The 45,629-nt window shown below is 41.3% G+C and carries 39 protein-coding genes; 16 read left to right on the top strand and 23 right to left on the bottom strand.

The window, feature by feature from the left end:
- The first annotated feature begins 212 nt into the window (after positions 1-212).
- From HXY43_RS13220 to HXY43_RS13235, 4 genes are all read left to right on the top strand, one after another.
- The gene (locus HXY43_RS13220; RefSeq protein ID WP_290883671.1) at positions 213-1,367 is read left to right on the top strand and encodes an NAD-dependent epimerase/dehydratase family protein; all 1,155 of its coding nucleotides are present in this window, start codon (positions 213-215) and stop codon (positions 1,365-1,367) included.
- A gap of 12 nt (positions 1,368-1,379) precedes the next feature.
- Entirely contained in the window at positions 1,380-1,670 is a 291-nt protein-coding gene (locus tag HXY43_RS13225; protein ID WP_290883639.1) for a hypothetical protein, read from the top strand.
- Positions 1,671-1,998: 328 nt separating this feature from the next.
- Positions 1,999-3,132 (top strand): glycosyltransferase family 1 protein, encoded by a 1,134-nt coding sequence (locus HXY43_RS13230; protein ID WP_290883640.1) that lies wholly within the window; start codon positions 1,999-2,001, stop codon positions 3,130-3,132.
- A 176-nt stretch (positions 3,133-3,308) separates the two neighbouring features.
- On the top strand, positions 3,309-5,879 hold the full coding sequence (locus HXY43_RS13235; RefSeq protein ID WP_290883641.1) for an adenylate/guanylate cyclase domain-containing protein: 2,571 nt from the start codon (positions 3,309-3,311) through the stop codon (positions 5,877-5,879).
- An 88-nt stretch (positions 5,880-5,967) separates the two neighbouring features.
- Here HXY43_RS13235 and HXY43_RS13240 read toward each other — a convergent pair whose 3' ends face one another.
- Positions 5,968-6,234 (bottom strand): hypothetical protein, encoded by a 267-nt coding sequence (locus tag HXY43_RS13240; RefSeq protein WP_290883642.1) that lies wholly within the window; start codon positions 6,232-6,234, stop codon positions 5,968-5,970.
- 385 nt (positions 6,235-6,619) lie between these two features.
- Here HXY43_RS13240 and purC point away from each other — a divergent pair, with 385 nt between their 5' ends.
- From purC to lpxB, 6 genes are all read left to right on the top strand, one after another.
- A complete protein-coding gene (gene purC / locus HXY43_RS13245; RefSeq protein ID WP_290883643.1) occupies positions 6,620-7,348 on the top strand; it encodes a phosphoribosylaminoimidazolesuccinocarboxamide synthase in 729 nt (242 codons plus the stop codon).
- Positions 7,349-7,551: 203 nt separating this feature from the next.
- Complete coding sequence (locus HXY43_RS13250) at positions 7,552-10,044, top strand: BamA/TamA family outer membrane protein (protein ID WP_290883644.1); 2,493 nt, start codon at positions 7,552-7,554, stop codon at positions 10,042-10,044.
- Between the two features lie 102 nt (positions 10,045-10,146).
- Positions 10,147-11,007, top strand: coding sequence for a UDP-3-O-acyl-N-acetylglucosamine deacetylase (lpxC, locus tag HXY43_RS13255; protein ID WP_290883645.1), 861 nt, complete (start codon positions 10,147-10,149; stop codon positions 11,005-11,007).
- A 223-nt stretch (positions 11,008-11,230) separates the two neighbouring features.
- A complete protein-coding gene (gene fabZ, locus HXY43_RS13260; RefSeq protein ID WP_290883646.1) occupies positions 11,231-11,761 on the top strand; it encodes a 3-hydroxyacyl-ACP dehydratase FabZ in 531 nt (176 codons plus the stop codon).
- Between the two features lie 222 nt (positions 11,762-11,983).
- Positions 11,984-12,805, top strand: a complete 822-nt coding sequence (gene lpxA, locus HXY43_RS13265) for an acyl-ACP--UDP-N-acetylglucosamine O-acyltransferase (protein ID WP_026733604.1) — start codon at positions 11,984-11,986, stop codon at positions 12,803-12,805.
- 139 nt (positions 12,806-12,944) lie between these two features.
- Entirely contained in the window at positions 12,945-14,108 is a 1,164-nt protein-coding gene (gene lpxB / locus HXY43_RS13270; protein ID WP_290883672.1) for a lipid-A-disaccharide synthase, read from the top strand.
- On the opposite strand, the gene HXY43_RS13275 is transcribed toward lpxB, so the two are convergent.
- The 3 genes from HXY43_RS13275 to HXY43_RS13285 form a co-directional block, all read right to left on the bottom strand.
- The gene (locus HXY43_RS13275; RefSeq protein WP_290883647.1) at positions 14,105-15,067 is read right to left on the bottom strand and encodes an aldo/keto reductase; all 963 of its coding nucleotides are present in this window, start codon (positions 15,065-15,067) and stop codon (positions 14,105-14,107) included. The two genes, lpxB and HXY43_RS13275, sit on opposite strands and share 4 nt — an antisense overlap.
- A 236-nt stretch (positions 15,068-15,303) precedes the next feature.
- Positions 15,304-15,831: a hypothetical protein gene (locus HXY43_RS13280; protein WP_290883648.1), complete on the bottom strand. Its 528-nt coding sequence runs from the start codon at positions 15,829-15,831 to the stop codon at positions 15,304-15,306.
- A gap of 190 nt (positions 15,832-16,021) precedes the next feature.
- Complete coding sequence (locus tag HXY43_RS13285) at positions 16,022-17,101, bottom strand: hypothetical protein (protein WP_290883649.1); 1,080 nt, start codon at positions 17,099-17,101, stop codon at positions 16,022-16,024.
- 278 nt (positions 17,102-17,379) lie between these two features.
- Between HXY43_RS13285 and HXY43_RS13290 the strand changes: the two genes are divergently transcribed.
- Complete coding sequence (locus HXY43_RS13290) at positions 17,380-18,942, top strand: sodium:proton antiporter (RefSeq protein WP_290883650.1); 1,563 nt, start codon at positions 17,380-17,382, stop codon at positions 18,940-18,942.
- A gap of 109 nt (positions 18,943-19,051) precedes the next feature.
- Complete coding sequence (locus tag HXY43_RS13295; protein ID WP_290883651.1) at positions 19,052-21,409, top strand: glycoside hydrolase family 31 protein; 2,358 nt, start codon at positions 19,052-19,054, stop codon at positions 21,407-21,409.
- Between the two features lie 121 nt (positions 21,410-21,530).
- Here the strand turns inward: HXY43_RS13295 and HXY43_RS13300 are convergent, their stop codons facing one another.
- The 4 genes from HXY43_RS13300 to HXY43_RS13315 form a co-directional block, all read right to left on the bottom strand.
- Positions 21,531-22,142, bottom strand: a complete 612-nt coding sequence (locus HXY43_RS13300) for a hypothetical protein (RefSeq protein WP_290883652.1) — start codon at positions 22,140-22,142, stop codon at positions 21,531-21,533.
- A 400-nt stretch (positions 22,143-22,542) separates the two neighbouring features.
- A complete protein-coding gene (locus HXY43_RS13305) occupies positions 22,543-23,307 on the bottom strand; it encodes an SDR family NAD(P)-dependent oxidoreductase (RefSeq protein ID WP_290883653.1) in 765 nt (254 codons plus the stop codon).
- 119 nt (positions 23,308-23,426) lie between these two features.
- Entirely contained in the window at positions 23,427-24,626 is a 1,200-nt protein-coding gene (locus HXY43_RS13310; protein WP_290883654.1) for a Coenzyme F420 hydrogenase/dehydrogenase, beta subunit C-terminal domain, read from the bottom strand.
- 197 nt (positions 24,627-24,823) lie between these two features.
- Positions 24,824-25,909 carry a hypothetical protein gene (locus HXY43_RS13315; protein ID WP_290883655.1) on the bottom strand — a complete coding sequence of 362 codons (1,086 nt, stop codon included), beginning with the start codon at positions 25,907-25,909 and terminating at the stop codon, positions 24,824-24,826.
- A 1,232-nt stretch (positions 25,910-27,141) separates the two neighbouring features.
- Between HXY43_RS13315 and HXY43_RS13320 the strand changes: the two genes are divergently transcribed.
- Positions 27,142-28,578 carry a glycoside hydrolase 100 family protein gene (locus HXY43_RS13320; protein WP_290883656.1) on the top strand — a complete coding sequence of 479 codons (1,437 nt, stop codon included), beginning with the start codon at positions 27,142-27,144 and terminating at the stop codon, positions 28,576-28,578.
- A 139-nt stretch (positions 28,579-28,717) separates the two neighbouring features.
- On the opposite strand, the gene HXY43_RS13325 is transcribed toward HXY43_RS13320, so the two are convergent.
- From HXY43_RS13325 to HXY43_RS13355, 7 genes are all read right to left on the bottom strand, one after another.
- A complete protein-coding gene (locus HXY43_RS13325) occupies positions 28,718-29,335 on the bottom strand; it encodes a hypothetical protein (protein ID WP_290883657.1) in 618 nt (205 codons plus the stop codon).
- Between the two features lie 120 nt (positions 29,336-29,455).
- Positions 29,456-30,481 (bottom strand): glucokinase, encoded by a 1,026-nt coding sequence (locus HXY43_RS13330; protein WP_290883658.1) that lies wholly within the window; start codon positions 30,479-30,481, stop codon positions 29,456-29,458.
- Positions 30,482-30,566: 85 nt separating this feature from the next.
- The gene (locus HXY43_RS13335; protein WP_290883659.1) at positions 30,567-31,214 is read right to left on the bottom strand and encodes a histidine phosphatase family protein; all 648 of its coding nucleotides are present in this window, start codon (positions 31,212-31,214) and stop codon (positions 30,567-30,569) included.
- 129 nt (positions 31,215-31,343) lie between these two features.
- Complete coding sequence (locus HXY43_RS13340) at positions 31,344-31,907, bottom strand: Uma2 family endonuclease (protein WP_290883660.1); 564 nt, start codon at positions 31,905-31,907, stop codon at positions 31,344-31,346.
- Between the two features lie 33 nt (positions 31,908-31,940).
- Positions 31,941-32,684: an ABC transporter ATP-binding protein gene (locus tag HXY43_RS13345; RefSeq protein WP_290883661.1), complete on the bottom strand. Its 744-nt coding sequence runs from the start codon at positions 32,682-32,684 to the stop codon at positions 31,941-31,943.
- Positions 32,685-32,748: 64 nt separating this feature from the next.
- Positions 32,749-33,537: an ABC transporter ATP-binding protein gene (locus HXY43_RS13350; protein ID WP_290883662.1), complete on the bottom strand. Its 789-nt coding sequence runs from the start codon at positions 33,535-33,537 to the stop codon at positions 32,749-32,751.
- 124 nt (positions 33,538-33,661) lie between these two features.
- A complete protein-coding gene (locus tag HXY43_RS13355; protein ID WP_290883663.1) occupies positions 33,662-34,603 on the bottom strand; it encodes a branched-chain amino acid ABC transporter permease in 942 nt (313 codons plus the stop codon).
- Positions 34,604-34,807: 204 nt separating this feature from the next.
- Between HXY43_RS13355 and HXY43_RS13360 the strand changes: the two genes are divergently transcribed.
- Both HXY43_RS13360 and HXY43_RS13365 read left to right on the top strand, forming a co-directional pair.
- The gene (locus HXY43_RS13360) at positions 34,808-35,557 is read left to right on the top strand and encodes an ATP-binding protein (RefSeq protein ID WP_290883664.1); all 750 of its coding nucleotides are present in this window, start codon (positions 34,808-34,810) and stop codon (positions 35,555-35,557) included.
- Positions 35,558-35,795: 238 nt separating this feature from the next.
- Positions 35,796-36,116 (top strand): STAS domain-containing protein, encoded by a 321-nt coding sequence (locus HXY43_RS13365; RefSeq protein ID WP_290883665.1) that lies wholly within the window; start codon positions 35,796-35,798, stop codon positions 36,114-36,116.
- 178 nt (positions 36,117-36,294) lie between these two features.
- Here the strand turns inward: HXY43_RS13365 and HXY43_RS13370 are convergent, their stop codons facing one another.
- The 5 genes from HXY43_RS13370 to HXY43_RS13390 all read right to left on the bottom strand — a co-directional run bounded on the left by HXY43_RS13370 (position 36,295) and on the right by HXY43_RS13390 (position 42,807).
- Entirely contained in the window at positions 36,295-37,431 is a 1,137-nt protein-coding gene (locus tag HXY43_RS13370) for a SpoIIE family protein phosphatase (RefSeq protein WP_026733579.1), read from the bottom strand.
- A 173-nt stretch (positions 37,432-37,604) separates the two neighbouring features.
- Positions 37,605-38,390 (bottom strand): DUF1350 family protein, encoded by a 786-nt coding sequence (locus HXY43_RS13375; RefSeq protein ID WP_290883666.1) that lies wholly within the window; start codon positions 38,388-38,390, stop codon positions 37,605-37,607.
- 1,010 nt (positions 38,391-39,400) lie between these two features.
- Positions 39,401-40,117, bottom strand: coding sequence for a hypothetical protein (locus HXY43_RS13380; protein ID WP_026733577.1), 717 nt, complete (start codon positions 40,115-40,117; stop codon positions 39,401-39,403).
- 393 nt (positions 40,118-40,510) lie between these two features.
- Positions 40,511-41,491, bottom strand: a complete 981-nt coding sequence (locus HXY43_RS13385; protein WP_290883667.1) for a geranylgeranylglycerol-phosphate geranylgeranyltransferase — start codon at positions 41,489-41,491, stop codon at positions 40,511-40,513.
- A 728-nt stretch (positions 41,492-42,219) separates the two neighbouring features.
- A complete protein-coding gene (locus tag HXY43_RS13390) occupies positions 42,220-42,807 on the bottom strand; it encodes an HAD family hydrolase (protein WP_367161483.1) in 588 nt (195 codons plus the stop codon).
- 36 nt (positions 42,808-42,843) lie between these two features.
- Between HXY43_RS13390 and galK the strand changes: the two genes are divergently transcribed.
- Positions 42,844-43,932, top strand: a complete 1,089-nt coding sequence (gene galK, locus HXY43_RS13395; RefSeq protein WP_290883668.1) for a galactokinase — start codon at positions 42,844-42,846, stop codon at positions 43,930-43,932.
- Between the two features lie 73 nt (positions 43,933-44,005).
- Here galK and HXY43_RS13400 read toward each other — a convergent pair whose 3' ends face one another.
- The 3 genes from HXY43_RS13400 to HXY43_RS13410 all read right to left on the bottom strand — a co-directional run bounded on the left by HXY43_RS13400 (position 44,006) and on the right by HXY43_RS13410 (position 45,504).
- On the bottom strand, positions 44,006-44,134 hold the full coding sequence (locus HXY43_RS13400) for a hypothetical protein (RefSeq protein ID WP_290883669.1): 129 nt from the start codon (positions 44,132-44,134) through the stop codon (positions 44,006-44,008).
- Positions 44,135-44,271: 137 nt separating this feature from the next.
- On the bottom strand, positions 44,272-44,496 hold the full coding sequence (locus HXY43_RS13405) for a hypothetical protein (RefSeq protein WP_051470043.1): 225 nt from the start codon (positions 44,494-44,496) through the stop codon (positions 44,272-44,274).
- A gap of 810 nt (positions 44,497-45,306) precedes the next feature.
- On the bottom strand, positions 45,307-45,504 hold the full coding sequence (locus tag HXY43_RS13410; RefSeq protein WP_290883670.1) for a hypothetical protein: 198 nt from the start codon (positions 45,502-45,504) through the stop codon (positions 45,307-45,309).
- Between the last annotated feature and the right edge of the window lie 125 nt (positions 45,505-45,629).

A 45,629-nucleotide genomic window follows, 5' to 3' on the forward strand; every position in this document is an offset into this window, starting at 1 on the left:
CAAAGGAACTGGAGAAGTAAAAAGTAAAAAGGTAAAAGAAAAAATTCTTTCTTTTTACTTTTAGCTTTTAACCCTTCGCTGCGCCCCTTGGGCATGCTTTTGACTTATTTTTGCCCAATCCCCAATCCCCAATTCCCAATCCCCAATCTTCATGGTCAAGAGGTGACATAAACCTGATAGATTTAGCTATCAGCGAGTAAAAACTGGTGAAAATGAAAGTCCTGGTTATTGGTGGCGATGGCTATTGCGGTTGGGCAACCGCACTTTACCTTTCTAATCGAGGTTACGAAGTTGGCATTCTAGACAGTTTGGTGCGGCGACACTGGGATAACGAACTGGGTGTAGAAACTCTCACTCCAATTGCGCCAATTCAGCAACGCATCCAGCGCTGGCAAGATTTGACTGGTAAATCCATCGATCTGTTTGTTGGCGATATCACTAATTACGAGTTTCTCCAAAAAGCACTGCACCAATTTGAACCAAATGCTATTGTGCATTTTGGCGAACAGCGTTCAGCTCCATTTTCCATGATCGATCGCGAACACGCAGTGATGACGCAGGTCAATAACGTTGTCGGTACACTGAATTTGCTGTACGCGATGAAAGAAGATTTCCCAGATTGCCACTTGGTGAAGCTAGGAACAATGGGTGAATACGGTACACCCAACATAGATATAGAAGAAGGCTATATCACTATTGAACACAACGGGCGTAAAGATACCCTGCCTTATCCCAAGCAGCCTGGTTCAATGTATCACCTGAGCAAAGTCCACGACAGCCACAACATCCATTTTGCTTGTCGGATTTGGGGATTGCGGGCAACAGACTTAAATCAGGGTGTTGTTTACGGCGTCTTAACCGAAGAAACCGGAATGGACGAACTGTTAATTAACCGTCTTGATTACGATGGTGTGTTTGGAACGGCGTTGAACCGCTTCTGTATCCAAGCTGCCATTGGACACCCCCTGACAGTGTATGGTAAAGGCGGACAAACGCGTGGATTTTTAGATATTCGGGATACGGTGCGATGTATTGAATTAGCGATCGCCAACCCAGCCCAACCTGGCGAATTTCGCGTGTTTAACCAATTTACCGAACTATTTAGCGTTGGCGACTTGGCAATGATGGTGAAAAAAGCCGGAAATGCTATGGGACTGAATGTGGAAGTTAAGAATCTGGATAACCCCAGAATCGAAAAAGAAGAACATTACTTCAACGCCAAAAATACAAAACTGCTGGATCTGGGTTTACAGCCTCACTATCTCTCTGATTCCCTACTTGATTCTCTGTTGAACTTTGCGATCAAATATCAAAACCGAGTCGATAACAACCAAATTTTGCCGAAAGTGACTTGGCATCGTAAATAGCAAAGCATGAAGATGCGATCGCTTGTTCTGTTTGTGTTTGTTGTACTGCCCGGTGTGGCATTTAGTGGCGTTAGTATCTACTACCTACTTCCCGAATGGGCAGTACTAGATGCTGCTTACAAAAATTACCAGCAAGTAGCGAAGTCTCCATCTGCAACGATGCGTGACTTACTTGTTGCTGAAGCAGCAGAAAACAGACACAGAATAAATTGCTTTGCTGAAGGAGTCGGAGTGTTGTTAGGTGGGGTAATAACAGCCATTGGCATTCATGGAATTTGCACCCTACCTAACAGGACATCTTGATTTAAATGATACTTTCAACCTAGGGGAAACCTTGAACGAAGCTAACCACAGAACCTTATTTCAAGTAAATTGCTGGTCTAAAACTGAAAACTGGTTTTCAGATTCTCCCACTGTATGACGACCAGTAAACGTGTGATTATCGGGTGTATTGTCTGCCTAATGGTCATTTTGTTGCCACCAACGGCTATTCTGAGCAAAGAAGAATAGAGGACAAAGTGACTGTGCGGAATCGCTTGTAGCCCGCCAGACGGTTTACGCTGTGAATGATTCGTAAATTACTCAGACACTGGAATTATTTGAACACACTGCCTGTACTGAATAATATTTTATGAGGATTGCTTTATTCACCGAAACCTTTCTGCCCAAGGTTGACGGCATTGTAACGCGCTTGCGCCATACCATTGAACATTTACAACGCAGTGGCGATGAAGTACTAGTAATTTGTCCTGATGGTGGCATCAGTGAATACAAAGGAGCCACAATATATGGTATCTCCGGCTTTCCCTTGCCGCTGTATCCAGAGTTAAAAATGGCACTGCCCCGCCCAGCAATTGGTTACATTTTGGAACAGTTTCAGCCAGATATTATTCATGTAGTAAATCCAGCGGTTTTGGGATTGGCTGGTATATTCTATAGCAAAATACTCGATATTCCCTTGGTGGCTTCTTATCATACCCATTTGCCTCAATATCTCCAGCACTACGGTTTGGGAATGCTAGAAGGCTTGCTGTGGGAATTACTGAAAGCAGGTCACAATCAAGCAGCTTTAAATTTGTGTACCTCTACAGCGATGATGGAGGAACTAACAACACACGGCATTGAAAGAGTGAATTTGTGGCAACGGGGAGTCGATACAGAAACATTCCATCCTAGCTTAGCCAGTCAACAAATGCGATCGCGTTTATCGCAAAATCATCCAGATAGTCCACTGCTGCTTTACGTGGGGCGTCTTTCTGCCGAAAAAGAAATTGAGCGCATCAAACCAATATTAGAAGCTATTCCTGAAGCGAGACTGGCACTAGTGGGAGATGGCCCCCAGCGTCAAGCCTTAGAAAAGCATTTTGCTAATACAAACACTAATTTTGTTGGTTATTTGGTTGGTCAAGAATTAGCTTCGGCATTTGCTAGCGCTGATGCTTTTATCTTTCCTTCCCGTACAGAAACATTGGGGTTAGTATTGTTAGAAGCCATGGCCGCAGGGTGTCCGGTAGTAGCAGCGTGTTCTGGCGGCATTCCTGATATTGTAACCGATAGTGTAAATGGATACCTCTTTGATTTAAATGCAGGTGACGAGGGGGCGATCGCTGCTACGATTCGTTTGTTAGAGATGAAACAAGAACGAGAAACTATTCGTCAAAATGCCCGTCGAGAAGCAGAACGTTGGGGATGGGCAGCTGCCACTCGCCAATTGCAAGATTATTATCAGAAGGTCATCTACTCTGAATTACCGAAAGCAGCGTAATGTGATTTTGGATTTTTGATTTTTGATTGGTTAGTAGTTAGTAGTTAATAGTTTATGGTTTATGGCTCATAAATTTTTTATGAACTATTTATCACCGATCGCTAACTACTAACCACTAACCACTAACCAATCCCAACCTAAAATCTAAAATCTAAAATCTAAAATCTAAAATTACTATGACACTCCTAAATTCTGGTAGCGTCTTGGCTACATTAACTGAACTTACTCAAGTTAATCGTACCCACGCCTTACTGCGTCGTGTCAAAGACCTTTCTGTTAATGAATTTGTTTGCTTACTAGACTTTATTACTGCTGAATTCCAGCAATTTCTACGGGCAATTGAACTCATCAACAATGAAGCCCTAGAAACTATGTTGGAGAAGGTACTAGAGGCGATTACACTCAAAATTGGTCAAATTCTCCAAGCTGAACACACTACAATTTTCTTGGTAGACTACGACAAGGGTCAACTGTGGACAAAAATTCCTCAAGATAATACTCACAAACCTTTAGAAATTCGTATTCCCATTACCGTTGGCATTCCTGGTCATGTTGCCATAACAGGTCAATGTCTCAATATCTCTGAAACCTCTACTCACCCCCTTTTTAGTTCCGACCTGGAAAAACAAATGGGCTATAAGATTGATAATCTTTTATGTATGCCTGTTTTAAGCAGTAAAAACCAGGTCGTAGCAGTAGTACAACTGGCTAATAAAGCTGGAAATGTTCCCTTTGATTGTGAAGATGAAGAGCGATTTCGCAACTTTGCCTCTGCTATCGGTATTATCTTAGAAAGCTGTCAATCTTTTTATGTGGCAGCCCGCAATCAGCGGGGTGCAACTGCTCTTTTGCGGGCAACTCAAACACTAGGGCAAAGTCTTGATTTAGAAGCGACTTTACAAATAGTCATGGAACAAGCGCGGATTTTAATGCAAGCAGACCGCAGCACGCTATTTTTGTATCGTAAAGAAATGGGAGAACTTTGGACAAAAGTAGCAGCAGCGGATGGTAAAACATTGATGGAAATCCGTATTCCCGCCAACCGTGGGATTGTTGGCTATGTGGCTTCTACTGGTGAAGCGCTGAATATTCCTGACGCTTACAAAGACCCCCGTTTTGACCCCACTACAGATAAAAAGACGGGGTATATAACTCGCAATATCCTGTGTTTGCCAGTGTTCAATTCTGCTAATGAATTGATAGGTGTGACACAGTTAATTAATAAGCAACAAGGCTGTTTTACTACTTCTGATGAAGAGTTTATGCGGGCTTTTAACATTCAAGCAGGAATTGCTTTAGAAAATGCCCGTTTATTTGAAAATGTATTATTAGAAAAACAGTATCAAAAAGACATTTTGCAAAGCCTTTCAGATGCCGTAATTTCTACAGATATGGACGGTCGGATTGTAACTATAAATGATGCGGCACTGGAATTGCTTGGTTGTTCTTTAACGGATATAAATGCCAAACAAAATAAACATTTATGGGAAAAAAATTTAATTGGTCGCCTTGTCTGGGAGGTTGTACCAATTGATAATTTAAAAATGCGACTGCAAGATAGTCTAAAAACGGGGGCAAGACATTATGTACCAGAGCAAAATTTGACGGTGGGGTTATATTTAAATACCGCAGATGACACACTTGCCCAGGATACAGGAACTTACATTTTGGCAATCCGCGATCGCACTCAAGCGAATATTTTTATTCCTTGGAACCAACCTCTCACTCCCCAGTTCAAGTTATTGAGTGCTGATAACGTTAATAAAATTGAACGCAGCATCAATCTTACCGTTAACCCTTTAACTAACCCAGAAGGTGGGGTACGCGGCGGTTTAGTCGTTTTAGAAGACATCAGTCAGGAAAAGCGGATGAAAAATACGATGTACCGCTACCTGACTCCCCGTGTTGCCGAAGAAGTAATGGCATTGGGGGAAGACGCCTTAATGGTAGGTGAACGCAAGGAAGTAACCATCTTGTTCTCTGACATTCGAGGTTACACTACTCTTACAGAAAATCTCGGTGCCGCTGAGGTGGTATCGCTGCTGAATCAGTATTTTGAGACGATGGTAGAAGCTGTATTTAACCATGAAGGCACTCTCGACAAGTTTATTGGCGATGCCTTAATGGCAGTGTTTGGCGCGCCACTACCGCTAATGGAAAACCATGCTTGGAAGGCGGTGCAAGCAGCATTAGAAATGCGGCAACGCCTTGAAGAGTTTAACCGACGGCGAGTTATCCAAGAGCAACCAAAAATTTATATCGGTATTGGCATTAGTTCGGGAGAAGTAGTCTCTGGCAATATTGGCTCTCACAAACGCATGGACTATACAGTTATTGGCGATGGCGTCAATTTAAGTTCGCGTTTGGAAGCAGTGACCAAAGAATATGGTTGTGATATTATATTAAGTGAATTTACTTACAATTTATGCCGCGATCGCATTTGGGTGCGCGAGTTAGACAAAATCCGCGTCAAAGGAAAACACCAGGCGGTAAATATCTACGAGTTAATTAGCGATCACACCACACCCCTAGACACCAGTACCCAAGAATTTTTGTGCCATTACCATGACGGACGTGATGCCTATTTGAGCCGTAACTTTGAGCGGGCGATCGCCTGCTTTGAAACGGCAAAAAAAATTCGGCCTGCGGATCAAGCCGTCGATATCCACTTAGAACGTGCCCGCACTTACCTTCAACAAACTCTGCCAAACTCTTGGGATGGCGTTTGGACAATGATGAACAAGTAAATTACTAGACAAAAAGTATTACTCGTAAAGGTTCGGAAATAGGGAATGGCGAATAACCACTAACCAATGACCAATGACTATTGACTGATTATTCTTCTGGCTTGTCTTCATCGTCCATACGGAAAGGGTTTTCGCCAATTCTCAGTTCTTTTTTCGATTGCTTCAAACTTTTCCAAAGTTCTTTGATTTGCTCGTAAGCCTCTTGAGGTGGGATTTTTCCAGATGTCTCTAAGTTGCAGATATAGCTGACTTTTTGGGCAAATTCCTGCAAATTAGCGTTGAACAATAAGTTCTCTGGCTTTACCTGACCGTAGTAGCGACTCCGAGGATAAAGAAAATCATCTTTGTTAACCATTTTTCTATTTACTTTCACCTCCTTTTGTTTTTAATCTCAAACCGAATAAATAGCAATAATAATTTAAGGTTCTGGGCAGCTAACTGCCTATCATTGAAAACTTTAGTTAAATTTTGATCGTAATTTAAATTGATCTAAAATTGTGAGCTTTTGTATAAAAAAATACATTAAAATCTGTTATTCTATTTAATTCCAAGTAATTACTGTTGCAGGAAAAATAAAAAATATACCTTGATAGTAGTTATCCAGAACTACCTGTGCATCTATCAGTGGTCAACAGTCTGACTGAGTTACTTCACTGATGACTAATAGCTAAAGACAAAAGATAAAATGGTTAAGCCTGAAGCATAGAAGCTGGCAATAGCCCATAACTTTAACTCCTACCATGTCTGTCCCCACCAAGCTATACGAAGGCAAAGCCAAAATTATTTACCCTACAGATGACCCAGAAATCTTACTGGCTGTTTTTAAAGATGATGCAACAGCATTTAACGCTCAAAAACGCGGTAGTATCCAAGAGAAAGGAAGAATAAACAACAGCATTTCCAGTAAATTATTCCAAGAATTGGAAGCACGTGGGATCAAAACCCACTTTATTGACAGTCCTGCTGCAAATCAAATGCGGATCAGAGCAGTGAAAATTTTGCCATTGGAAGTAGTTGTCAGGAACATTGCTGCTGGCAGTCTTTGTCAACAAACAGGATTACCACTAGGAACTGTGCTAAAGATGCCTTTAGTAGAGTTTTATTACAAAAACGACCAATTGGGAGATCCTCTGCTAACACGCGATCGCTTGCTATTGATGGAACTAGCGACTCCGGAACAAGTTGACAGTATTACCCATCTAGCATTGAAAATCAACGATTTTCTGAAGGAATTTTTCCAGAGGTGCAACATTACCCTAGTGGACTTCAAACTAGAATTTGGTTTGGATTCACAACAACAGTTGTTACTAGCAGATGAAATTAGCCCAGATACCTGTCGTTTATGGGATATCAGTGCAGGGGACGATCCTAATCTTCGTGTGCTAGACAAAGACCGCTTCCGCCGGGACTTAGGAAATGTAGAGGACGCCTATCAGGAGGTTTTGAAAAGAGTACTAAATCAATTATGAATTATGAATAATGAATTATGAAATTTTCAGAATTCATTATTCATGATTCTCATCTAGTCTCCAGTCTCTTTAGTAAAGGCTTTTGCAAATTTATTTCTTAACTGGAAAGGCAAAAGCACTAAATTATTTTTTACTTTTACCCTGTGACTGAAAGCTTACTTTATTTTTCATGGTGTGTGTAAGTGAAGAACAATCAAAATAAAATGCGCTTATCCCCCGTTGTGATGACAGTGATGGCGATCGCTGCTCCATTAAGCTGTTCGATCCATGCAAATGCACAAACTGCGAATAATTCCAAAAAAACAGCAGAAGTTTTAACACCAGTAACAAATCAAGAACAGGAAGTTGTTGCTGGATTCCCAACTACAGAAACGACCTCAGGGGTAATCATACCGACATTCGATCGCTCAAACAGTACACAAACTGCTCAAGATTCAAAACAAACTACAGCAGTTACAACATCAGCGACAGACCAACAAAATGAAGTTGTTGCTGTATTTCCAACAGCAGAAAAGAGATCGGGGGTAATAATACCGACATCCGATCGCTCAAATAGTATACAAACTGCTCAAAATCCAAAACAAACTACAGCAGTCGCAACATCAGCAACAAATCAACAACAAAAAATTGTCACTGAACCAGGTGCATCAGCATTAAAGACAACACCAAAGAGCATAACACCAACCTCGACAAATCCAACAACTGCACAAAGTCCTGGCATAACTTCCCCTACAAATACTCCGCCTTCTCCAACTCAACAACCACCAACCACCAACCAACAACCACCAACCACAAACCAACAACCACCAACCACAAACCAACAACCACCAACCACCAACCAACAACCACCAGCAGAGGCTGAACCTCGTGTGCTGGTATCGGAAGTTTTAATTAAAACTGAGAAGGGACAGCCTTTACCACCGCAACTGGAAAACGATGTTTACGCCGCAATTCGTACCCAGCCGGGGCGGACGACAACGCGATCGCAACTACAACAAGATATTAATGCCGTCTTTACCACTGGCTTTTTCTCTAATGTTCAGGCAGTGCCAGAAGATACACCATTAGGGGTACGGGTGACTTTCTTAGTTCAGCTTAACCCAGTTCTGAATCAGGTAAGAATTGACGCCAATCCTAGTACCGGCGTTCCCTCGGTATTACCTCCAAATATTCCAAATCAAATTTTTAAGAACCAGTACGGTAGAATCCTTAACTTGCGGGAGTTGCAACAAAGCATTCAACAGTTACTCAAATGGTATCAAGACCAAGGTTACGTTTTAGCGCAGGTAGTTGGAGCGCCGCAGGTATCTGAAAACGGAGTCGTCACCCTGAGTGTAGCGGAGGGGGTAGTGGAAGATATTAACGTCAGATATCGCACTAAAGAAGGTCAGGAGACTGACAAAGAAGGACGACCAATCAGGGGAAGGACGCAACCATATATCATTACACGAGAACTGCAATTAAAGCCCAAACAGGTATTCAACCGCAACATTGTGCAAAGAGACTTGCAGCGGGTATACGGACTGGGACTATTTGAGGACGTAAATGTTTCTCTTGACCCCGGTACTGACCCTAGGCAAGTGAATGTGGTTGTCAATGTTGTTGAGCGTAGTAGCGGTTCTATTGCAGCAGGGGCGGGTATTAGTTCTGCTAGTGGACTGTTTGGCACTATCAGCTATCAAGAGCAAAACCTGAACGGAAGAAACCAAAAACTGGGTGCCGAGTTAGAGGTAGGTCAACGGGAATTGCTGTTTGATGTTCGGTTTACCGATCCTTGGATAGCTGGAGACCCTTACCGAACTTCCTACACAGCAAATCTTTTCCGTAGTCGTTCGATTTCTTTGATTTATGAAGGGGAAGATGATAACATCGAAACCTTTAAAGAAGGTGAGGACGATGGCGATACCCCCCGTATTTTACGTCTAGGTGGTGGCATCAACTTTAGCCGTCCTTTGTCCAAAAATCCTTATGAGCGTGCAGAATGGACAGCTTCAGCCGGTGTAAGATATCAACGAGTTTCCACTCGTGATTCTGATGGCGACATTAGAAAGCAAGCAACAATATTCGAGAACGATCAACCCACAGAAATAATCGACCTGACCGAATCTGGAACTGGTCAAGATGACTTGCTGACATTACAACTAGCCGCAGTACGTGACAAACGCAACAATGCTTTGCAACCAACCAGTGGTTCTTTCTTCCGCCTAGGATTAGACCAGTCCGTACCTGTAGGACTAGGGAACATTTTGATGAGCAAGATTCGGGGTAGCTATAGTTACTATATTCCTGTAAAATTCACCAACTTTAATGAAGGACCGCAAACTCTTGCTTTTAACATCCAAGGCGGAACCATACTTGGTGACGTGCCTTCCTACGAAGCGTTTACTCTGGGTGGTAGCAACTCCGTCCGGGGCTACGAAGAAGGTGCTTTAGCCAGTAGCAGCAGTTTCTTGCAAGCTTCTGTAGAGTATCGCTTTCCTGTTTTCTCTGTAGTCAGCGGCGCACTATTTTTTGATGCTGCTACTGACCTCGGAACAGAAACCAAAGCAGGTGATTTGTTGAATAAAAGCGGTAGTGGCTACGGCTACGGTCTGGGTGTACGGGTACAGTCCCCACTAGGCCCCATCCGCATTGACTACGGTTTCAACGATGAAGGAGACAGTCGCATTAATTTTGGTATTGGCGAAAGATTTTAAGTAGTCAAGAGTCCAGAGTCAATAGTCCAAAGTCCAAAGCTGAGTGTTTGACTATTGATCCTTGACTGTTGACCCTTGACTGTTGACCCTTGACTTAATTTTATGCAACAAACTCTCGCAACTGAAATTACCCAAACAGGAGTGGGATTGCATAGCGGTGCAAGTACTCAGGTGCGGATACTACCAGCAGAAGCAGGCAGTGGACGTTACTTTGTACGAGTAGATTTACCCAACACTCCGATAATTCCAGCACAAGTAACGGCGGTTAGTCAGACTGTTCTCTCTACTCAGTTAGGGAAAACAGAGGCAAGTGTCCGAACTGTGGAGCATTTGTTAGCAGCCCTAGCAGGTATGGGTGTAGATAACGTCCGGATTGAAATCGACGGCCCAGAAGTACCGCTTTTGGACGGTTCAGCAAAAGTGTGGACAGAAAGCATAGCTCAAGTGGGTTTAGTCTCACAAACCCTAACCATAGAAAATGCGCCTCAGCCCATAAATGAGCCAATATGGGTGCGTCAGGAGGATGCTTTTGTTTGCGCCCTACCTGCACCAGCAACCCGCTTTACCTATGGCATTGATTTCGAGCTACCTGCTATTAGTAACCAATGGCACAGTTGGTCTCCGCCTACCGACCCAGGGAATACTGATGCGAGCTTTGCAGCAGAAATTGCCCCCGCCCGTACCTTTGGTTTGTTACATCAAATTGAATACCTACAAAAATCCGGGTTAATCAAAGGTGGAAGCTTAGAAAATGCTCTCGTATGCGGGCCTGATGGCTGGCTAAATCCACCATTAAGATTTGCAAATGAGCCAGTACGTCATAAAATTTTGGATCTAGTAGGAGACTTAAGTTTATTGGGGACTTTCCCCTGCGCTCACTTCTTGGCTTATAAAGCCAGCCACAATTTACACGTTCAACTGGCGCAAAAAATTTGGGATTTGCGACCGGGGAGTGGTAAGTAGTTATTTGGATAGTAGTTAGTAGTTAGTGGTTAGTAGTGAGCCAGCGCGCACTTATAGGGGGTTCCCCCATGAGCGACTGGCGTAGACGCCCATCAGGGCGGCTTCTCGTAGAGTACCCGTAGGGTTAGTGGTAGTTTTACAATCCACTACTAAACAATCTCTAATACTAAACTATTCAGTCTCTTGCAAGTCAAACCAAAACTTAAAATCAACAACACCATCAATGTCAACTGTCACCGAAGTAAATTCTACCGATAGTTCCACACCAGCAGCTACTCAGGAGCAATTAGATAATTCCACTACGACTCCATCTGAAACAAAAACCATTTTCACAATAGAAGAAATTCAGAAACTTCTACCGCACCGCTACCCCTTCGCACTAGTAGACCGGATTATTGACTACGTACCTGGGAAACGAGCTGTTGGCATCAAAAATGTCACGATTAACGAACCCCATTTTCAAGGACATTTTCCAGGACGTCCGATTATGCCAGGTGTGCTGATTGTAGAAGCAATGGCACAAGTTGGTGGTGTCGTGATGACACAAGCGGCAGAATTGGAAGGTGGACTCTTCCTATTTGCTGGTATAGATAAAGTCCGCTTTCGTCGCCAAGTTGTTCCCGGAGATCAACTAGTGATGACAGTGGAACTGTTATGGGTGAAACAACGTCGTTTCGGTAAAATGCAAGCTCGTGCCGAAGTTGACGGTCAGCTCGCTGCTGAAGGCGAACTAATGTTTTCCCTTGTAAACTAAAAATTTACTCTAGTAGTAGAGGTACGGCCGTGACGTGCCTTCACTAAATCCTGTTCCAGGATATCTGTAACAGCAACAAGCCATAACTGTATGGTCTGATTTCTAGATTTTTGCCGCCCTCACACCAAAGTAGCTTACCCGATACTTTCGGCTACAGAATTCAGATGCGCTACGGCGCGTCTCTACAAGACTCAGCACGCTTACTGTTCTGGAGATGCATCCTTGAAGACGCTTATTCATCCAACTGCTGTAATTCATCCTAACGCGGAGCTGCACCCGACAGTACAAGTCGGTGCCTATGCTGTGATTGGAGGGCATGTGAAAGTCGGTCCCGAAACCGTAATTGGCGCTCATGCAGTGCTAGATGGACCTGTAGAAATTGGGGCACGAAATCAGATTTTTACAGGAGCCGCTATTGGCTTGGAACCCCAAGATTTAAAATATGCTGGCGAATTGAGCTGGGTTAAGATTGGCGATGATAACTTAATTAGAGAATACGTTACAATTAATCGAGCTACTGGTACAGGTGGAGAGACTCGCATCGGCAATAGCAACCTACTGATGGCTTATGTCCATGTGGGGCATAACTGTGTAATTGAAGACTCAGTAGTGATTGCCAACTCAGTAGCACTGGCGGGTCATGTTCACATCGAATCCCGTGCCAGACTAAGTGGGGTTTTGGGTGTTCATCAATTCGTGCATATAGGTAAGCACTCAATGATAGGGGGTATGGCACGTATTGACCGGGATGTACCGCCTTATATGACGGTAGAAGGAAATCCAGCACGGATACGAACACTTAATCTTATCGGACTCAAACGCGCTGGTTTTTCAGCTACTGACTTACAAACCTTGAAAAAAGCTTTCCGTATTCTCTATCGTTCTGACTTAATTTTCAAGGATGCCTTGGAACAACTAGAACTTTTGGGAGATACGGAACATTTACAGCATCTGCGTCGCTTCCTCCTACTTTCTCAAATGCCGGGAAGACGTGGCTTAATTCCTGGAAAAGGGAAAGCAGCTAGTAAGGATGATGAATCTTGACAATAAGGGATTAGGGACTAGGGACTGGGGACTGGGGCAAGGGGCAATGGGCATCGGTAAGAAAACCAATCCCCAATCCCCAATCACCAATCCCCAATCCCCAATTCCCAATCCCCAATCCCCAATCCCTCATTCCAAAATGCGAATATTTATCAGTACTGGTGAAGTGTCTGGCGATTTACAAGGGTCGTTATTGGTTGCCGCTTTGCAACGGCAAGCCCTTGCTGCTGGACTGGAATTAGAAGTTGTGGCATTGGGTGGCGAAAAAATGGCAGCAGCAGGAGCCATTCTATTAGGTAATACTAGTAAAATTGGCTCTTTTGGTCTTTTGGAATCTCTGCCTTTTGTGTTACCGACTCTGCAAATTCAGCGGCAGGCGATCGCTTATCTCAAGCAAAATCCTCCTGATTTGGTTGTATTGATTGACTACATGGGGCCAAATCTGGGCATAGGTAATTACATTCGCCGCCATCTGCCGCAAGTGCCAGTAGTATATTACATTGCACCTCAACTTTGGGTTTGTTCGATCGCACCTCGTGACACAGCCCGGATTGTTGGTTTTAGCGATAAAATGTTAGCGATTTTCCCGCAGGAGGCGCGTTATTTTCAAGACAACGGTGCAAATGTGACTTGGGTAGGGCATCCATTAGTAGATAGGATAGAAAACTTTCCGAGTCGAGAAGCGGCACGTGCCAAGTTGGGAATTGTGGATGATGCGATCGCCGTAGCGCTTCTACCTGCCTCCCGTCACCAAGAACTTAAATATCTCTTGCCAGTGATGTTCCAAGCAGCACAGGAAATACAAAACAAACTACCACAGGTGCATTTTTGGATTCCCCTGTCTCTGGAAATTTATCGAGATAAAATAGAAAAACAGATACAACGGTACGGTTTACGAGCCACTGTAGTATCGGGACAACAACAGGAAGTGCTTGCTGCTGCTGATTTAGCAATTACTAAGTGCGGGACTGTGAATTTAGAACTTGCTTTGTTAAACGTGCCGCAGGTGGTGATTTATCGCCTTAGCCCCTTCACTTACTGGATTGGCCGCAATATCCTGAAAATAACTTTTCCTTTTGCCTCGCCAGTTAACCTGATGGTGATGAAAGGGATTGTGCCGGAGTTTATTCAAGAAAAAGCAACTCCAGAGAATATTGTTCAAGCAGCAGTAGAATCATTGCTGAACCGGGAACGCAAACAGCAAATACAGGCAGATTATCAAGAAATGCGACGGTGTATAGGAGAAGTAGGAGTGTGCGATCGCGCTGCTAAAGAAATTTTGCAAATGCTGCCGAATTTTTAAGTCCATGCGCGGAAGAAGGTGCTTTCCTCCCAAATTCTCGCAGTGCGCTTTTCAATACTTGCTAATTCGCCTGGAGAAAGTTCTTGATAAGCCTGTGCTATCTTGACATTTTCTTCTAGTTGCTGGACGCTTTCAGCTGCGATCGCACAGCAATGAACTCCTGGCTGAGAAAGGCTGTATCCCAAAGCTTGCTGCATACCAGCCAATCCACCTGCTTTAAATAAGCGACCGTAGGCGGGTACTTTCATAGCTATGACGCCGACATTTTTTTCTTGTGCTACTGGTAAAACTACAGGCATAAACGGACGTGGATGATGCTTATCTGCGGCATTTACGGGTATGAGGGTAGTGTGGAAAGGATAGCGACGCAAACTTTCGGCAATTACTACTGGTTCATGGTGTCCCGTAATACCAGTAAAACGGACTAGTTTTTGTTGCATTGCCTCTTCCAAAGCTTTAATTGCTCCGGATGCACTAAAGATAGTATCCAGTTCTTCAGGGAAAGAAACGTGATGTAACTGCCACAAGTCAAGATAGTCTGTGTTCAGACGTTTGAGACTTCTCTCTAATTCTCGCCACGCGCCATCCCGGCTTCTTTCATCTGTCTTACTGGCTAAAAATAACTTAGTGCGATCGCGTGGCAATACTTTTCCCAAATAATCTTCACTAGGCCCGTAACTCGCAGCAGTATCAAAATAACGGATGCCAAGTTGCAAAGCTCGTTCGATAATTGCCACAGCATCTCGTTCTTTTCCATTCCAAGATAGCGGCGTTTGACCTGCTCCCCCCAACCCAAAAATAGGGACTTTTACCCCCGTGCGTCCCAACACTCGTTCTGGCATAGTCGCTGGTGTCGCAGGGTTTGTGTTACCTTGTTGCAACGCTGTACTTCCTACAATACCGCCAGCAACAGCAGCACTAGTAATTAAGAAATTGCGCCGCGTCGTTCTTCCTGTCATGGTTTGGCTTCCGTGGCGAAACTGCTTGTCTGTGTTTTATTGTAACGAAGGATATACAGACAGAGAAAACTGTTTTTCTAAACTAAACTTTCCGATCGCAAAAACTCTGCGAGCCTCTGCGGAACCCTCTGCGCTCCTCTGCGTTTAAAAAATATATAATTCCGATGATGATAAGAAGCTTTATACTCTTTTGAAAGTGCATAGCTCGGATATAGTACACCCTAAAATAATTCAAATTATTTACAACCTTCAGTACTTTTCCCTTGTAAATAACTTTGAATAATACATCCTTGTCGTTGAAATATTTGATTCTTTCCTACTATATAAATACCAATTAATACTATAGCGATCGCAATATATTGCTTTCCAGCTAGCTTTTTAGCAAAAAATAAAATTTGTTGTTTAAATATAAATTTTTTAATTTCGATATTTGATGATTGCTTGCTCAGTGAAGCAGTGAGTGCTTGCTGTAATTCTAAATTTAATTCTTGACTCCAAACAGCAAAATTCTTACCTTGTTGAAAACCGTCAACTTTTACCTTTTTAATAGACTGAGATCTTAAGCCAATTATTTCTTGACGTACATATTTAACTAAATTCTGTTGATCCGGCACTTGAGTAGATTCCAGTCTCACCCGCAAACAGCCATTTTTGAGAGTAACTTTCGCTGTGACGTTTTTCAGTTGCAATTGGCTGTTCATTAGAGATGCGATCGCCTTCACATCTCCTTGCTTTGCCAGTTCTAAAATATTCGCCTGTGTCATAAACACTAGAAGTGAAGAGCTGAAAACATAACGGTTGCATCAAAGATAACCTAATTTTTACAACTCGTTCCTCAGTGTTTATACCAAAATTTTAGGCGAAAAAATCTTAAATTAACTAGCTTACTTTAGTTCATGTCAAATTACGTTTAAACCTAAACATTACATAAATTATTTAAATTTTGTAAATGCTTTAATTCCTAGCTGCTGCACTTTGCTGTGCAAATTCCTGATGAATTTGATACTGCCTAATTTTTTCCTGAGCCATACCATAATTAGAGCTAGTGTTCGGTACAGCTTTCATGAAGACGATCGCTTCTTCCCAGTTCTTAGCAACTACCTTCCACTCACTTTCAGATTGTGCTAGCTTTGCTAATTTCGCTGCACGTCTAGCTTTATTAATCGCTTGGTTATATTTCTTATCTACAGGTGCAGTTTTACTAGAAGAGAGTGTTACTGTCTCAGCAGATAGATTTGCAGGTATAGTTTGTTTAACTTCTGGCAACTTAGCAAATGAGTATAACCATAGAGCAACTAAGGGGACGAGAATAAATGTAAATACTCGTTTGGGAATTTTACGATATTTGTTAGTAAAACTAAGAAAATTTGATTTCTTCTGAGGTGCTTCTTTGGTTTTTTGTATCTCAGTTAAACCTACTTCCGGCTGCGGGGTTGCATTATGAACATAACTAACTACAGGGATGTTTATACTTTCAGATTCATTAGATTCATCACTATCACTACTACCAAAAACTAGACGATATTTAAATGAATACTCAATTTGATAAAAGATAGCAGCACTAAGCAACCAGGCAATCGCAAAGATTGGTTTTATCTTGCCGTAGTTTTGACCGGATTCAGAAATTATTTGGGTGTAGTTAAGCTGGAATAAAGGTAACAGAGGAGTACAAACTAAGATTGCTGTCAGTGTAGATAGAATAAGTACTAGCCAGCCATACAAGCTTTCTCTCCAACTGATGAGTCCAGGGAAAAATCCTCTCACTTTGCTTGTCTTTTCTCCTGGAATTGCTGAAATAAAAAAGCTGAGAAAAAAGTGATGCAGAAAAGCGATCGCTGGTATGGGTAATAAGAGTACGAATATTACCCAAACGATAACCGATTCTGGTTTTTCTGACCATTGAGCCAGATTGAGCCACAAGTTGTTATTACGCTTGAGTGTCGCTACAAATACAGTCATCACCAAAGACAGTATCAGGGCATTTAGCCATGAATAGGGGTGAGGAAACCATCTCAGCAATCCAAACTTTTTCATATCTCACACGTCCTCTGTTCTAATTGAGTGGATAGCCGTCCATACCTCTGAAAAATGCTGTTACTCTAACATCACTGTTGCCAAAATGTTTAGCTATATGATGGATACCGGTAATTTTTCCGTCGCATAAAATGATACAGCAATTTTATCGACTCGTAACACAACTCAGAAGGAAGGAGGCAAAAGTCAGCACTCATAACCCCTGTGGAAGGTTCCCCATTCAATAAATGATTGTGTAAGGTGAGGAAACAATTTTTAACCGTAACTAAAATACTGTCATGGCAATAGAATCTGCCCTAGGCGAAGTTGGAATAGAACAAAACTTAAAACAATTTCTTCTGGTACTCTCGGTCTCCTTGAGTGTGGCGACTTTACCGCAAGTCTTTAGTTGGTTTCGCCATATCCCATATACCTTACTTTTGGTGATTGCTGGATTGGGATTAGCGCTGGTAGATGTGCGGTTAGTTAATCTTTCTCCAGAATTAATTTTGGCGATTTTCCTACCGCCTTTATTGTTTGAAGCTGCTTGGAATTTGAAGTGGTCTGACTTAAAGCGGGATTTAATCCCTATCTGTCTGTATGCAGTTGTGGGAGTACTGATTTCTATAGCAGGTATAGCGCTGGGTTTAAATCTCTTGTCAAGACTACCGCTAACAACAGCACTGCTAGTAGGAGCTAGTTTATCTGCTACCGATCCTGTTTCTGTGACAGCTTTGTTTCGAGAACTGGGAGTAGATAAACGGCTGACAACGTTGATGGAAGGCGAAAGTCTATTTAATGATGGCATGGCAGTTGTTGCCTTCGGCTTTCTAGTTGCACTGCCTTTAGGAACAGTACAACTAGAATTCCAGCCTTTGGTGGTTCAACTATTTAGTGTTATTGGTATTGGTATAGCTGTTGGTGGTTTGATTGGGTTTGGTATTTCCTATTTAACCCAAAGATTCGATTTACCACTCGTGGAACAGTCTTTAACTCTCGTCTCTGCTTACGGAACTTATATCATTGCAGAAGAACTTGGGGGTTCTGGGGTAATCGCGGTTGTCACCGCTGGCTTGATTTTAGGTAACTTTGGTTCTCGAATTGGTATGAATCCGCGAACGCGGGTGATTGTCAGTGAGTTTTGGGAATTTTTGGCATTTTTTGTTAATTCCATTGTTTTTCTATTGATTGGCGATCAAGTTAGATTTGTTGACTTGGCTGAAAATCTGAATATCATCACTGTCACGATCGCGGGGATGGTTTTAGCAAGGGCGATCGCTGTTTACGGTTTGGGATTTCTCAGCAATCGCCTTGCCAACTCCAATATCCCCTTACCAGAACAAACTATACTTTGGTGGGGAGGTCTGCGGGGGTCTGTCTCCATCGCCCTAGCATTGAGCGTACCAAATATCCTTACCGAAAGAGAAGACCTAATCAACACTGTATTTGGAGTAGTCTTATTTACACTTTTAGTGCAGGGATTGACTACCAAACCTTTGCTAGAAAAACTAAAACTTCTTGGCGATCAGCCTCTGCGACAAGAATATTTAGAACTCGTTGCCCGCCAGACCGCCCTCAAACGTGTTTTAACATACCTCGGACAAGTAGAAAAACGCCCAGGACTTGATCCAGAGTTTTACCGCTATCAGGAGGCTTTAATTAAAGGCGAACTCAAGCGCTTAGAAGAACAAATTGATAAATTACAGGATGATTACCCCAATCTGCGAAGCTTCACAGCTGAACAGTTGCGAATGGAATTATTAGCGGTAGAGGCAGATACTTACGCGGAATTTGTGCGATCGGGTCGGTTAAATCAAGAACTTGCTCCTTTCCTTCAAGATATTCTTGAGGATGGGTATTAAACTTCTTTCCTCTTTGTGTCTTGGTGTCTTGGTGTTTCAATAATTCTTTTTTCACCACAAAGACACAAAGACACCAATTCAAACTAAATTAGCGTCAAATATATTAGATATGCCAGAATTTGCCGGAGAATTACCTATTCGCGAACCAGCGTGGAATGCGATCACATCTGTAGAGAATATCCAACGCCATCAGCGAGGAATAAATTTTGACTGCGGTGTTTCTCGCCTTTCTCTGAGTGTTCTTGCTCCCAACCTCATCCGCGTACGTTTTTCGCCTACAGGAGAATTTAGATCAAGGCGTTCTTGGGCTGTGACACTAGCAGATGAAGAGTGGGCTGTTGTATCTTTCGACGTACAGGAGACAGACAAAGAAATCACCATTGAAACGGAGAAAATCCGGGTGTGTGTCCAGCGCTATCCTTGCCGAGTCCAGTTTTTTGACAAAGCAGGTCGTCCTTTTGCCCAAGATACAGGTTTGGGGATAGGTTGGCGGCAAATGGGAGAAGGTAAAAACCAAGTAGCTTGCTGGAAGCGCATCGAAGCCGAGGAAAAGTATTACGGCTTTGGAGAACGGGCGGGATTGCTCAACCAAAAGGGTAAGCGTCTGACCCATTGGACTACAGATTGCCTAGATTACACCATGCTGACGGATGCAATGTACCAAGCAATTCCATTTTTTATGGCATTGCGTTCGGAGGTTAGCTATGGTTTATTTTTTAACACCACTTTCTGGAGTCGATTTGATGTGGGTGCAGACGAAACAGATACTCTCCGGTTAGAAACCCTTGGGGGCGAATTAGACTATTACATCATCTACAGTCCCGAACCCGCAGAAATAGTCCGTACTTACACGGGATTGACAGGACGAATGTCACTACCTCCCCAATGGGCACTGGGTTATCATCAATGCCGCTGGAGTTACGACTCGGAAACAGAAGTGCGGCAATTGGTATACCAACTGCGTCAGCGCCGCATTCCCTGCGATGTCATCCACTTAGATGTTGATTATATGTTCGGCTACCGGGTGTTTACATGGAACCCGAGGCGATTTCCAGATCCGCAAAAATTACTCGGTGACTTGGCAGCAGATGGTTTCAAGGTTGTCACCATTGTCGATCCGGGGGTGAAATTTGAGCCGCAATCAGATTACAGTGTTTATGATGAAGGGCTAGAAAAAGACTACTTTATTCGCAAGGCAAACGGCAAAGTTTTTCACGGCTATGTTTGGCCTGGTCGGGCAGTCTTTCCTGATTTCCTCCGTCCGGATGTGCGCCAGTGGTGGGGAGATTTGCAACACAACCTTACCGATATGGGCGTTGCTGGTATTTGGAATGACATGAATGAGCCAGCAATGAACGATCGCCCGTTTGGAGATGAGGGAGGGCAAAAAATTTTCTTTCCGACGGATGCACCCAGCGGCCCTGGAGATGAGCGCACAACCTACGCCGAAACCCACAATTTGTACGGGATGATGATGGCGCGCGCCTCTAGGGAAGGACTAGAAAAGCTAAGAGAGCGATCGCGTTCTTTTGTACTGACCCGGTCTGGTTACGCAGGCGTGCAGCGGTGGTCAGCGGTGTGGACGGGGGATAATCACTCGCTGTGGGAATACCTAGAAATGTCCCTACCCATGCTCTGTAATTTAGGTTTGTCTGGTGTAGCATTTGTAGGTGCAGATATAGGGGGATTTGCTAGCGATGCCACACCAGAATTGTTTGCCCGCTGGATGCAGGCAGGAATGCTATATCCTTTTATGCGTGCCCACTCAATGATTAACACTAAGCGCCATGAACCTTGGGAATTTGGCCCGCAAGTAGAAGAAATCTGCCGTCAATACATCGAACTGCGTTACCGATTGCTACCTTACATATATACGCTGTTCTGGGAAGCGACGACTACAGGCGCACCAATTGTGCGACCCCTATTTTATCACTATCCCAATGACTCAAAAACCCATGAACTGTACGATCAGGTACTTTTAGGTTCATCCTTGATGGCTGCGCCCGTCTACCGACCAGGGGTAGAGAACCGCATAGTTTATCTACCAGAAGGAACTTGGTATGATTGGTGGACTGGAGAGCGTTACGAAGGTTCGACGCATATCCTCGCCCATGCACCCATAGAAACAATGCCTATGTACATTCGTGCTGGGTCGGTTATTCCCCTCGGCCCGGTAATGCAGTATGTAGGCGAGTTACCAATTAATGAACTTAGGTTAAGAGTAGCCCCTGGTACAGGCGAGTGGACATTATACGAAGACGACGGACATACCTTTGAATATCGCCAAGGTGCTTGGTCAACAACAACCTATCGGGTGTATTTAGAAGGCACGCAGGTGGTAGTTGACATCCAAGCAAGACAAGGACAGTGGACTCCACCCCAGCGCAGAGTAATTGTTGAGGTGATGGGCAAAGGAGAGCAAGAATTTAACGATGATGGTTCTGCGCGTCGCCTAGTCTTTTCTTGATCGTCAACCACAGATAAACACAGATGCATACCGATATTTAATCTATGTTTATCTGTGTGCATCTGCGGAAAGTTTGTTTTGACTTTTGAATGCGTGACTTTTGACTTCCAAGGCAGCGGTACTAGTGTCTATCAACGCTAGCTTCTTGTATTGTGACTTGAGGTAATTGTTCTACATTTTGCAGTTGCGATCGCCCTGTCATTATACTCTGACCTAGCCAGATCAAGCTACCACCAAAAAAAGCAACTACCCCGATCAAAATAGTGGCTAGTATTTTGACCTGGGAGCGAAGAAATTGAATTTCTTTATTTTGGTGTTCTAGTTCTGAAAAACTATTTAATTGAGGAACTTGTCTTTCAATAATTACTTTCGAGGTTGGTGTAACTTGATTTTTGAAACTAACTTGCTGGCGTAACCAGTTAGTAATCAATTGAGGACTATTTTTTTTAAACCAGTGCCAAGCAAAAATTCTAAATGCTGGTTTGGACATCCTGGCTATTAGTTTTAGTACTTTCTTGACAGCGCGAGAGCGAAAGTTTTGGTTGATGAGGTTAATAGAACCTATATCATAAAGACGATCAAAGATAAGCTTGACCGTAGCTTCTTCTCTGTATGCCAAGTTTTCAATTATTAGAAGAACTTCATGCATGAGTTCTTCTTCTTTGCTAGTATCTGCTAAAACTTTTGTGAAATTATTTGTTGAATTATTCGATATCTTTACCGGGGTAGACATAGATTTAGCTCTGGCAGCATCTTTAATTTTTAAGTAAAGAGATATTTTAATTTTTCAAAATCACAGATATGTAAATAAGCTGGTTAAGCAAAAAATTAGATATTCATCATCACAATCTTAAGTGTTTGCTAATTCCCACATGATTTCTATGAAGGTTATAAACAAGATTGTATGAAAATTTACAGCTTTAGCCAAAAATGAGGAAATGTTTCTGAACTGTAAACAAATATAAAATTAATATTAAAGGTTTTCGTTTCCAAAAAATAGTTACCTCTAGAGAGATTTAAGGTTACTATTGGGAGTACTTTTTATAGCTTGATGCTGGTAATCAACGAGAATCTGTATCCTATACCACTAGTTAGTAACTTAAGTAATTTAAAACCTAAAATTGTTTAAAAAACTACCAAGGTAAGCGACTACCATCCCAAGAGAAAAATTGTCCGCTATCCTCTATCTGTAGCTTTTCTAAGACTGCAAGCAATTGATTAACGGTACGTTCTACTGAGAATAATTTTTCTGCGGGTACGTTCTTTTGAAAAGGTTGGGAAAGACGCGTGTCAGTTGTGCCGGGATGCAATGTTACAACTATAGTTTTAGGGCTAGTTCTAGCGTATTCAATTGCCACATTTCGCATCAACATATTCAACGCGGCTTTGGAAGCACGATAACCATACCATCCACCTAGTTGATTATCGCTAATACTTCCTATCTTGGCAGAAATACTGGCAAACACACTGCGATCGCTATGACGAAATAACGGTAACAGGTGTTTGGCAAGCAGCACTGCACCAATACTATTCACCTGAAAATAGCGCATTAAATTCTCAGGATTAATTTGCCTCAAGCTTTTTTCTGGTTGCAGCGTCCCCTCATGCAGAATCCCAACACAGTTAATAACTAAATGCAGTCTGTCTATCTCTCCACGCAAGAGTTCTACATCTTCTGAAATTTGCACTTCGTCTGTAATATCCATTGGCAGACAAAATAGTCTCTTTGGATATTCATCTAACAGTGCAATTAACTCAGAAGCAGACTCCCGTCGGCGATAGGTTGCATAAACCCTAGCAATACTCTCCAATTCCAGCAATTTTTTCACAAATCCCAAACCAATACCTTGGCTAGCACCCACAATCAAGGCATTAGGTAAGTCAGCGTCAGTAAACATATCTTGCGTGATGGCTGTTAGTGGTTAGTGGTAAGTAGTTAGTAGTTAGTAGTTAGTAGTTAGTGGTTAGTGGTTAGTGGTTAGTGGTTAAAAAATAACCACCAACTAACAACTATTATTTATTCAGGTAACTTATACTGTCCCACGATGCGCTTAGCAAATTCTGGAACGTGCGCCTCTAACTTTTCAGGGTGATTTCGCTTCACATAAAGATAATTGCGCGTGAAGTGAGAATCTATCGAAAAACGGGCATATTCCAAACCTTTAGGGCCAATTTTTTCAATTACCACCCCCATGAGTTTTGCTGCCCACATCGGTAGAGTCACAGCTTTATCATATGCTGGTATACTTTGTTGCACAGCAGCATGGCGATCGCCTTTAGACATCACTGGCTGAGTTTCTAACTGGTCTTTTACCAACTCCAGCATTTCCTGACCGCGTTCATTTCTAACCACAATCCATTGCCAGCCGAAGGGTGCGCCCATGTAACCCACAACCAAATCCGCCAGGGAATTGATGTAGTCAAAACAACTCATGCACGAGGGAGCAAAAACATCCTTGAGTAAATTCGTTTTCAAGCCAAAGAAAGGCACAGTTTCAACTGACCCATCCTCGTGCTTAAAGTGAACCTGAAAGTCTTGCATAAACTCATAATGCACAACCGTGTCAGGCGATTTACTGGTAGTTTCTAAGAATTTTTGCAGCCCAGCGCGAGTCACATTATCTACACAAGGCGTACCCAAAACATACAGCTTTTCTAAACCCAGTTTCTTTTCAACAGCTCGCAAAGCTTGGATTTGACAACCAACACCAATCACTAGCAGCCGCTTCATTCCCGATTTTTCTACCTGTTCCAACACTGAAAGGTTCGGTGAAAGAGTTGGTTTATTGACTCGTGCTGCTAGTATTTCCTCTGGGGTACGAGCAATAACAGGCATCGGGCCGAAGCGGTCTTCTTTAGTGTTTTGCACACAGACCACACCCTCCACAATGCCACGATTAAGCATTTCAATGGCAATAGTACTTACAATTCCCGTCCACTGAGCGCCAGGGATAGGCTGCTTTTTCTTTGCCGCCATCATGTCTTGATGAACACCAAAATAGAGTTCATCGGAGTTATCTAAATTGCGAGAGCGTGTGTGCGTCTGTTCTTCCAGTTCGTTGATCTGCTGATTAATAAAAGCACAGGCTTCCTTGACATAGTGAATATAGTATGTATCGCACAGCCCACACTCGCTGCACAGTTCCTTCGCAGGGCGACGGCTACCAGGTTTGAGGGCTTTGGCTTTTTTGTGTTTGGGAAAATCTACTGAAGTCATTAAAATTTCGTCTTTAAAAAACTCAGATGCTTCATTTCACAATATCTCAGAGTTAATGCCAAACGAGTCTACGAGAGCATTAGAATCAATTATTAATTTGATTTATCCGATGGTTATGTCTTTGGAAAATTAACCTTCACTGCTAAACCAAAAACTAACAATGGTGTGTGAGTAATAACATCACGCACCCCACACCATCAAACTACGCTATCAACAACTTGCTCCTTGTAACCCAAGTGCGATCGCTCCCTCCAAAACATCTCCTGCATTCCTTGAAGGTAAGGTAGCAACAAAGCCTTCTGTTCTGCATTTACACGACTAATGATTTCATCAACAAACAGTTGACTCCATTTTTCCGTCATTTCCCATTTGATGCTCACACCCTGCACAACCATTGCACACAAAGGTAGTAGTTCCTCCTCCATTGCTGTCATACTCTTCTCTAGTAAACACAGCCATAGATAGGCCTGAAACATATTCAGATCGCGGAGGCAAGAGTATGTTACATCCGGATCGCTCAGTTCTCCTCTACGACTACGATGATTGGGTAATAACTCCACCAGTTGACGATAGATATTTTCAGCAATCTCTGGCGCAGCTTGGATCATTTGCTCTACAAGCTGTAGTTCCGGTGAATCTATCTCATAATTGGCAGCAGCAGCGCAGATTCGTTGCCAGGGAATCGCTACTTGTTCTTCAACAAATTTTAAATAGGGAGCAAGCAAGATTTGCTCAAAAGCTGTCAGCTTTTTGAGAATTAATTTGTTACTGAAGTTTAACTGCGTGGTCATAAAACCAAGAGCTCGCCAGTCCTTGGATACTATATGTTGTTCTTGAAACACCAGTAATATAGGTTCGAGCGCGTATGCTAGTTCTTCGATTGCTGGTATTCCCCATACACAAACATCATTGCTCTCAAATGCTTCTGCTGTAGGTGGAATGTGATTGAGAGAGTATTTTTCGTAAATTTCGAGTATCTTTTTATATACGCGAAAGGCAAATAGAGTGATTCGCCTTGCTTCATTCAAATCTATGATGTTGGGAATATAGCCGTAGAGAATTTTTGTTTGTATCCATGCCATTTGGCAATTAATATTTAGTACATTGTCCTTTAACTTGGCAGAAGTTAAAGCTCGACCCTCGGGTGAGGCTGCTTCTCGCAAAGCTTTATAGGAGAAGCTTTCTAATGACACAGAAGATAAGTCAGGGGTGTAACGCTTTGCCCAAAGACCGATCAAGCGTTGTACTGAGGAAGTTTTAAAAGTTTCTACGGCTTTTAGCATCAATTTTTCCTTATTAATTTTTTGTAAAATTAATAACTTCAGCAGTCATACCAAGTTGTGTTCAGATATGGCAATTCGTGCCCTCTCTCCCTCCCCTCTCTCCCAATTTGGGAGAGGGGTGCCGACAGGCGGGGTGAGGGAAGTACTATCTTTGACTGCAACCTAGTATCAGTCTCAATAAATTTCTTTAGTGATAACAAAGTAGAATTACGTTATATTACTTAGTTCATACTACAAACGTCTTAGGTCTTAGCTCTATTCTTCAGTATAAGTTCGTATGTATAGAATACTGCTATTTGCTTGATATTTGTCAGAAATTACTAAATATAATAGATGTATTTTTATCTGGCGATAGAAAAATAGAAATACCAATCCGCAAGCAGAAAAATACTTCAGCGTAGAAGTACACCAACCAAAATCTTTGGCTGTCAAACTCCGTTTGAGGGGTTTACACAAACTTTAAAAACAATCCGGAAGAATTTAATGATTTTTATAAGCAGCAACACTTTATATATGAATGAATGTTGAGTATGCAGATCATTTTTTTACATCCTTGTATAGCACTTTATTGCACAAAGATTATTCTTTTATTTCATTTACTCATTTACTTAACTGTTTTAAAAATTACTTTATCTTATATATTTTGTGTATTTTTTTTTATTTTTTGCCTATAATCCTTGTTCCTAGCTATTTATAATTAGTGAGTGATTTTGTATGAAGTAAGATACAATACATTTATCTAAAAAAACAGTCAAAATATTTTTTAAAATTCATGTTGCATCTTGTGAAAATTCGTTATAATTTTTTATTATGTGAGTTAAGCATTTCATTTACGCTCCAAGTCAGCTCACAATAATATTTAAGTACTTTTACTTAAATATAATTCTACTTGGCAAAAAAATTAAATAGTACATACATATGTTTTTATGGTGAAGCATAAAAATTAAACCTTCAAAGTTATTTAATTTGACTTAGACGTGTAATTTATTTGATGCCATAGCATAAATAAGCTTTTTGCTTATTTTTTAATTGCCCAAAGTGAATAAGTAAAAGCATAAATTTATCAATAAAGCTGCTCAAATAGTGCAGTAAAAGCTTTTATTGATGCAGTATTTTCTCATAGTTATTATTCATAAAAATGATATTGCTATGATGAAAATAGTGGAATTAATCAATCAATGTGCATCTACTATCTAAGCAAAATGTAAATTCTATATGGAGCTATTCTAACAATGCAACTCGAAGACCTAATAACAATTAAAAATGTAGAAATAGAGGCATGGGAAACATTAGAAAAGTCAATTATGTACTATCAAGGTCGTCCAGTTGGGACGGTAGCAGCCCTTGATGGCACAGTAGACGCAGTCAATTACGACCAATGCTTTATTAGAGATTTTGTTTCTTCGGCGCTATTGTTTCTCATCAAAGGTAGAACAGAGATTGTCCGCAACTTTCTAGAAGAAACTTTAAAGTTACAGCCAAAAGAGAACCAATTGGATGCCTATAAACCAGGTCGAGGCATGATACCAGCCAGCTTCAAAGTTGTATCTCATAATGGTGAAGAATATTTAGAAGCTGATTTTGGAGAACACGCGATCGCCAGAGTAACACCAGTAGATTCTTGTTTTTGGTGGATGATTTTGTTACGTGCTTATGTAGCTGCTACAAAAGACTACTCATTGGCGTATCAGCCTGAATTCCAAAACGGTATCAGGCTAATTTTGGAACTGTCTCTGGCAACGCGTTTTGATATGTATCCGACGCTGTTAGTTCCAGATGGCGCTTGTATGATTGACCGTCGCTTAGGTATCTATGGGCATCCTTTAGAAATTCAGTCTCTGTTTTATACTGCATTACGCGCTGCTCGCGAACTACTAATTTGCCAAGGTAATGAAGATATTGTTACAGCTATTGATAACCGCCTACCTGTTCTGAGTGCTCATATTCGCAAGCATTATTGGATAGACTTAAATCGCCTCAATGCTATTTATCGTTACAAGGGTGAAGAATATGGCAAAGGAGCAGTCAATCAATTCAATATATATGTAGATTCGCTTCCCTATTATGAGTTAGATCGATGGCTACCTAAAAAAGGTGGTTATCTAGCAGGAAATGTTGGCCCATCACAGCTTGATACTCGCTTTTTTACATTAGGAAACTTGGTAGCGATTATTTCCGATCTTGCTAGTGAAGAACAGTCGCAAGCCATTATGAATTTGATCGAGAAGCGCTGGGAAGACTTGGTAGGAGATATGCCGATGAAAATCACTTTCCCAGCATTGGAACATGAGGAATATAGAATTATCACTGGCTGCGACCCTAAAAATATACCCTGGTCGTATCACAACGGCGGCAATTGGCCTGTCTTAATGTGGATGTTGGCAGCCGCGGCTGTGAAAACTAATAGAGTATGTCTTGCTGAAAGGGCGATTGAAATTGCTCAAGCACGCCTCAAAGATGATGAATGGCCAGAGTATTACGATGGTAAGAAGGGAAGACTGATTGGCAAGCAAGCCAGAAAATATCAAACCTGGACAGTTGCAGGTTTCTTATTGGCAAAAGAGCTTATCCAAGACCCTTCTCTGTTACCATTAGTCTCTTTTGAGCCATTTACAGCAGAACAAGTTTCTAGAGCTTGTGAGTTTGAAATCGACAGCTTTGACGCCTAGGTCAGGGCAATGGGGCATAAAATTATGAATTATGAATTATGAATTATGAATTATGAAATTTTTAGCATTCAGCATTCATCATTCATAATTTTCACCTATCCCCAATTCCCAATCCCCAATCCCTATTTTTAAGTTAAGTCTACTTTTTCAATACTAATTGGAAGGAATTTAAATACCCATTAATAGTTTTAGATAAAGTCTTGTGCTGTTTTTTAGTAGTAATAGCCATGACTTGATACAAGCGTCCCTCGGCAAAATACATGCGATTTTTAGTAATTTTGCCGCCAGAATTTACATACTCAATTTCTTTCCCAAGATGACCATTAGAACTGCGAAGATGACGCTGCTGAATTAAATTACTTTGCGTAGTTTTTATAGCCATATCTCGGGCATTGTTGAGTACTTCTTGGGGATTTGCCATTTGACCATAGCTATAGGGAAAGTCATTGTATGCTACTACATACGCCACTTCTTGATTAGCAAATTGACCAACAAATACCTGTACGTTAATTTCCCCCATATAGGTTTTTTGGGTTTGGGTCATAGTTTTTGGCATTCCTGGCATCAGGACGGTAAAACTACCATCTGGGGCGTTAAATAGCTTCCATTGCGACTGTTGTAACTGTGACTTAATCGGTTTAGTAGGAGCTGGTTTTGTTGGAGAAACCGGGCGTTTGAGTGGGCGTGCTTCGACTGGTGTAAAAACGCTACATATCAAAGTAGCGGCCATGAAGGGTAACAACACTCTTTTGGTCATAGTTTTTGCTCTTATTAGTGCTGAAATTACGTATGTCGCTAGTTCGTTATAACTTAGCGACATGCAAAACAGCACCAGTGAAATTGTGTAAAAAGAGCGTTGATAACCTAAGTATTACTGCTATAATCTAGATGCATAGATTGCAGCACCAATTAGTCCCACTTGTTGATTAATTACAACATGAATCGGTATTTCTTCTAGGAGAGGACGCATTCTACCTTTATGAGTGAAATTGAAAAGAAATTCACCGTTTTGGATTAACGGGAGAATTTTCGGAGCAATTCCACCAGCAACATATAAACCACCATAAGGCAGGAGTTTGAGAGCAAGATTTCCTGCTTCTGCACCGTAAGCTTCTACAAATAATTGCATCGTTTGCTCACAAAGGCGATCGCGTCCTTGCACCGCAGCAGTACCAATAACAGCACCAGGATCTACACTTTTTTCCTGCTTTCCTGCTTCTTGTTCCCAAGTTCTGACGATTTCTGCGATATCTGGTGATTCGTCAGTAATTTTGCGATCGCGCAAAAATTGGTAAATAGAAACAATTCCCAACCCAGAAACTACCCTTTCCACAGAGACACGTTGGATATCATGTTTATCCAACAAGTATTTCAACAACTGAAACTCTAACTCCCTACGGGGGGCAAAGTCAGCGTGTCCACCTTCAGAGGGAAAGGCTTGATAAAATTTTCCCTGTTTAATCAAAAATCCTTGTCCTAACCCAGTGCCAGCACCAATGACTGCTATCGGTGCTTCCGGGTTGAGTTTGCCAGGTTGGAGAGTGTAAAAGTCTTGTGCTTCCAAACCCAAAACGCCATAGCCAACAGCCGTAAAATCATTGATTAAGGAGACAGAGGCAATATTTAGTTGTTGTTGCAGACGTTCGGCATCCAAAAACCAAGCCAAATTCGTCAGCTTGGCAGTATTGTTAACCACAGGCCCGGCGATCGCAAAACAAGCTTTTGGTGGTATTGGTGTATTCACTGCTCCCAAAAACTGCTGTACTATTGGCACTAAATCGGGAAAATCACCGCTGCGGTAACGTTTTTCATAAATGGTACGTAAAAGAGGTGGTTCGGATTCCTCCATCAGTCGCAGAATGGTCTTTGTACCACCAATGTCTCCTGCTAATATTAATGTCATAAGGTGTAGCGAAATTAACTTAGTTTTTTGTGGAGGCTAATAATAGCTAATGGCTGATTATTATTTAGCCATTAGTTATTATCTGTTAATTAAATCGAACAAATTCCTCTACCTGCGTTAAGTGAGAAGTATCTCCCTTTACTTCTAGCAACCATTCTGGGTGTTGGCGCACAACTTTCACTAAGCTACATAAGGAAGCCTTGACTTCTGTGACAGCAATTTCACCAACAAGCCCCATAGCTGCTCCTAGTACAGATGCACCATGCCCTACCAGCAAAATATTGTCTGGAGAAAATTCCATCGCCAAACATCTGGCGGTTTGCCCGGAACGCGATCGCACTTGTTGTTGAGTTTCTGGGTATTTAGCGGCAATGCGGGATGTATAGCTAGTATCTATTCTAGGGAATAATTCTGCCAAGGCTGGAGTAGATAGTCTGTCTGGTTCTTCCGTCATCCAAGCAGGATTCAGCCATTCGCTTAATCCTGTTTCCAGTTTAATTGGCAAATCAAGAACTTCTGCAACTGCATTTGCCGTTTGTACAGTTCGTAGGAAAGGAGAAGCAAAAATATGGGCTATTTTTTCTCTTTTTAGGCGATTAGCTAACTGCTTTGCTTGTATGAAACCATCTTCAGATAAAGGTGGATCGTAGCGTCTCTGTGCTGTCAGAAACCAATCAGGGTTAACAAAGTCGAGGCGATTAGCGTGTCTGGCGATCCAGATGATTTGACTCATGGGTTGATTCCCAAGGGGATACACTTGGCGGACTGCAAAGTAAATATCATCTCATGTTGGGAAATTCAAGGATTTAAAGAATTTGACAAGTTTAGAGCCATCATTTTAAGTTGATTGTGTCTCATTAACCTACAACTTCAACCATCCAAATAACTGCCCTACAGTTATTTGCAGGTTACTAACCAAATCAGGAGCTGGTAATATATCTTGTTCCTCTTGTAAGATTTCTGGTTGCTGCCCTAATGGATAAACTAAAAGCGATCGCTCATCTGGATCAAGCAGCCAACCCATACGACAGCCGTGTTTTAGACAATGTAAAATATTACCAGTAACTTTCGTCGGACTTTGTTCTGGTGATAAAATTTCAATAGTCCAATCGGGAGCAGCTTTAAACACATTCGCTACATCTCCATTTTCATCTATAGGAATTCGCTCCCAAGCGAAAACTGCTATATCTGGCACGATTGAACGTCCAGCAAAGGTACACCGCAACTCTGGAAAAGCAAGGGCAATTTTCTTTGACTTCGCCACAGCATTAATAGCACTGACTAATTCGCCCTGGATAATACTATGCTTTCCTTGAGGCATTGGTTTTTGAATGACTTGTCCGTTAATGTATTCGCTTGCTGGTTTAGTTTCTGGCATTTTGAGAAACTCTTCCAAAGTCAGGGTTTTTGTTGGTAGCTGTACCATGTGTATTAGCCTCCCAAATCTTCAATTATTGAACTACCCCAAATAAGCCTTTCTGACTCGTTCATCAGCGATTAATTCCGAGGCTGCACCTGTTAAAGTAATCGAACCTGCATCCAAAACATATCCTCTATCAGCAATTTGTAAAGCAAGGTTAGCATTTTGTTCAACTAAGAGGATAGTCACACCTGTAGCACGCAAATTTTCAATAATAGTAAAAATTTCCCGAACTATTGCTGGTGCTAAACCTAAACTTGGTTCATCCAATAACAAAAGTTTTGGTTTACTCATCAAAGCACGGGCAATAGCTAACATTTGTTGTTCACCACCGCTGAGGGTTCCTGCTAGTTGATTGCGTCTTTGTGCCAAACGTGGAAACATCTCAAATTGACGCTGTATATCAGCTTTTATTTCTGCTTGACGAGAACGAATATACGCACCCAAGAGCAAATTATCATAAACAGTTTGTCGCGCCAATACTCTCCGTCCTTCTGGACAATGGGCGATACCCAGTTGCACAACTTCGTGAGGTTGGCGGCGGACAATGTTGCGGCCACTATAGATAATCTCGCCACTTTTAGGATTAATTATTTTGGAGATTGCCCGGAGAGTAGTAGTTTTGCCAGCACCGTTGGCACCAATAAGAGTAACTACCTCGCTATTATTAACAACTAAATTAATATTTTGAAGAGCTTGAATACCACCATAGTTAACATATAAATTTTTAATTTCTAAAACAGGATATTTTTGGGTATTTCTCTGAATTTCATCGGTATTCATCTGTAATTGATTAAATATTTAGTATGTTTTCTTAGTGTCTTAGTGCCTTGGTGGTTAATATAAATTATTCAGTTCCCAAATACGCCTCTATTACAGCTGGATTATTTTTAACCGCTGTCGGTTCACCCAAAGCAATTAACTGACCAAAATCTAAAACAGCAATGCGATCGCACAATCCCATCACCAAAGGAACGTGATGTTCAATCAGAATTACCGTCAAATGAAAGAGATCGCGCAGGTTGCGAATAAACTCACTGAGTTGCTGCTTTTCGCTGGGGTTCATCCCTGCTGCGGGTTCGTCGAGGAGTAAGACTTGTGGTTCTAAGGCTAATGCACGGGCAATTTCTAAGCGCCTTTGATCGCCGTAAGCAAAGTTTCTAGCTTTTTCTTCGGTACGTTCTTGCAAACCAACTAATTCTAGTAATTCCCAAGCTTTCTGCTTACTTTTGCGTTCCTCTGCGGGTGCTGGTGCCACTCCCAGAACACCAGTGAACATATTACTATGAGTATGCAAATGTCGAGCAATAATGACATTTTCTAGTGCTGAAAGTTCACCAAACAAGCGAATATTTTGGAAGGTTCGAGCAATCCCTAAAGCGGCAATTTGATGGGGACGCAGTTGAGAGATTTCTTGATTTTGATAAGTTAATTGTCCACTTGAAGGAGGAATTAAGCCCGTAATTAAATTAAATAAAGTTGTTTTACCAGCACCATTAGGGCCTATCAATCCAAAAATTTCATATTTGTTAACGGTAAAAGATATATTATTCACTGCTACTAGACCACCAAAGCGGCGAGTCAGAGCTTTTGCTTCTAAAATAACACTGCTGTTAGATAATGTATCGTCTGACATTGTTTAGCGTGGTAAGCTGATCAATCAATAAGCGTTGCATATTTACTCTAATGGTCGTCCTTTGTCATGGGTTATTATTCATTATGTATTTACAAAGGACTAATGACTAATGACCAATGACGGTTTAGAGCTTGCTGCTTTGTCTAGTCCGAAGTTTGCGCCGTTTAAAAATATCTGGAGTAACAAGTCCTTGGGGGAAAAAGATTGTTCCCACAACTATCAGTAAACCAAAAATAATTAATCTACCATCTCTTAGAAACTGAGCTAACCAATCGGGTAAACCACCTGTATCGGCGATGCTTCTCAATACTTCTGGTAAGGCTGTAAATAACATACCGCCTACTACCGCTCCCAAAAAAGTTCTGGAACCACCAATTAAGACAAAAGTTAAGTAAATAATACTGGCATCAAATGTACCTTGACGGGCATTCCAGGTATTGAGAAAATGGGCACTAATAGTACCAACAACCCCTGCTAAAATTGCTCCTAATGTAAATGCTAAAACTTTATAGTAAGTTGGGTTGATTCCCATTGCACTTGCTGCCAGTTCATCTTCACGAATGGCAGTTAAAGCTCTACCTACGCGGATGCGTTCTAGACGGTAGATTAAAACCATACTAATTATTAGTAATGGTAGAGCAATCCACAAATATTCTATTGGCGTTTGGAAAGGTTGGGGAATGCCAAAAATCCCAACTGCACCACCTGTAATATCCAAATTGAGGGAGATAACGCGCAGAACTTCTACAAAAGCAATGGTGGCGATCGCTAAATAAATTCCCCGCAACCGCAATGCTGGAATTCCCACCGCTACACCCAATAAACCAGAAACTAAACCAGCAATTAACATTTCCAACAACAATAGCGCGATCGGAAATGAATCGCCGGTGGAGGTGAAAAGTGTTGTAGAAAGAATTGCTGCTATATATCCACCTAAAGCATAAAATCCAGGACTAGCTAATGACAACTGCCCAGCCATCAGTGGTAAATACAGTGAAAGCCCTAGCAGCGCCCCTAATACCATAGAAACTATTAAGGAGCCATAGGTAGCAAAAAATTCAGCCATTTTCAATAATTGTTAAGTAGGTCGCAACAAATAAACTTAATTGGTAATCACTAACAAACACCAAGCAACAAACAACAAATAAAATAACATGCCCAATGTTGAGAGATGAAAAAATCTGGGAATACTAATGAGAGTGAATCAGTTGCTGTAGCAGCTTAACCTTACAGAAAGTTAGGCGGCAAACTTAACTAAAAGTATTTGGGCATGAACAAAGACCAGACGATAAGTAATAGTCCCCAAACACATCAGCAAGAAAGCTTCTGGGCTGCATTTTTACTCCAGGTCGTCAATGCCATATCCGATCCAGTCTTTGTCAAAGACCACCAACATCGCTGGGTACTGCTCAATGATGCCTTTTGTCAGTTCATGGGAGTTAGCCAGGAAAAACTACTTGGCAAGTCAGATTATGACTTCTTCCCAAAAGAACAAGCAGATGTGTTTTGGAAAAAGGTGGAGTGTTACGCTGGACAGATCAATCAGGTATTTATGAATATTTTGACCAATGCTATTGATGCATTAGAAGAGTCATTAGTCAACGATCGTTTGTCTTTGGTAGACAAAAAAGAACAAATGAACGGCAGATGCTACAACAGAGGAGCCACTGCGGTGGACGGGGGCATCAAGCACGTGGCGTGGAACGCACTCGCGCCTTCTTCGGCTTCCCACAGGGTAGGACACATGACAACGCCACAAATTCGTATTTGCACGCTATTAACTACCGATAATAAAGTAAAAATTAAGATTGTAGATAACGGCCCGGGAATACCAGAGACTGTTAAACAGCGTTTATTTGACCCCTTCTTTACTACTAAACCCATAGGTAAAGGGACAGGGATGGGACTTTCTATTAGCTATCAGATTATTACAGAAAGACATGGTGGTTCCTTAGAATGTATTTCACAACCAGGAAGTGGTGCTGAGTTTGTGATTTCTATCCCTCTGCGCCAAACGTAGATTCAGCTATGCACTTTCATCTTTTAAATAATTATCTAGATATTTATTGACCACTAAGTAGAACAACTTAATTAAACGTAGAATACATTTTTCAGAGATCAGGTTTCTAGGACTTGAGCTTATTTTTGTTGAGTTACTTAATATTTTATTTATATGGCAACAATGATTTTAACCAACTATACTTGGTATATAATGCTAAATTTAGAACATCATTGACGATACTAACAAATACTGAAATATGCAAAATCATTCAGTCAAAGTTATTCAACCAAGTGGAAGTCTAGATGCTAGTAAATCACAGGAGTTTCGGCAGAAAATTACCGAAATTATAGAAAGTGGTGCAAAAACTGTATTAGTTGATTTTCAAGATGTGACTTTTATGGATAGCTCTGGACTTGGGGCTGTTGTGTTAGCATTTAAAGTCCTGCGAGCAGCAGACAAAAAGTTGGTATTATGTTCTATTAATGAGCAGGTCAGGCTCTTATTTGAACTTACTGGTATGGATAAAGTTTTTGAAATTTTTCCTAATCAGGATGAATTTAATAAATTGACTAATTAATTTTATGTATTATGAACTGACAACTAAATTATGCATAAAAATATTTATAATCTTAACTTACTATAATGTCTGGCATGAATAGAATCAAAACTTATATTTTTCTATTCAACTCATTTGCCAATTAAAAATTAATATAAATTTTTAGTAAATAAATACTAATATTTATTCTCGGTAAAAATTAATTAAACTTCATTTGAAGTATAGATAAATCATCATCAAAAACCTCTTTTTGGTTTACAAGTATTAACTGTTTAATTATCTGGTTGATTTGGCAATCAACAGAATTCTGTAAACTAACAAGAGTTCTAATGAATGCATCTAAACCCCAAAGTGTACCATCAGATTTAGTGATTTCATAAGCACCATCGCTAAAAATATAAAGATTACTATCTTCTTCTATTTCACAAAAACCATCAATATATTTGACCTGTGGAAACATCCCAACGGGCATGCCAGGAGTTCTTAAAAGTTTGACTTCGATGGTATTTGTGGATTTACCTGATAATAAAATTGCAGGCGGATGCCCTGCACTAGAATATATTAACTGGTGCTGGACACGATTATAAACGCCATACCAAATAGTAAAGTATTTATCATTTTGATAATTCATCTGAAATGTGTCATTTAACGCCTTGAGTACCTCACTCGGTTGATAGTAATTAAGACTTTTGAGAGCACGCGATCGCAGTAAATTTAGCACGGAAATTGAAGGCAAAGTAGCTCTAAGTCCATGTCCGGCTGTGTCTAGCAAGTAAATTGCTAGATAATCAGGATCAAGCCAGTAATAATCAAAACAATCGCCTCCCAATTGGCGTGAGGGAATGAAGCAAAAATCAATGCTTAAAGGTTCTGTCATCGGGGCAGGTAGAAGTGATCGCACGTATTCCGCTGCTTCTGCCAACTCTGCTTCTAAGATTTGCTTTTGAGTTTGTAAATCTCGACTTAACTGATGCAAGCGCAATCCCGCTCTTACCCGCGCCTGTAATTCATTATGTTCGATAGGTTTGGTGATAAAATCGTCAGCGCCAGCATCTAAACCCTTAACGCGATCGGCAACAGAATCTAAAGATGTTAAAAGAATAAAAAATGTGGTGGATAAATTTGGATCTGCTTTAATGCGTTGGCAAACTTCTAGTCCATTCATACCAGGCATGATCCAATCACAAATAATTAATGCCGGATGCCCAGTAAATGCTTGTAAAATTCCTTCCTCACCGTTGCTGGCAGCAGCTACCTTGTAACCCTGTCTTTCCAGCATTCTTTTCAGCAGTAACCGTACTGCTGGATCATCATCAATTACTAGGATTTGAAACATAGGATTGGAAAAAAAGGAAGAAGGTAGAAGGCAGCACTTTCCCGCTAGGGTAAAGGTTAAAGGGGCAAGGGTAAAGGAAAATAAGCCTTTACCCTTACCCTTACCCCTAATCCCACCGCGTGAGGTGGTTTGCAAATCGTTTGCACGAACTCAGTTTTAATATAAACGGCTAATTATAGTGATGACACTGGGTTGAGCCAAAAAAGTATAGTGCGTTTAAGCTGATTCAGATCACGGTATACTTCTTGTCTAAACCATTGGCCGATAGCATCCAAGGGGTTAAAGTCCTTGCCCGTTTGCCATTTCACATCTTGCCCTAGGGGTGTGAGGTGATTTCCCTGGAGTGTTTGTACTGTTACCATGCCTGGGAAGCGTTTTTGCAACAGTTCAGTTAAAGCTGCTGATTGGTCAATCGTATCATTGCTAAATTTAATTAGCAAATTGCGGCGGACGTTGTAGCTTTCCTGTACGAGTTTGTTTGTCTCCAAGGGTGAGGGGGTAAACTCGACTGCAAAGTTAGAATTAAATTGGAATGTCGAATTGAACTGTTCTATTAAGGGGATAGCTTCGCGTGCAGCGTAGTTGTTGAAAGAAACGAGGATGTTACCCGCACGTTCTACTGGGAAAAGACTACCGATGAGCAAATGTAGTTTGCACCCCATGCTGTGCCCAACACCATAAATGGGGAGATAGCTTTTGCCTAATGCTCCTCTGTCCTCCAAGCGTACCAAAGCACGTTCAAAGTTGAGAAGTACTTGCTCAGCGATCGCTCTATGGTCTAGAGTGTTCACAAACGGCGTAGCAACGACAATATAGCCTTTTTCTACTATGCTTTCCAATAATAAACGGTAGGTGATGTGCGGGGCTGTAGCCACAAATGCACCTCCAAGGAAATGAATTATACCGATAGGATTTCGGGGAATTAACACCCAGTTACCAGAGATTTCTGTCCAGTACATACAGATGGCGATCGCTCGCTAATTCGTTTAACACTTCTTTATGTTAAACCTGGCTTAGCTTGGTTGTAGAGGTTCTGGTAGAGATATAACTGCGATCGTCATTTGTCATTAGTCATTTGTCCTTGGTTATTAATGACCAATGACTAATGACGACCCTCACGAGCAATTGTGTAATTTTAAGGTGTTACAGCTTACTATTCCCTATAAATAAAAATCCCCGGCTTTGAGTCCGGGAATCGTGTAGTTTGACACTCTTGCACTTGATTTATGATGTATCTACAATACTCATTTTTCAATCTACAGATGTGCCAAAATGCCAAAAGCAACCAAATATTTCCGTCACTTTATTTTCTGTGTTTATCTAGTGTGTGCAAATAAGTGCAACTAAGATTATTTGCTTTTCAAGCACTAACGTAGGATGTAACTATTATTTCATTCAATTCACAATAAAAGACCCCTGTGGCTAAGCAGGGGAAAAGATTTTTGCAAGTCGCGCTAATTTTGTGCAAGAACGGATTGCTCACTTAATGTACTTTTTATTCAATCCGAATTGTTGCCAAAATGCCAAAATAAAATCTTGTCGCTTCCCAAGCAATACCCCCACCATCATGGACGTCTAGACGGGGTATGGTTTGGCTGGTTAGCAATCTAATCTGCCACTACCGCGATCGCCTTCATCATTGTTCATCATAGATGCTCCCTAACGATCCAAGGTTCTTCATTTCCATCTACAGGCAACAATAAGACGAACAGGAAAATAGAGTTGTTAATCCAAAAAAATCTGACAAATAGGCAGAAATCATTTCTTATCTGTTTAATAACAGGATGTTTCCACAGACACAAAAAGAGAGAAAATTTTACACAATGGTTCATACCCCTCAGTTAAAGAAGTGTATGATTGAGTTCATAGTAAGTGCTAACTTTATAGAAAATTACTAGGCTTTTAAAGTGATGATGAAAAAATAACTTTCCTCTCTCATATTTTTTATGTATGCCTAGATGTATTGATTTTAATGCTGATTCTGTAATCTCCCCATTTCATGTTGTACTTCTAATGCAATCTGTAAAGCCTCGTTCAATAATTTTCCATGCTCACTGGCTTGTTCGTTTACTTGCATTGCTGTTAAAGCTGCTAGATTATTTGCAAATAATTCAGTATTGCTAATAATAAATTTTTTGTTCTCTCTCAAGATTCTCTCTGTCTTCAAAGCACGAACTAAATCCGCTCTCGCCAATTTCAACGCTTCTATAACTTTGTTTCTTTCTTTAATTGTCACTCCTAGATTGCCGGCTGCTTCTATCTGATCGTTAATATCTATCGCTTTAATAACAGAATTATATCTATCAACTTCCATGAGGAGAATCTGTAGAGAACGTGTAATATTAGTTTTAACTATCTTATTTTTTTGTCTCCAAATTAGATATAATAGTAATTGTATTAGTACACTACTACCAAAACAAAATCCTAAAAATAAAATCCAAGATGGTGCCATTCTAGGAGTAAAGTTTTTGGCAATAAAATCAAATATTAGATAGCTAATAACTAATATAGTGACACCGATATATACTACAGTCACACCCTCTGGCCCTTTGATTTTGTCAAAAATATTTTTGATAAATCTCTCCAGAGGTCTAATAATAATTATTAGTTCATAATCAATAGGTAAATTAGTCAATTCCCGAAGTTGATTTTGACTAATTTCTAAGCCTTGTAAATCCTCACGCACAGCTGCCTAATCTCCGCCAAAATAGTTTTTTACGTACTACGTGCAAATCAAATTTATGGCATGTTAATCAAATCTTAATTTGACTAAGCTAAATTACCTCTTGTAGTAATCGCTACCTGGCAAAAAGCTACTTGTTCATGTGACGCGATTACATAATTTGAGTGTATTGCACACGATTGTAAACCGCTATATGTCTTTAGTACTTCGTTAACTTGTTTCTTTACTCAAATGTAAGAGTGACTATATGTTACTAGAACACCAATTCAGTAATCTTCACATTAGAAGGGAATGAGGACTTGGGGTCATGGGGAGAGTCCAGTTTTATATTCTCCCCACCTCTCCACCTCCCTATCTCCCACTCTTCCCCTTTCCCCCTCTCCCTTGTCTCCCCTTTTATAGCGCCGGAGCAGCCCCTAACAAACCTATCGCTCCCAACAACATACCTATGCGATCCCAAAAGACAAATCCTTGGTAAGCGCTCACACTATCTTGATATTGATAGCGTGCTAATGCAATTCCCACAAACAGCAACATTACTGAAGAGAAGACTCCAAACAACAGAGGATGTCCCATCGGCAGCAGTAACAGGGCAAACGGAATTGACACAACCACTATGCCAATTAATCCCCAGGCAATTAAGAAAGCTGTTCGCTTTCCCCAGGAATTGACAATGGTGACAATCCCCTGAGTGCGATCGCCTGCTGCATCATGTACGTCCCAGATAATTTCCTTAGCCAATGTATATAAAAATACAAAAGCACTGGGGTAAAGCAGTGCTAAAGGCCGAGCTACTACCAAACTACCCAGAAAAATGATCGCAGCGGCGATCGCTGCCACAATAAAATTCGCGAAAATGCCATTACGGATTAATAGATGCGAGTAATTCCATAGCAAGATGGTACTAACAGCTACTAGAATAAAACAATATATTCCTAGAGGAATTGCTGCGATCGGAGCGCAGGTAAACAGAATCACAGCAGCCCACCAAACTTGCTGGGGTGAAAGGCGACCAGATGGCAGTGGTCTTTCAGGGTGATCGATTCGGTCTTTATCTATATCCCAATAGTCATTGATCGCACAGGCCGCAGAGTGTGTACAGATTAAGATAGTTGCCGTCAGCAGGTATTTATATAATGGAGCGGCTGAGTTCAGCGCATAGATCGTGGCACAACCAACTAAAGCAGCAAGGATAGCAACTGGTAGCCGAAAAAGTTGGGCAAAATCACGAATCAGGCTTATTCCGTCACTAGAATCAGGAGATAAGGAAGCATTTTGTCCTGATGTAGAAGTGAACGAACCAGCTTTTTTGTTAACGTGCAATTGTTCGCTCATCGCCAACCTCACATATTCAATAATGTGGGTAATAAAAAACACAATTTCACTCCCATTGCCGTTACCCCTGAAACCTTAACGGAAATTTTTGCTCAGTCAATCTGCGAGCATAAACTTCATACTCGTTAAAGTCAGGTATAGGCTATGGAGTATTGGGTATATGCGAAAAAACTCTTTGATACTTGTTTTCTAGTTTGTTTTATGCATACCTACTTACTCAGTCTATCTCACATATCTTGATTTGGATATTTTGTCAAGCTGTTTGTAAAAATATGCAATATGCCGAACAAAATTAAAGCAGTGCTTGCATACTGCATAAGCCTGAACTCACGAAGTGTTTAATCAAGCTGTTGCCTTGTTAAGAATAGCAAAATACTGAATTAAGAAGTAAAAAGTAAAAAGTAAAAAGATAATCCCCATAGTTTGAGAATGCTTTGTTCATTGTCTTGGATAATAAATTTCATAAATAGCCTAATTACTGTTAGTTTGAACTGATGAGCTATTCATTTCAAAGTTATTTTATGTACAATATTTTGTAATCTTAATCACAAATAAACTTAACTTTAGCTCCTTTCATTTGACAGAGGTTGTTGGTAATGGCAACTACTAATGTGCTTATTAATGGTAATGGCTCTCAAAGTGAGCTTGCTTGAGTTTTGGGTTTACAATTTTTCTATATTCAAAGACAAACAATCATATGAATTCTTTGAATCAAGAAGTCTCTATTAAGCCAGATTTAAAATGATTGCGGCAGTTCTCTGATTCAGTTTTTACGCATTTTTTCCAAGGGGTGAATTGGCATAGTGCGCTAACAAATCAGCGGGATCGTCATAGATTGCTTTAGCTCCTGCTAGAGTGACATCGTCAAAGCCACCACAGTGCAGTGCGATCGCGCCGACTCCAGCCATATTCGCAGATTTGATATCGTAAGGTGTATCACCAAGCATCAAAACTTGGTTAGGCGGCTTATTCAGCTTGCTAAGTGCTGCTTCCACAATATCTGGTGCTGGTTTAGACGCTTCAGCATCGCTTGATGTCGTCGTTTCTTTAAGCAAGTCGTCAACCTGGGCAGCTTTGAGTAAAACCTCCATTTCTTGATTTGAAGCTGAACTAGCAACGATTAGCCGCAAGCCAGTTTGCAGCATGTGCTGTATTAATTGCCTTGCACCATTGGCTGGTGAGAGTTTCGGTGCATAATGTTTGAGAAATATTTCTTTGCGCCGTTGGGCGATCGCACTTCCATCGCCTTCCTTATCCGTAAGTCCTGGTACCACTCTGGGCATTAGTTGATCGCCGCCCATACCAATTAGCGATCGCACTTGCTCGAACGACACATCATAACCAAATTCCCTAATTATGAATACATTCGAGGTTTATGCTATTAGGAAATCATTATGAACTTCCAACAAATCTTTGGTAATCCACCTGAAGCCGAAGCCAATGCTCCTGGAAGGGTTAATCTACTTGGTGAACATACTGACTATAATGATGGCTTTGTTCTCCCGATCGCAATTCCGCAAAAAACAACAGTGCAAATCGGGTTTAGTAACGATGGACAGCACCACTTTTATTCTCAAAATTTAGATGAGCAAGTCAGCATTTTAGAAATCAATCATACGCCGTCTGGTTTTGCAAGTTATATCTTTGGATGTATTCAAGTTTTAAAAAAAGAAGGATACGAGATACCATCGCTGAATTTGTGCGTTAAATCTTCGGTTCCTATTGGTTCAGGTTTGTCTAGCAGTGCAGCTTTGGAAGTTGCAACACTGCGGGCAATCCGCCAACTCCTCAACCTTCCTATCAATAATGTCGAAATCGCCCAATTCGCACAGCAAGCAGAAATTCACTATGCTGGGGTGCAATGCGGCATCATGGATCAGATGGCTGCGAGCCTTGCTGACACGGAACATATCTTGTTTCTAGATACTCGTACGCTGTCACGCCGCGTGTTACCTTTCCCAGCAGGAGCAGAGATTGTGGTGATGGATAGTGGTGTGCCTCGCACGCTTGCAAGTAGCGGATATAACCACCGGCGGGCTGAGTGCGAACAGGCAGCACAGTTGCTGGGGGTGAAGGCATTGCGAGATATTACCAAGCTAGAAGCAACAGAAGACTTACCCGAACTATTGCGGCGTCGCGCTCGTCATGTAGTTACGGAAAATAACCGTGTCTTGGAGGTTTTGCAAATTTTAGAGACACGACATGTGGCATCTCTACAGCGTTTTGGGGGGTTAATGAATGCATCCCATGCTAGTTTGCGGGATGATTACGAAGTTTCTGTTCCTGCACTAGATAGGCTGGTAGAGATGTTGCAAAAAACTCCCGGAGTGTTTGGCGCAAGGCTCACGGGTGCAGGTTTTGGCGGCGCTTGCGTGGCTTTAGTTGCAAAGAGTGAGGGCAGAGCGATCGCAACAAAAGTTCTTGAACAATACAACCATAATGGTTACACAGGACGAGTTTTAGTTCCCCCTACCGATTTTTGATTTTGGAGTAGTCGTTGAAGTTGAAATGGATTATTAAGACGACTGCGATCGCTGCAACTAATTGACGAACCCATTAGAGCGATCGCAGTCTTAAATCCACATCTGTCTTAAAAGTTGGGCATTGGGCATTGGAAGAGAGATTTTCATTCTTTGCTGTGCGCCCCGGTGCATGGGAGTCTTGCACACCTATGCAATACCCCAAGGCAGAGCCTCCAAATCCTCGTTATCAGGTTCAAGCTGGTAACGAGAATTAAGAGCCTCGTAAAGTTTCTAAATTAAGCCACAGGTAAATGTAGAATTGTTATAGTAAAGACAATTCTCCTGACAATACACCTAGTGTTAATTCTCTACACCAGAAGAGCAGTAATTTTCAAAGTCTCCTAGCTCTAGGCTCAAACCATCATCAGCAGACGGCTCTAGCGAGGTTGTGGGTAATCCTCGAATCAGTTCTCGAATCACATCTGTTGTTGGTCTACCTGTTTGATCGCAATACTTTTCAAGCTTCTCGACTTCAGCTGAAGCCAAGTTTATGGTCATTCGCTTTGTTGTCCATTTTTTGTTCATACGTCTCATAATTAAGGTAATCTAAACATCACTTACATCGTCTAAGCAAGCTAACCCTGATTTAAGCGCATTAATCAAAAGCAGTTTTAGGCGTTGCTGATTGCAAAGTATGAAACTGTTAACATCAGATTTACAATCTACTGCCGTAGAAGCAATTCATGAATTGCTTCTACAAAATTCATACCTCGATTCAGCAACGCCCAGTTTTAACAAAAATTAAGTCGCTAGGGCTATCTTCTGCAAGCAATACAGTATTGGAAGCATATATGGTTGATAAATCACCATTTTTGCCCGGATGTCCACTTTAATTGCTTCTAATGCTTGTTGTCTTCTACTAAAAGGATGAATTTAAGTATCAAGTTAACTTGTAGCTTCAATTACAATCAGCTTCAAATGGGATAGTAGAACAAAATCCAACCTTGGCAATTTTTCAATCTCAAGTGCTGGATTGGTCAGACAAGTTGAGCGTATTCCATCACCCAGATGTACGTGATCTCCCTGATGAAAAAAGTTAGGGTCAGTCAAAATTGTAAATCCTGCATAGCGTATCAGTACAGTTGCAGTACCAATAAAAAAGATAAACCTGTTTTCAAAGTCTGCTGTTGCAGTATCTACAGGTAGAACAAGAGATTTTGCTTTAGTAATTAGTCAGTTATTAAAAAATAGTAATCATTACAATTTTTGAAAAATTTACTGTTATAAAATAATATGTAGCTGTAAATACTTTGTTTCACGGGGACGCTTGGACTGGGGACTGGGAGGAATTGAGGATGGGGATTGTAAAGTGCCCAATCCCCAGTCCCCTTTACTTCATTCCTGCTCAAATTCATAGTTTGTAAATTTCAACACCTTACAATTCTCTGTCACAGTGCGAATCACGTTCTCTGGGACTCCATTGGGAACAGTTACCTGAAGTTCAAAAGTAATCTCTACTTCTGCACCCACCAAACTACTTAAGTGTTGAATTACCTCGTTGGCAATTTGTCCTACATCACGCTGTAGTCGCAATGCATCTAACCCTCTTCTGTCACTTTCCGGAGTTAGCTAGTAGAAAATAAGTTAAATTATCCAGAAGCATAACAAGGTTTAAATTGATTCATTGCAGCAATTAAATGATTGAATCCCAGCAATAA

It is taken from the genome of Fischerella sp. (genome assembly GCF_013388695.1).
In the GTDB taxonomy this organism is placed as follows: Bacteria; Cyanobacteriota; Cyanobacteriia; order Cyanobacteriales; family Nostocaceae; genus PCC9605.

Bases quoted from the DNA above. Each gene is read 5' to 3' on its own strand.
- HXY43_RS13220 (WP_290883671.1), top strand. From the start codon at position 213: ATGAAAGTCCTGGTTATTGGTGGCGATGGCTATTGCGGTTGGGCAACC.
- HXY43_RS13225 (WP_290883639.1), top strand. From the start codon at position 1,380: ATGCGATCGCTTGTTCTGTTTGTGTTTGTTGTACTGCCCGGTGTGGCA.
- HXY43_RS13230 (WP_290883640.1), top strand. From the start codon at position 1,999: ATGAGGATTGCTTTATTCACCGAAACCTTTCTGCCCAAGGTTGACGGC.
- HXY43_RS13235 (WP_290883641.1), top strand. From the start codon at position 3,309: ATGACACTCCTAAATTCTGGTAGCGTCTTGGCTACATTAACTGAACTT.
- HXY43_RS13240 (WP_290883642.1), bottom strand. From the start codon at position 6,234: ATGGTTAACAAAGATGATTTTCTTTATCCTCGGAGTCGCTACTACGGT.
- purC (WP_290883643.1), top strand. From the start codon at position 6,620: ATGTCTGTCCCCACCAAGCTATACGAAGGCAAAGCCAAAATTATTTAC.
- HXY43_RS13250 (WP_290883644.1), top strand. From the start codon at position 7,552: ATGCGCTTATCCCCCGTTGTGATGACAGTGATGGCGATCGCTGCTCCA.
- lpxC (WP_290883645.1), top strand. From the start codon at position 10,147: ATGCAACAAACTCTCGCAACTGAAATTACCCAAACAGGAGTGGGATTG.
- fabZ (WP_290883646.1), top strand. From the start codon at position 11,231: ATGTCAACTGTCACCGAAGTAAATTCTACCGATAGTTCCACACCAGCA.
- lpxB (WP_290883672.1), top strand. From the start codon at position 12,945: ATGCGAATATTTATCAGTACTGGTGAAGTGTCTGGCGATTTACAAGGG.
- HXY43_RS13275 (WP_290883647.1), bottom strand. From the start codon at position 15,067: ATGACAGGAAGAACGACGCGGCGCAATTTCTTAATTACTAGTGCTGCT.
- HXY43_RS13280 (WP_290883648.1), bottom strand. From the start codon at position 15,831: ATGACACAGGCGAATATTTTAGAACTGGCAAAGCAAGGAGATGTGAAG.
- HXY43_RS13285 (WP_290883649.1), bottom strand. From the start codon at position 17,101: ATGAAAAAGTTTGGATTGCTGAGATGGTTTCCTCACCCCTATTCATGG.
- HXY43_RS13290 (WP_290883650.1), top strand. From the start codon at position 17,380: ATGGCAATAGAATCTGCCCTAGGCGAAGTTGGAATAGAACAAAACTTA.
- HXY43_RS13295 (WP_290883651.1), top strand. From the start codon at position 19,052: ATGCCAGAATTTGCCGGAGAATTACCTATTCGCGAACCAGCGTGGAAT.
- HXY43_RS13300 (WP_290883652.1), bottom strand. From the start codon at position 22,142: ATGTCTACCCCGGTAAAGATATCGAATAATTCAACAAATAATTTCACA.
- HXY43_RS13305 (WP_290883653.1), bottom strand. From the start codon at position 23,307: ATGTTTACTGACGCTGACTTACCTAATGCCTTGATTGTGGGTGCTAGC.
- HXY43_RS13310 (WP_290883654.1), bottom strand. From the start codon at position 24,626: ATGACTTCAGTAGATTTTCCCAAACACAAAAAAGCCAAAGCCCTCAAA.
- HXY43_RS13315 (WP_290883655.1), bottom strand. From the start codon at position 25,909: ATGCTAAAAGCCGTAGAAACTTTTAAAACTTCCTCAGTACAACGCTTG.
- HXY43_RS13320 (WP_290883656.1), top strand. From the start codon at position 27,142: ATGCAACTCGAAGACCTAATAACAATTAAAAATGTAGAAATAGAGGCA.
- HXY43_RS13325 (WP_290883657.1), bottom strand. From the start codon at position 29,335: ATGACCAAAAGAGTGTTGTTACCCTTCATGGCCGCTACTTTGATATGT.
- HXY43_RS13330 (WP_290883658.1), bottom strand. From the start codon at position 30,481: ATGACATTAATATTAGCAGGAGACATTGGTGGTACAAAGACCATTCTG.
- HXY43_RS13335 (WP_290883659.1), bottom strand. From the start codon at position 31,214: ATGAGTCAAATCATCTGGATCGCCAGACACGCTAATCGCCTCGACTTT.
- HXY43_RS13340 (WP_290883660.1), bottom strand. From the start codon at position 31,907: ATGGTACAGCTACCAACAAAAACCCTGACTTTGGAAGAGTTTCTCAAA.
- HXY43_RS13345 (WP_290883661.1), bottom strand. From the start codon at position 32,684: ATGAATACCGATGAAATTCAGAGAAATACCCAAAAATATCCTGTTTTA.
- HXY43_RS13350 (WP_290883662.1), bottom strand. From the start codon at position 33,537: ATGTCAGACGATACATTATCTAACAGCAGTGTTATTTTAGAAGCAAAA.
- HXY43_RS13355 (WP_290883663.1), bottom strand. From the start codon at position 34,603: ATGGCTGAATTTTTTGCTACCTATGGCTCCTTAATAGTTTCTATGGTA.
- HXY43_RS13360 (WP_290883664.1), top strand. From the start codon at position 34,808: ATGAACAAAGACCAGACGATAAGTAATAGTCCCCAAACACATCAGCAA.
- HXY43_RS13365 (WP_290883665.1), top strand. From the start codon at position 35,796: ATGCAAAATCATTCAGTCAAAGTTATTCAACCAAGTGGAAGTCTAGAT.
- HXY43_RS13370 (WP_026733579.1), bottom strand. From the start codon at position 37,431: ATGTTTCAAATCCTAGTAATTGATGATGATCCAGCAGTACGGTTACTG.
- HXY43_RS13375 (WP_290883666.1), bottom strand. From the start codon at position 38,390: ATGTACTGGACAGAAATCTCTGGTAACTGGGTGTTAATTCCCCGAAAT.
- galK (WP_290883668.1), top strand. From the start codon at position 42,844: ATGAACTTCCAACAAATCTTTGGTAATCCACCTGAAGCCGAAGCCAAT.
- HXY43_RS13405 (WP_051470043.1), bottom strand. From the start codon at position 44,496: ATGAACAAAAAATGGACAACAAAGCGAATGACCATAAACTTGGCTTCA.